The organism is Streptomyces roseolus (genome assembly GCF_014649855.1).
In the GTDB taxonomy this organism is placed as follows: domain Bacteria; phylum Actinomycetota; class Actinomycetes; order Streptomycetales; family Streptomycetaceae; genus Streptomyces; species Streptomyces roseolus.
Map to the genome: position 1 here is coordinate 1 of NZ_BMTV01000019.1, position 57,396 is coordinate 57,396.

Here is a 57,396-nt window from a genome sequence, read left to right on the forward strand (position 1 = left end):
CGTCCGCTACGAAGCGACCGTGCTGGTCGCAGCCATCAACGAGTGGCTGTGACCAGCACTTTCACAACAGACCCTAGACGCCGGGCGCCCGTCCGGTGTCCAGCACCCGGATCGTGGGAAGGATGCAGTTCATGGCCGAGAGAAATCCGGAGACGCACGTCATCGACTTCCGTGCCGCCGAGCAGCTGCTGGCCGCACGGGACCCGCGTGGTGCCGTGAAACTGCTGGACTCGGTCATCGCCGAGCACCCGGAGAACACGGCGGCCCGGCTGCTGCGGGCGCGGGCCTTCTTCGCCGCCGCCCAGCTGCGGCCCGCGCAACTGGAATTCGAGCTGGTCCTGGAGCGGGAGCCGGACAACGCCTTCGCCCACTTCGCGCTCGCCCGCACCCTCCAGCGCTCCGGGCAGGACGCCCGGGCCACCCGGCACTTCCGGCTGGCCGCCGCGCTCGACCCCCGTCCCGAGTACGTACGGGCCGCGGGCTTCGGCACCGAGGACTGACGGCCCGGTCCGCCGGGGCTCAGCGCTCCCCGCGGTCCCGGCCGTCGCCGTCCGGACGCCGGGGCCACCCGCCGCCCCGGTCGCCGTCGTACCCGCCCCGCTCCCGGCCGTCGCCGTGGTCGGGTTCGTACGGCGGGACGTCACGGCCCGGCTGCCAGTGCGGTCCCTGCCGCAGACGGCGCAGGACCATCGTCAGATCGGCCGCGACCACCAGGAGCAGCACCCCGCAGGCGATCGCCCAGCCCGGGCGGCCCACCAGCACGAAGGCGACCGTGCCGAAGACCGCCCACACCATTCCCCAGGCACTTAGCCAGAACCGCAGCCGCAGCGCGCTGCGCGCGGTGGCCGGCTCGCTACCGGTACGCATGGCGGCGCCCTCTTCCGTCGGTTTTCCGCGGGCACTTCCAGCATGGACCCGTCCGGGGGCGAAGGGAACGGCGCCGGGAGCCGGGCTCAGTGCACGATCGAGTAGCTGTGCCAGGCCAGGGTGCCCGGCGCGATCGAGTCGGCGCTGTTGGTGGGCAGGTAGATCGTGTCCTCGCCCCGGCAGTGCGGGGTCCGGTAGAGGATCAGGTCCACCAGGGTGCCGTTCTCGACCCGGGTCGCCCCGAGCGGCATCCGGTGGCAGCCCCTCACCGGCGGGCTCATCACCCGCACCACCTTCTCCCCGCGCGTCTCGTACGTGACGGGGCCGACGGCGGTGCGGCCGAGGCCCGAGCAGCCCGCGACCGTGAGCGTGAGGAGCACGGCCCCGGTGGCGGTCGTGAGACGCCGGCGAACGGACATGGCGGATCCCCTTCGAACGGGCGGGCGAGGCGGTCGGCGGCAGCCCCGGAGGCGAAAGTGCTGGTCGACGCAACCCTCCCGCCGTCGGAGACGGCTGTCATCCGGGATTGGGCCGCCCGGGGGACACACGCCGGCGTCCGTTGTCAGACCCCGCCCGTAAGGTCGGGGCTACCGGCGCGGAGGCTCCGCGCCGGCCGGTGGACCCCGGGGAGGAAGGGCGGCACATGACGGAGCGCTGGACGGCCCGTGCCGCCGTCTTCCTGCCCGCGGCGCTGCCGCGCCAGGGCCGGATCGCCCTCTGGGCGCCCGACGGGGCGCCGCTGCCCGCCCCCGACGACCTCGCCGGCGCGGAGTCCACCCGGATCGCCGTGGCCCGCCGGCACGGCACCGGCACCCGCCGCCGCGAGGTTCCCGCCGTCACCCTGCCGGTGGCCACCGCCCTGCCCCTGCTGGTCGCCGCCCGGCACCACCCCGCCGCCCACCCCGCCACCGCCTGCTGGGGCGCCGCCGCCCTGCACGCCCTCCACCTCGTCGCCCGCGGCCGGCTGCTGCCCGGCCTCACCGCCGACGACCTGGACACCTGGCGGGCCGGACCGCTCGACGCCGAGGACATCGCCCATCTGCGCGCCGTCGCCGCCGCCATGCCGTACGAGGCGCACGCGGTGCCCGTCGCGGGGCCAGGCCCGCTCGCCCTGCCCGATCCGGAGGCCCTGGTGCGGGCCTTCCTCGACGCGGTCGCCGACACCCTGCCCCGTACCCCCGCCGCCGTGCACGCGGTCGGCGCGCCCTTCGCCGCCGCCGCGCCGCAGCACCTCCCCGGGGCCCGCGCCTGGGCCGCCGAGGCCGCCGCAGGCATGGACGCCGGGGTGCGGATCTCGCTCCGCCTCGACCTCTCCGCCGCCGAACTGTTCGACAGCGCCGACGAGGCCGGGGGCGGCCCCGAGCGGCGGGCGGCCGCCGCCATCCCGCAGGTGCACAGCCTCGCCGACCCGACCCTCGTCATCGACGCCGCCGCCCTCTGGGCGGGGGAGGGCGAGCACTTCGGCCCCCGCGCCCGGATCGACGCCCTCCTCGCGCTGCGCCGCGCCGCCCGGATCTGGACCCCGCTCGGCCGGCTCCTGGAACGGGACGCGCCCGACGTCCTCGCCGTCACCGAGGCCGAGCTGTACGAGCTCCTCGGCCCGGCCGCGGCCCGGCTCGCCGACGCCGGGGTCGCCCTGCACTGGCCGCGCGACCTCGCCCGCTCCCTCAGCGCCTCCGCCGTCGTCCGCCCCGCCCGCTCCGCGCCCGGCTCCGCCACCGACGGCACCAGCTTCTTCGACTCCACCGAACTGCTCCGCTTCGACTGGCAGCTCGCCCTGGACGGCGACCCGCTCACCCAGCGCGAGATGGACGTCCTCGCCGAGGCCCACCGCCCCGTCGTACGCCTCCGCGACCGCTGGGTCGTCGTCGACCCCGACCTCGTCCGCAAGGCCCGCAAGCGCGAACTGGGCCTGCTCGAACCGGTCGACGCCCTCGCCGCCGCCCTCACCGGCAGCGCCGAGGTCGACGGCGAGACCGTCCCCGCCGTGCCCGTCGGCGCGCTCGCCGTCCTCCGCGACCGGCTCCTCGCCGGCCCCGAGCCGGCCGCGCCGCCGCCCGGACTCACCGCCACCCTGCGGGACTACCAACTCCGCGGCCTCGCCTGGCTCGACCTGATGACCTCGCTCGGCCTCGGCGGCTGCCTCGCCGACGACATGGGCCTCGGCAAGACCGTCACCGTCCTCGCCCTCCACCTGCGCCGGGCCCGCCGCGAACCCACCCTCGTCGTCTGCCCCGCCTCCCTCCTCGGCAACTGGCAGCGGGAAGCCGCGAAGTTCGCCCCCGGCGTGCCCGTCCGCCGCTTCCACGGAGCCGCGCGCGAGCTCGGCGACCTCGACGGCGGGATCGTCCTCACCACCTACGGCACCCTGCGCACCCGCGCCGCCCGGCTCGCCGAGCGGTCCTGGGGGATGATCGTCGCCGACGAGGCCCAGCACGTGAAGAACCCGTTCTCCGCGACCGCCAAGGCGCTGCGCTCCCTCCCCGCCCCCGCCCGGGTCGCCCTCACCGGCACTCCCGTGGAGAACAACCTCTCCGAGCTGTGGGCCCTCCTCGACTGGACCACCCCCGGACTCCTCGGCCCGCTCAAGGCCTTCCGCGCCCGGCACGCCCGCGCCGCCGAGAACCACGAGGAGCTGGAGAACGAGGAGGCGGTGGAGCGGCTCGCCCGGCTCGTCCGCCCCTTCCTGCTGCGCCGCCGCAAGTCCGACCCCGGCATCGTCCCCGAACTGCCGCCCAAGACCGAGTCCGACCACCCGGTGCCGCTCACCCGCGAACAGGCCTCGCTGTACGAGGCGGTGGTCCGTGAGACCCTGGGCCTGATCGAGGCCGCCGAGGGAATGGCCCGGCGCGGACTGGTGATGAAACTGCTGACCTCGCTCAAGCAGATCTGCAACCACCCCGCCCAGTACCTCAAGGAGGACGCCCCGCGCGGCGGCGGCACCGCCCGCCTCGCCGGCCGCTCCGGCAAGCTCGCCCTCCTCGACGAACTCCTCGACACCATCCTCGCCGAGGACGGCTCCGTGCTGGTCTTCACCCAGTACGTGACGATGGCCCGGCTCCTCGCCGACCACCTCACCGCCCGCGGGATCGGGAGCCAACTCCTGCACGGGGGCACCCCGGTGGCCGAGCGGGAGCGGATGGTCGACCGCTTCCAGGCGGGCGAGGTCCCCGTCTTCCTGCTCTCCCTCAAGGCCGCCGGCACCGGCCTCAACCTCACCCGCGCCGGCCACGTCGTCCACTACGACCGCTGGTGGAACCCGGCGGTCGAGGACCAGGCCACCGACCGCGCCTACCGCATCGGCCAGACGCAGCCCGTACAGGTCCACCGGCTCGTCACCGAAGGCACCGTCGAGGACCGCATCGCCGAACTGCTCCGCGCCAAGAAGGCCCTGGCCGAAGCTGTCCTGGGCTCCGGCGAGGCCGCCTTCACCGAACTCACCGACCGCGAACTGGCCGACCTGGTCTCCCTGAGGAGGTCCGCGTGAACCGCCCCGGAGCCCGGCCCGGCCGCCCCGCCCCGCGCGGAGCCGGCCCCCGCCACGACGACCGCCGCCGCACCTTCCCGGCCGTCCCGCCCCGCGAGGCCGCCGACGGCAGCTTCGCCGGCACCTGGTGGGGCAACGCCTGGGTGGCCGCCCTGGAGCGCACCGCCCTCGACCAGGCCCGCCTCGGCCGGGGCAGGGCGTACGCCGAGCGCGGCCACGTCGACGCCATCACCGTCACCCCCGGCCGGGTCGTCGCCTACGTGCACGGCAGCCGGATCCGCCCCTACCGCACCGAGATCCGGATGCGGACGCTCGGCGACGACGGCTGGGAGCTCTTCCTCGACCGGGCCGCCGCCCGCCCGGAGCACATGGCTGCCCTCCTCGACAAGGAGGTCCCACACGCCCTGGAGGCCGTCGAAGGGCTGCTGCCCGCCCCCGGCGACCTGCTCCCCGACTGCTCCTGCCCCGACGACGGCTTCCCCTGCAAACACGCCGCCGCCCTCTGCTACCAGGCCGCCCGCCTGCTCGACGAGGACCCCTTCGTCCTCTTCCTGATGCGCGGCCGCGGCGAGGGCGAACTCCTCGCCGAACTCTCGCGGCGCAACGCCGTCCGCTCCGCCGCCGGGACCACCGCCGCCGCGCCCGTCCTCCCCGCCGTGCCCGCCCGCGAGGCGCTCGCCGCAGGGCCCCCGCTGCCGCCGCCCCCGCCGCTGCCGCTCCCCGACCGGCCCGGACGGCCCGCCGTCTTCCCGCCGGACCCGCACGCCCCGGACCCGCTGGCGCTCGACCTGCTCGCCGGCGAGGCCGCCGCCCGCGCCCACGCCTTCCTCGCCACCGGCCACGACCCGGTCGCCGGCCTCACCCCCTGGCAGGATGCCGTCCGGCTCGCCGCCGCCCACCCCGGTTCCGGCCTCACCGCCTCGACCCGCGCGCTCTACCGCGACCTGGCCGACGCGCTCGACCGCACCCCCACCGACCTCGCCCGCGCCGTCGCCGCCTGGCGCCAGGGCGGCGCGGCCGGCCTCGCGGTCCTGGAAGAGCCCTGGGACCCGCCCGCCGGTCCCTTCGACCGTGCCAGACCCGCCCTCCTCGCCGCCGACTTCCCGGCCTTCCGCCCCTGGCGCAACCACCTCTCCACCGCCTCGCTCCAACTCCGGCTCGGCAAGGACGGCCTGTGGTACCCGTACGAATCGGACCCCGGCCGCGAGGACTGGTGGCCGCGCGGCACACCCGACTCCGACCCGGTCGGAGCCCTCACCGAACTCCTCGGCCGCTGAAGCCCGTCCGGAGTCGCCACTCGAACGGAACCTCCCTCGAAGGAGTGAAACCCGGCGACGGCCGGATCCGGCAGACGCGTTCGTGGCGTTTATTCCGGTACGGGCACTCGCCCGTGCAACTCCGGAAGGCAGGAAGCCATGAGGCAGATGCGCCGAAGTGGTCTGGCCACACTGTTGGTCACGGGTGGTGCGCTCGCGCTGTCGGCGGGCGCCGCCCACGCGGACTCGGGTGCCGAGGGCGCCGCGGTCGGCTCCCCGGGAGTCGGCTCCGGCAACACGATCCAGCTGCCGGTCCACGTACCGGTCAACCTCTGCGGGAACACCGTCAACGTCGTCGGGCTGCTCAACCCGGCCATGGGGAACGCCTGCGCCAACACCTCGGCCCCGGCAGGGGAACAGCGGGACGGCGGTCCCGGCCGCACCCACAAGGACGAGGCCGTGACCCCGCGCGGCGGCGAACAGACCGGCGGCGGTTCCTCCGACGGCGGGGCCGTCAACGGCGGCGGATCCACCGCCGAGAGCCACACCGAGGGCTCCCCGGGCGTGCTGTCCGGCAACGGCCTTCAGCTCCCGATCGACCTGCCGGTCAACGTCGTCGGCAACTCGGTCAACGTCGTGGGCATCGGCAACCCGGCCGTCGGCAACACCGGGGTCAACGCCCCGAGCACCCCCGAGGAGCCGCAGGTCGAGACCCCGACCCCGCGCCCCCAGACCCCGGTGCGCAACCTTCCGCCGAAGCCGGTCGCCGAGCAGGAGAAGCCCGCCGCTCCGGCGCCCGCGCCCGCCCCGGCCCCGCAGGGCGGGACCGAGCGGGTCGTGCTCGCCGCCACCGGCAGCGACTCCGTCGGCTACGCCGCCGCCGGCAGCGCCGCGCTCCTTCTCGGCGGCGCGCTGATGTACCGCCGCGCCCGCCGCGCGGGCGACCAGGTCTGACCCGGACCTGCCACGCCGGGGGCCGGCGCCGCTGACGCCCGAGCCGTCAGCGGTCGGCCCGGCCCGGCGCCCCCTCCGCGCCCGTCACGCCGGGCGCGCCCCCGTGCCCGGACGCCGGCCCGAGCCAGGCGCGGAGCACCGTCTCGATGGCGGCGGAGACCCGGGCACGGGCCTGGTGGCGGGGGACCCCGGACATCAGCAGCGCGTCGTACGGCGTGTCCACGTGCCGCACCGAGGCGCGGACCGCGGCCGTCACGGCGCCCCGGTCGAGGGCCCGTCCGGCGGCCGTCCTGCCCACCCGGCCGCTGCCCTTCGTGGAGGCGTGGGCGGCGATCTCGGCGGCCCGCTCCGGCGGCATCGCGGGGAAGAGCCGCAGGATCTCCACCCGCAGGGCCTCGGTGATCCGGGCGTCCCGCACGGCGCGCCGTTCAGCGTCCCGGGCCCGGCGCCGCGCGCGGGCCTCCGCGTCGGCGAGGCAGGCCGCCTCCGCCCGGGCCAGGGCCTCCTCCTCGACGAGCAGCCCCTGGCGCTCGTAGCGGGTGCGGCGCCGGTTGTGGCGGACCACCACCGCCCACAGGGCGCTCTGTTCGCGGGCGCGCCGGGTGAGCGCGGTGTCGCCCCGGCGCAGGAAGACGAGGTGGCCGAGGTCGGCGCAGTCCAGGCAGACCGGCTGGTGGTACTCGACGATCATCCGCTCCAGCGGACCCTGCCGGCACTCCGAGCAGCGGCGGCGGCGCAGCGGCTCGACGACGACGGGGGCGACGAGGTCCATGACCGCCGTCCTCAGCGGAGCCCGGGCGCGGCGGCGGCGACGAACCGGGCGAGGGCGTCCTTGGCCAGCTCGGAGCGGCGGGTCCGGTCGGCCGTGCCGACCGCTTCGTGCATGCAGTGCGTCTCGTCGAAGGCGGCCTCGGCGAGCCGCCGCAGTTCCGCGTCGTCGCAGACCAGCTGGACGCGGAAGAGGGCCTGCCGGGCGGCGGTCCGCTGCCGGTAGGAGGCGTGCCGCGACTCCTCGGCCTCCTCGGAGCCGGGCTCCTCGACGGCCCGGAACCAGCGGTCGTTCTGGCTGTGCCGGTACTCGACGACGGCGCCCGCGAAGGCGCTGTAGGTGGCGATCCGCTCCTGGCGGAGTTGCTCGTTCCGGGCGAGGGCCGCCGTGCGCAGGGTCATCCGTCCCTGGAACCAGTGGGTGGCGATCACGCCGAGAAGCGTGCCCGCCACCGCTATCAGCGCCACATCCATGCCGTGGTCCTCCCCCGAGTCGCCGTTCCCGACCGCCCGAAGATCCTTCGGTCGGTCAGATCATGGCATTCCGGCGGGGCTCCCGTCACCGTCGTACCGGGCGGCGAGGGCCGCCGCCAGCCGGTTCCTGGCCGCCGTCTGCGCGGCGATGCGGGCGTCGAGCACGGCGAGCCGCTCGCGGGCTATCTCCAGGCCCCGGGCGGAGGGGCGCACCGACGGCAGGTCCCCGTCGAGACAGGAGCGGAAGGCCGCCACGTCGTCGAGGGTGAGTCCGGCGTCGAGGAGGTACCGGATGTTGGCGACGCGGACCACCGCGCCCTCCTCGTAGACCCGGTAGCCGTTGGCGGCGCGGTCCGAGGCGATCAGGCCCGCCTGCTCGTAGTGGCGCAGGGACCGCGCCGACGTGCCTGTCCTGCGGGCCAGTTCACCGATGCGCATCCGCCCAGTCGTATCACGCGACCAGCGCGCCCCCGTCGACCGGGAGCACGGTGCCGGTGAGGAAGGCGGCCCCGGGGTCGGCGAGCGCGGTGATCGCCCAGGCGACCTCCTCGGGCCGCCCGATCCGCCCGAGCGGGGTGTGGGCGAGCTGCCAGGCGCGGACGGCCTCGCGCTGCTCCGGGGTGAGGCCCATGTGGTCGGCGATCGGGGTCTCGATCGCGCCGGGGGCGACCGCCACCACCCGGACGCCGGCGGGGGCGAGTTCGACGGCCCAGCAGCGGGTGAGGGTCTCCAGGGCGCTCTTGGTCGCCGGATAGACCGAGTTGTCCGGCCAGCCGCGCTGGCCGACGGTGGTCGTCACGTTCACGACCACCCCGCCGGAGGCGCGCAGCGCGGGGACGGCGGCCTGGGTGAGGAGCACCGGCGCGAGCAGGTTCGTCTCCAGGAGGGGTGTGATCCCGGCCCGGTCGAGGGTGCCCAGGGGGCCGCCGGCGGCGATGCCCGCGTTGTTGACCAGGACGTCGAGGCGGCCGTGGTCGGCGCGCACGCGGCGGACGAGTTCCTCGGGCGCGCCCTCGGCCGTGACGTCGGCGGGGAGCGGGTGGATCGCGCCGAGAGCCTCGGCCGCGGTCTCCCGCAGGGGCTCGGACCTGCGGCCCACGGCGACGACGGTCGCGCCCTGCCGGGCGAAGGCGCGGGCGGTGGCCCGGCCGATGCCGGTGCCCGCGCCGGTGACGAGGACGACCCTGGGGGAGGCGGTGGTGTCGAGGGTGTTCATGCGGCCGATGGTGGAACCGTGACGCCAGTGGCAAGGTCAAGCCGGGGGAGCGCGCGGGGCAGAATGGGTGGGATGCGATACGAGGCGATCACCTGGGGCCGGATGGCCGGGCGACTGGCGCGGCATGCGGACCGGCTCGCGCCGGGTGACGGCGGCGATCGGCTGAAGGTCGCCGTCGACGGGGCCCCGGCCGCCGGGGGCGAGGAGCTGGCCGGGCTGCTCGCGGAGCAGCTGCGGGACCGCGGGCGGCCCGTGCACGTCGTCGGCACCCAGGGGTTCCTGCGGCCCGCGTCGCTGCGGTACGAGCACGGCCGTCAGGATCCCGACGCGTACTACGAGGGCTGGACCGACACCGGGGCCCTGTGGCGCGAGGTGTTCACGCCGCTGGAGCCGGGCGGTGACGGGCGGGTGCTGCCCGATCTGTGGGACCCGGTCAAGGACCGGGCGACCCGGAGCCCGTACGTGACGCTGCCGCCCGGCGGCGTCCTGGTGCTGCACGGGCCGTTCCTCCTCGGGCACTGGTTCCCCTTCGACCTGACCGTCCATCTGCGGCTCTCGCCCGGCGCCCTCGCGCGGCGCACCGGCGAGCCCTGGGCGCTGCCCGCCTTCGCCCGGTACGAGACGGAGGTCGACCCGGCCGGTACCGCCGACGTCGTCGTCCGCGCCGACGATCCGCGGCACCCTGCCTGGACCGGGCTCGGGGACCTCGCCTCAGACTGACGACGGGCGGCCCGACGGCGGTCTGCCGCCCACCACGGTCACCGCCTCGGAGCCCGCCGCGCACCCCGCCCGCGCCGCCTCCGCCGGGTCGGCGCCCGCGAGCCGCGCCGCGAGGAACGCGCCCGTGAACGCGTCGCCCGCGCCCGTCGAGTCAAGGCGTCGCTCCGGCGGCACGACCGGGGCCGCGACCCGGGCGGTGACCGTGCCGCGCTCGGCGATCAGCGCGCCGTCCGCGCCGAGGGTCACGACCGCCAGCGGGACGCGCCGGCTCAGTTCCCGGGCCGCCGCCTCCGCGTCCGGGGCTCCGGTGAGCAGCCGGGCCTCGTCGGCGTTGGGCAGCAGCACGGAGGCGCCCGCCACGGCCGCGAGGAACCGCTCGGGGCCCAGTTCCGCCAGGAAGCCGGCCGACGCCGGGTCCACGCTCACCGGTGTCCCGGCCGCCCGGGCGTCCCGCAGGGCGAGCCGGGCCGCCGCCCGGCTCGGCGGGGCGAAGAACAGGTAGCCGGAGAGGTGCAGGGCGGCCACGCCGTCGAGGAGCCCGGCGGACCAGTCGTCGGGGCAGAGGCGGAGCGCGGCGCCGCTGTCCGTCAGGAAGGTCCGCTCGGCCGCCGGGTCCACCAGGGCGATCACGGTGGCCGTGGGGGCCTCGGGATCCGGTACGAGGAGCGGGCGGACGCCCGCCCCGGCCAGCTCGCGCCCGTGCCAGGCGGCCGACTCCGCGCCCACCCGGGCGAGCAGCCGCACGTCCCGCCGCCCCGAACGGGCCGCCCAGCAGGCCGCGTTGGCCCCCGCGCCGCCCGGCAGGGTGCGGATCGAGGCCGCCGTGTCCGTCGCGGGAGCGAGCGGTCCCCGGTGCCGGGCCACCACGTCCGTGACGACGTCCCCGACGACCAGCAGCGCCCCGTCCGGCGCCGGCCCGTCGGCCGCCGTCACCGCTCGCCCGCGGCGTACGCCCCCGCGATCCGGGCCGCGAGCCGGACGTTGCCCCGCACCGCCGCCAGGTTGGCCTCCAGGGACGCGCCGTCCGTGTGCGTCGTCAGGTACTCCAGGAGGAAGGGGGTGACGGCCTGTCCGGTGACGCCCTTCTCCTTCAGCTCGGCGAGGCCCCGCGCCAGCACCCGGTCGTGCAGCGCCGGGTCCAGCTGCTCCGCCTCGGGCACCGGGTGGGCGACGACCAGCGCGGACCAGGGGCGGCCGAGCGCCTCCCGGGCCCGTATGACCGCGGCGACCTCCTCCGGGGTGCGCAGCGTCCAGTCGACCGGCTCGCCGGAGGAGGAGAGGTAGAAGCCCGGGAAGGTCTCGGTGCCGTACCCGGCGATCGTGACGCCCAGGGTCTCCAGGCGCTGGAGCGTGGCCGGGACGTCGAGGATCGACTTCACGCCCGCGCACACCACCGTGAGGCCCACTTCGGCGAGCAGCCGCAGATCGGCGGACTCGTCCTGGGTCTCGTGCCACTCGCGGTGCACCCCGCCGAGGCCGCCGGTGGCGAAGACCCGTATGCCGGCCGCGTCGGCGAGCCGGGCCGTCGCGGAGACCGTGGTGGCGCCGGTGGCGCCGGCGGCGAGCGCCGGGGCCAGGTCCCGGTGGCCGAGCTTGCGGACCGACGGGTCCTCCGCGATCCGGGTCAGCCCGGCCCGGTCGAGGCCGATCCGCGCCACGCCGTCGAGCACGGCGATGGTGGCCGGCACGGCGCCCTCGGCCCGTACCGACTCCTCCAGCTCCACGGCCACGGCCAGGTTCCGCGGGCGCGGCAGGCCGTGGGCGATGATCGTCGATTCGAGGGCGACGACGGGCCGTCCCTCGCGGAGCGCGTCCCGTACCTCTTCGGACACCAGTGTGGTCGTGGTCATGGTCCATGTCTGGCGCGCCCGCCCGCCCCGCAAACACCGCCGGCGATCTCCCGCCACCCCCCTTTCGTACGAGGGTGGGAGGGGGTACGGATTCGGTCTCCGGGTGTCCGGCGCGGCGGGGCGGAGCGGGGCCCGGCCCGCCCGGGTGACGGGCAAGGCCCCGGTGCGGAATCCGTCGCTCTCGGGCCGGATCGGGAACGTGCCTGGTCAGAGCGGTGAGCGGAGGGTTTTATTCCGCCGTCCCGGCCGTAGGGGCCGCTCCGGGACCCGGCTACAGTCACCGGCCATGACGACTCACGACCTCCCCTCCTTCGCCGTCCACATCCCCGACGCCGAGCTGGAGGCCGACCCGCTCGACCCCGCCCAGATCGTGTCCGGCACTCCCGAGGTGACCGGCAAGGTGCTGTGGGAGTCCGCCGACGGCAAGCAGCTGCGCGGCATCTGGCAGATCACCCCCGGCGTGGTCACCGACACCGAGGCGAACGAGCTCTTCGTCGTCGTCAGCGGCCGGGCCACCGTCGCCGTGGAGGGCGGCGCCACCCTGGAGGTCGGGCCCGGTGACGCCTGCGTGCTCCGCGAGGGCGACCGGACCACCTGGACCGTCCACGAGACGCTGCGCAAGGCGTACCACATCACCCTGCCCTGACCCGGGCGCCGGTCAGGCCCTGCGGAGCACGCCCCGCAGGGCCAGGGCCGCCATCGGCAGCAGCAGACAGGCGGCGATCGCGTTGAGCGGACCGTAACCCGCCTGGGAGACGACCACTCCGGCCAGCAGGCCGCCGAGACCCGCCGCCGTGTTCATCGCCGTGTCCGACAGGCCCTGGACGGACGCCCGTGCCGCCTGCGGCACCGAGTCCGTCAGCAGTGCCGAGCCCGACACCAGGCCGGCCGACCAGCCGAGCCCCAGGACGAACAGGCCCGCCGCGACCCGGGTGTGGCTCCCTCCCGCGGTGCCGGCGAGGAGCGCGGCGATCCCCAGCAGCCCGACCGCGAGGCCGATCACCGCGAGCCGGCCGAGCCGGTCCGAGAGCCGGCCCATGACGGGCGAGAACGCGTACATCCCCGCGATGTGCACGCTGATGACGAGCCCGATCAGCTCGATCCCGGCCCCGTGGTGGGTGAGCGCCACCGGCGTCATCGACATGATCGACACCATCACCGTGTGCGAGGCGACCACCGTGACCAGGGCGATCCGGGCCTGCGGCGACTCGCGGACCGCCCGCAGCCCGGCCCGCAGGGACCGGTCCTCGGGCCGGTCCTCGGCCCCGTCCGCCGCGGCCAGCGCCCGTGCCGTCAGCAGCGGATCGGGCCGCAGCAGCAGCGCCACCACCAGCGCCGAGACCACGAAGACCACCGCGGCCCACAGGAACGGGCCCGCGGCCACGGGTATGCCGAGGCCCGCGACGCTCCGCCCGGCCGGCGCCGCGATGTTCGGGCCGAGGACGGCGCCGATCGTGGTCGCCCAGACCACCGTCGAGATGGCCCGCGCCCGGCGGTCCGGCGGCGCCAGGTCGGCGGCCGCGAACCGGGCCGTCAGATTGGCCGAGGAGCCCGCGCCGAAGCCCACCAGACCCACGAGCAGCAAGGGGAAGCTGCCGAGGACCGCGCCGAGCACCGCGACACCGGCGCCGAGCGCTCCGAGGAGGTAGGCGAGCACCAGGCCGGCCCGTCGGCCGCGCCGCGTCATCAGCGCCGCCAGCGGCATCGCGAGCAGGGCCGGCCCGGCGACCGTCGCCGTCGAGGCGAGCCCGGCCAGCGCGTCCGTGCCGCTCACCTCGGTGGCGAGGACGGCGGCGAGCGCGACGCCGGTGGCGATCCCGAGACCGCCGAGGATCTGGGTGGTGACGAGCACGGCCTGGACCCGCCGGCGCAGCGCCGGCAGAGCGGCGGGGGAGAGCGGCGCGGCGGTCTTGCCGGGCACACGGATGTCAGGGGCGTCGGGCGTTTCGGTCACTACCGGAGTGTGCCAGCCCCCGCGCCCGAGGGGAACGTTGGGGAACCGGACCCCAGGTGGCCCGGGCCACCCCGGCGGAGGACGTGCCCCGGGGCCCGGAGCCGCTCAGAACAGCGGTTCCGGCAGCACGCCCTCCAGGGCGAGCAGTCTCCGCTTCGTCTCCAGGCCGCCGCCGAAACCGCCGAGGCCGCCGTCGCTCTCCACCACGCGGTGGCACGGCACCACCACCGGCAGCGGATTGGCACCCATCGCCGCCCCCACCGCCTGCGCCGCCCCCGGCTGGCCCACGCGCCGCGCCAGCTCGCCGTACCCGACCACCGCCCCGTACGGGACGGTGGTGGCCAGCTCGCGCAGCACCTGGCGGTTGAAGCCGGTCGTCAGCGACCAGTCCAGCGGCAGCTCGAACGCGCGCAGCGCCCCCGCGAAGTACCGCTCCAGCTGCCGCACCGGCTCCCCGAGCAGCCCCGTGGCGCACTCGACGGCCGGGCCGCCCAGCTGCCCGGCCAGCCGCTCCGGCATCCGCGTGCCGCGGTCCCCGCCCGCGTGGAACTCGACCCGCACGAGCCCCCGCCCCGTGGCCGCCAGGAAGAGCGGGCCGATGCCGCTCTCCACCACCGCCCACTCGGCCCGCACGCCGCGCGGTCCGTCCTCGATGTCCATGCCCTCACCGTACGGCCCGGCACCGACAGCCACGCCCGGACGCCCCTTTCCGGCCACGCCCCACCGACGCCTGTCAGCCAGAACGGTCCTTCGGCGGCGATCCGGCGGCGGGACCCCCTCCCGAGGTCACAGACCGGTCTCGCTCCGGTCTCGCGACCGGAAAATCGCCGGTCAGGTGCCCGCGGAACCCTCGGCGGGCCATAATCTCGCCCCGGTAGTACTACCCAGCGGTACCGACTGTTTTCGGACGTCCATGCGCCAGGGGTGGGAGGGCACACGCTCATGCAGGGCACGGTCGACGGATTCAGCTACGGGATCGTCACGCCGGTGGCGGCCTTCCTCATGGCCTGCCTCGGAGGCGCCCTGGGGCTGAGATGCACGACCCGCTCGCTGCGCCACCGGGAATCCTTCAAGGCCGGCTGGCTGGCCCTCGGCTCCACCTCCATCGGCACCGGCATCTGGACGATGCACTTCATCGCCATGCTGGGCTTCACGGTCGAGCAGGCCCCGGTCGACTACGACCGGCCGATCACCTTCGCCAGCCTCGCCGTCGCCATCGTCATGGTCGGCATCGGCATCTTCATCGTCGGCTACCGGGGCGCCACCGCGCTCACCCTCGTCACCGGCGGCACCATCACCGGCCTCGGCGTGGCCACCATGCACTACCTCGGCATGGCCGGGATGCGACTGCCCGGCCGGATCGAGTACGACACCCTGACCGTCGCCCTCTCCGTGGTCATCGCCGTCGTCGCCGCCACCACCGCCCTCTGGGCGGCGGTCTCCGTCCACGGCTTCCTCGCCAGCCTCGGGGCCAGCCTCGTCATGGGCGTCGCCGTCAGCGGCATGCACTACACCGCCATGGCGGCCGTCAGCGTCCACCTGCACGCCCCCTCCGCCCCCTCCGCCGCGGCCGCCGGCGCCCCCACGGGCTCGATGCTGCTGCCCATGCTGATCGGCCCGGCGGTCTTCCTCATCCTCGCCGCCGTCGTCGTCATGTTCGACCCGCTGCTCGTCATGGGCGACCCGGACTGGCAGCGGTCCCCGGTCCGCGCCCCGTACCGCCCCGGCATCCCCGCCCCCCGGCACGTCCCCGGGTACGGGGAGCCCGCGAACTGGACCGCCCGGCCCGGCGGACGCGGTTCCCGCCGCCCCATTCCGCGTGGCGGACACCGCTCCGTCCCGCGCGGCGGACACCGCTCCCAGGACTGGTGACGCGGCGATCACCGCCCGACTGTCGGTGGCGGGTCGTACGGTGGTGGCATGCGGCCCGTTTCCAAGATCGAACGTTCGGTGGCGCCCTTCGAGGTCGTCTCCCCCTACCAGCCGAGCGGTGACCAGCCGGCGGCCATCGCCGAGCTGGACCGGCGCATCCGCGCCGGCGAGAAGGACGTCGTCCTGCTCGGCGCGACCGGCACCGGCAAGTCGGCCACCACGGCCTGGATGATCGAGAAGCTCCAGCGCCCCACCCTGGTCATGGCGCCGAACAAGACCCTGGCCGCCCAGCTGGCGAACGAGTTCCGCGAGCTCCTGCCCAACAACGCGGTCGAGTACTTCGTCTCGTACTACGACTACTACCAGCCCGAGGCGTACGTCCCCCAGTCGGACACCTACATCGAGAAGGACTCCTCGATCAACGAGGAGGTCGAGCGGCTGCGCCACTCCGCCACCAACTCCCTGCTCACCCGCCGGGACGTCGTCGTGGTCGCCTCCGTCTCCTGCATCTACGGCCTCGGCACCCCGCAGGAGTACGTGGACCGCATGGTCCCGCTCAGGGTCGGCGACGAGATCGACCGCGACCAGCTGCTCCGCCGCTTCGTCGACATCCAGTACACGCGCAACGACCTCGCCTTCACCCGCGGCACCTTCCGGGTCCGCGGCGACACCATCGAGATCTTCCCGGTGTACGAGGAGCTCGCCGTCCGCATCGAGATGTTCGGCGACGAGATCGAGGCGCTCTCCACCCTCCACCCGCTGACCGGCGAGATCATCAGCGACGACCAGCAGCTGTACGTCTTCCCCGCCAGCCACTACGTCGCCGGCCCCGAACGCATGGAGCGGGCCGTCAACGACATCGAGCGCGAGCTCGACGGCCGGCTCCAGGAGCTGGAGAAGCAGGGCAAGATGCTGGAGGCCCAGCGCCTCCGCATGCGCACCACCTACGACATCGAGATGATGCGCCAGATCGGCTCCTGCTCCGGCATCGAGAACTACTCGATGCACTTCGACGGCCGCGAGCCCGGCTCCCCGCCCAACACCCTCCTCGACTACTTCCCCGAGGACTTCCTCCTCGTCATCGACGAGTCGCACGTCACCGTTCCGCAGATCGGCGCCATGTACGAGGGCGACGCCTCCCGCAAGCGGACCCTCGTCGACCACGGCTTCCGGCTCCCCTCCGCCCTCGACAACCGTCCGCTGAAGTGGGAGGAGTTCCAGGAGCGGATCGGGCAGACCGTCTACCTCTCCGCCACCCCCGGCACCTACGAGCTGTCCCGCTCCGACGGCTTCGTCGAGCAGATCATCCGCCCCACCGGCCTCGTCGACCCCGAGGTCGTCGTCAAGCCCACCGAGGGCCAGATCGACGACCTGGTCCACGAGATCCGCCTGCGCACCGAGCGGGACGAGCGCGTCCTCGTCACCACCCTCACCAAGAAGATGGCCGAGGACCTCACCGACTACTTCCTGGAGCTCGGCATCCAGGTCCGCTACCTCCACAGCGACGTCGACACCCTGCGCCGCATCGAGCTGCTCCGCGAGCTGCGCTCCGGCGAGTACGACGTCCTCGTCGGCATCAACCTGCTCCGCGAGGGCCTCGACCTCCCCGAGGTCTCCCTCGTCGCCATCCTCGACGCCGACAAGCAGGGCTTCCTGCGCTCCGGGACCTCCCTCATCCAGACCATCGGCCGCGCCGCGCGCAACGTCTCCGGCCAGGTCCACATGTACGCCGACACCATCACCCCCGCCATGGCCCAGGCCATCGACGAGACCAACCGGCGCCGCGAGAAGCAGGTCGCCTACAACAAGGAGCACGGGATCGACCCCCAGCCGCTCCGCAAGAAGATCAACGACATCGTCGCCACCATCGCCCGCGAGGAGGTCGACACCGAGCAGCTGCTCGGCACCGGCTACCGCCAGGGCAAGGACGGCAAGGGCGCCAAGTCCCCGGTGCCCTCGCTCGCCGCGCACGCCCCGAAGGCGGGGAAGGCCGGCAAGGCGGGCGCCAAGGCCGGCTCGACGCTGGAGCTCGGCGACCGTCCCGCCGCCGAACTGGCCGGAGTCATCGAGGAGATGACCGAGCGGATGCGCGCCGCCGCCGCGGAGCTGCAGTTCGAGGTGGCCGCCAGGCTGCGGGACGAGGTCGCCGAACTGAAGAAGGAGCTGCGGCAGATGAAGGAGGCGGGACTGGCGTGACCCGCGGCGGCCCGGTGTGTTGCAAGACCGACACAAAACCGGGCCGCGCCCGGCACGTTGTCAGTGGGCCTGCGTAGGGTGCTGCCACAACGACGAGAGGGGCAGCGCGTGACGGTCAACATGACCAAGGGGCAGGCCATCAGCCTGGAGAAGCAGGGCGGGGGCAGCCTCACCCAGGTGCGGATGGGGCTCGGCTGGCAGGCCGCGCCGCGCCGGGGGCTCTTCGGCTCCCGCACCCGCGAGATCGACCTGGACGCCTCCGCGGTGCTCTTCGCCGAGAAGCAGCCCGTGGACGTCGTCTTCTTCCGCCACCTGGTCAGCGACGACGGCTCCGTCCGCCACACCGGTGACAACCTCGTGGGCGGCGTGGGCCAGGGCGGCGACGACGAGGCCATCCTCGTCGACCTCCAGCGGGTGCCCGTCCACATCGACCAGATCGTCTTCACGGTGAACTCCTTCACCGGACAGACCTTCCAGGAGGTGCAGAACGCCTTCTGCCGCCTCGTCGACGAGACGAACGGCCAGGAGCTGGCGCGCTACACCCTGGACGGCGGCGGCCAGTACACCGCGCAGATCATGGCGAAGGTGCACCGGGCCGGCTCCGGCTGGCAGATGACCGCCCTGGGCAGCGCGGCCAACGGCCGCACCTTCCAGGACCTGATGCCGTCGATCCTGCCGCACCTGTAGGCGGACCCGCGGGGCGGACACCGCCGCACCGCCGCCGCACCGCAGCTCCCGACGGGCACCGGCCCGCCGGGAGCTGTCCCGCGTGACCGCATGACGAGGCCGTAGCAGCGATCCACGACCGCATGACCGACCGAAGCGCCGAGGGGAAACAGAGTCCAGATGACGGCCGAGCTGGTCCGGGGGCAGAACCACCCCCTGCCCGACACCCGACTCGAACTCCGGGTCGCCGCCGGACACCCGGTCGTCGCCGGGGCCACCCTCGGCGACGACCGGGGCCGCGTCGCCGGCGCCGAGTGGATCGCCCACCCCGGCGCGCCCGTGCGCCCCGGGATCGAGGTGGCCGTCACGGCCGCGGCCGAGCACCGCATCGCCGTGGACCTCGCGGCCCTCCCGGACGCCGTCCACCGGCTCTCCCTGCTCCTCGCGCTGCCGCAGGGCGGGAGCGGCCCGGCCCGCTTCGGCACCGCCGCCGCCCCCTTCGTGACCGTCGCCGACCCGGCGGGCACCGCCGTCGCCACGTACACCATCACCGGCCTCGACCGGGAGTCCGCCGTCGTCGCCCTGGAGCTCTACCGCCGCCAGGGCGCCTGGAAGGTCCGCGCCGTCGGGCAGGGGTACGAGGGCGGGCTCGCCGACCTCCTCGCCGACCAGGGCGCACCGGCCGCCGCCGACCTGGCAGCCGCCGTCCTGGACGCGGCCGCCCCGGCCGCCGCCCCGGTGCCGCCGCCGGTCCCCGAGACCGCCCCGGCCGCCCCCTCCTCCGCCACCACCGCGATCAGCTACGCCCACCCGGGCCGCCGCCCGGCCGCCCCGGCCGCCGGCCCCGGAGCCGTACCGCCGCCGGAGCCGCCGTCCGGGCCGTCGGCCGCGCCGCCGTCCGGGCCGTCGGCGGAGTCCCGGCCCGCGCCCGTCGCCGGGGACGCCGGCGGGTGGTCCATGGACGAGCGGTTGTACAACCAGGTGTGGGGCATGTTCGAGGACCTGGCCAGGACCGTCGCCGCCTACCGCAGCGCCCGCGACTTCGCCGACCACCGCCTCGACCGGGCCATCGACCAGGTCCTCGCCGACCCGGGCACCCGGGTCGGCGGGGCCGGCGACGCCGCGCGGGCCGCCGCCCGGGCCACGCACGAGGAGCTGATGGGCCGGGCCCAGGAGGTCCTCGACCGGGACCTCGCGCAGCTCACCGCCGAGTCCGAGGTCGTCGAACCCGCCCTGCCCGCCGCCTACGCCCGCTGGGACAACCCCGTCTGGCACGCCTACCGGGCCCCGGAGGAGCCCCCGATGGCGGTCCGTCTCGGCGACCTCCACGTCCCCGAGCGGAGCGCCCTCAGGATCCCCTTCCTGGTCCGGCTCCCGCTGGAGCGCGGCCTCTGGGTGGACTCGGGGCCCGGCCGCACCTCGGCCGCCGGACTGCTGGACGAGGCGGAGCTGCGCCGGCTCGCCCTGGACAGCGCCGTCGCCCACATCGCACGGCTGCTCGCCGCCCACCCCGCGGGCACCCTCACCGTCCACGTCCTCGACCCGGCCGGCGGCGGGGCCGCCGCCTTCGCGCCGCTCGTCGAGACGGGGGTCCTCGCCGCCCCGCCGGCCCGGGGCGCGGCCGGGGTCACCGACGTCCTCGCCCAGCTCACCGAGCGGGTGGACCTGTTGCAGATGGCGGTGCGCGGCGACGCCTCCGAGGACCTGCCGCCCGGTTTCGACCCGGCCCGCCAGCTGCTCGTCGTCCACGACTTCCCGCACGGCTTCGACGACCGGGCCGTCACGAGGCTCCGCTACCTCGCCGACGAGGGCCCCTCGGTCGGCGTCCACCTGCTGATGGTCGCCGACCGGGCCGACGCCGCCGCGTACGGGCCGGTGCTCGACCCGCTGTGGCGCTCGCTGCTCCGGCTCACGCCGGTGCCCGACGACCACCTCGCCGACCCGTGGGTCGGTCACGCCTGGACCTACGAGCCGCCGACGGTCCCGCCGGGCAGCGCGGTGCTCTGGCAGGTGCTCGGCCAGGTGGGTGAGGCGCGGCGGCGGAATTCCGGCTGATCGCGGCCCACCGCGCTCCCACCGCTCCGACCTGCGCTTTTGATTGACCTTTACCCTTTCCTTTACCTTTTCTTGGGTCTTCGGGTACTCTTTTTCCCAGCGGAGGGGAGTACTCCCCATGCGCGGCGTACCCGTCAATACGGACGGATCAAGGACATCCGGTCCCGGGGCGTCGGCCCGGCGGGCGTGTGTCACGGCCCCGGGTGGAAGAGACCTCCGGCAGCGACGACGCTGATCAGCCGTACGACGCCGGAGGCGCAGTGGACGTATCGATGACCATCTGGGTGCTGACCATTCTCGGTCTGGGCGCCCTGATCGCGGTCGACTTCTTCATCGGGCGCAAGCCCCATGACGTGTCGATCAAGGAAGCCGGAATCTGGACCGTCGTCTGGATCGTGCTCGCCGTGCTCTTCGGCATCGGCGTCACGATCTGGGGCGGCGGCCAGGCGGGCGGAGAGTTCTTCGCCGGCTTCATCACGGAGAAGTCGCTCAGTGTCGACAACCTCTTCGTCTTCATCCTGATCATGGCGAAGTTCTCCGTGCCGAGCCACCTCCAGCAGCGGGTGCTGCTGATCGGTGTGCTCATCGCCCTCGTGCTGCGGGCGATCTTCATCGCGGCGGGCGCCGCGATCATCGCGAGCTTCTCGTGGGTCTTCTACCTCTTCGGTGCCTTCCTCATCTACACCGCCTGGAAGCTCATCAAGGAGGCCATGGCGGACGAGGACGAGGACGACTGGGACGAGAACCGCATCCTGAAGTCCATCGAGAAGAAGTTCGGCGTCGCGGACCGCTACCACGGCACCAAGCTCTTCATCGTGCAGTCCGGCAAGAAGGTCATGACGCCGCTCCTGGTCGTCATGCTCGCCATCGGCATGACCGACGTGCTGTTCGCGATGGACTCGATCCCCGCGATCTTCGGCCTCACCCAGGACCCGTACATCGTCTTCACCGCCAACGCCTTCGCCCTCATGGGTCTGCGTCAGCTGTACTTCCTGATCGGCGGTCTGCTGAAGAAGCTGGTCCACCTCAGCTACGGCCTGTCGGTGATCCTCGGCTTCATCGGCGTCAAGCTGGTGCTGCACGCCCTGCACGAGTCCGGTGTCCACGTCCCCGAGATCTCCATCCCGGTCTCCCTCGCGGTCATCTGCGGCGTGCTGGTCATCACCACGATCACCAGCCTGATCGCCTCCAAGAAGCAGTCCGAGAAGGCTGCGGCCGAGGCGGCGGAAGCCGCCGAGGACAACAAGGCCGGCGCCGAGCGCTGACCCGCCTCCTCCGGCACACGACGACGGCCGGCCCGGGCACCACGCCCGGGCCGGCCGTCGTCGCTGTCCGCCTCCGCGGCCGCGCCGCTGTCAGGCGGCCGCGCCCTCCACGGCCTCCTCGGGCCGCCGCTCCGGCAGCGTCTCCGGAAGCAGCGCGAAGCAGCCGAGGCTCACCAGGGCCACCACCGTCAGATAGGCCGCCACTCCCCACGGCGGGCCCGAGCCGCCCTCCGACAGGGTCGTGGCCACGATCGGCGTCAGCGCGCCGCCGAGGACCCCCGCCAGGTTGTAGCCCACCGCCGCGCCGGTGCAGCGGACCCGGGGCTCGTACAGCTCCGGGAGATACGCGGCGACCACCGCGAACACGGTGATGAAGGCCAGCAGCGCCCCCAGGAACCCCAGGAACATCAGCAGCGGCTGCCCGGTGTGCAGCAGCGCCACCATCGGGAACATCCACAGGGCCGCCGCCGCGCACCCCGCCAGGCAGAGCGGCCTGCGCCCCCAGCGGTCGCCGAGCAGGGCCAGGAAGGGCGTCGCGGCACCCTTCACCGCCACCGCGGCCATCACGCAGACCAGCATCACGGTGCTGCTCACCCCGAGCCGCTCGGTGCCGTAGGCCAGGGCCCAGGTGGAGACCGTGTAGAAGATCGCGTACCCGACGGCGAGGGCGCCGGCGGTCAGCAGCACCAGCCGCCAGTGGTCGCACGCGACCTCGGCGAGCGGCCCGTTCGCCCGCCGCCCGGACGCGGACAGCTCCTCGAACTGCGGGGTCTCCGCGAGCGAGGAGCGCAGCAGCAGGCCGACGGCGGCGAGCAGGCCCGCCGCCCAGAACGGCACCCGCCACCCCCAGGACCGGAAGTCGGCGTCGCTCAGGCCGGCCGTGAGCGCCAGCATCACCCCGTTCGCCAGGAGGAAGCCGACCGCCGGGCCGATCTGCGGGAAGCTCGCCCACAGCGCGCGGCGGTGCGGCGGGGCGTGCTCGGCGGTCAGCAGCACGGCGCCGCCCCACTCGCCGCCGAGGCCGAGCCCCTGGAGGAAACGGAGCACCAGCAGGAGCAGGGGAGCGGCGACGCCGATCGACTCGTACGTGGGGACACAGCCGACGGCGACGGTGGCGCAGCCGGTGAGCAGCAGCGAGGCGAAGAGCACCGGCCGGCGCCCGTGCCGGTCCCCGATGTGCCCGAAGAGGACGGAACCCATGGGGCGGGAGAGGAAGCCGATGGCGAAGGTGCCGAAGGCGGCGAGGGTCCCGGCGAGCGGGGAGAAGGTCGGGAAGAAGAGCGGCCCGAGGACGAGGGCGGCGGCCGTGCCGTAGACGAAGAAGTCGAAGAACTCGATGGCGGTGCCGACGAGCGAGGCGGCGGCGAGACGGGCCATCGACGGCGGGCCGGCGGCCGCCGGTGGCGACGGAGCGTGACTGTGGCGCATGTGGCGCCAACTACCCGACGGCGGTCGTGGTTACGGGGGCGTACGGGAGCGCCCCCGGCGTCCCCGGGGGCGCGGGCCCCCTCGGGCCCGTGGGCGGGCTACCAGCCGCGCTCGCGCCACTCCGGGAGGTGGGGACGCTCGTCACCCAGGGTGGTGTCCTTGCCGTGGCCGGGGTAGACCCAGGACTCGTCCGGCAGGGCCGCGAAGAGCTTGGTCTCCACGTCGTGCAGGAGGCTCGCGAAGGCCTCCGGATCCTTCCGGGTGTTGCCGACGCCGCCGGGGAAGAGGCAGTCGCCGGTGAAGACGTGCGGGTGGCCGTGCGGGTCGTCGTAGACGAGCGCGATCGAGCCCGGGGTGTGGCCGACCAGCCGGCGGGCGGTGAGCTCGACCCGACCCACGCGGATCGTGTCGCCGTCCTCCACCGGGACGTCGGTGGCGACCGGGATGCCCTCCACGTCGTACGCGCCCGCGTACGTGGTCGCGCCGGTGGCGGCGACGACCTCGGCCAGGGCCTGCCAGTGGTCGCCGTGCCGGTGGGTGGTGACGACGGCGGCGATGCCGTCGTCACCGATCAGCGTGAGCAGGGTCTCCGGGTCGTCGGCCGCGTCGACGAGCAGCTGCTCGCCGGTGGCGCGACAGCGCAGCAGATACGCGTTGTTGTCCATCGGGCCGACCGCGACCTTGGAGATCATCAGGTCCTTCAGCTCGTGGACGTCGGCCGGACCGCCCACCCTCACCGCTCCGCTGTACGTCATGGCCTCAGCGTAGCCCCGCCCGCCGACAGCGGTCCCGGTGAGCCCGCGGCTACAGCGGAGGGAGCTGGGGGAGCGGGCCGCCCTTGGCGGTGAGGGCCGAGCCGTCGCGGCGGCCGGCCAGCCAGCCGAGCAGGTCGGCGGCGGGGCCCATGACGGCGACGCCGCCCTCGTCGGAGGCGGCACCGGTCGTCCAGGTGCGGCCGTCGTCGGCCCACAGGACGGTCGGCGGGACGTTCCCCATGGTGCTGAAGCGCTCGGCGAGGAAGTCGATCTCGCGCCCGACGAACTCCTCGGGAAGGTCCTCCAGCTCGTAACCGCAGTCGAGGTCCACGTGGTGCAGGTCCACCTCGACCCAGCGGCGGAAGGGGATGCGGAAGGCGTGGTCGGTGATGCCGTTGCGCAGCTCGACGACACGGCTCCAGTCGGCCGGGACGGAGGCCGCGGCCCGGAGGGTCCCGGCCGTCGCGCGGACGTCGGCGAGCTGGACGTCGAGGGGGCGGGCGGCGTCGCGCTCGATGTCCGCGTCGCGCGTCTCGGCGCTCGCGTACATGGGGCGGCCCTCGAGGACGTTCACCAGAGCCTCGGCGTTCCGGGCCAGGTGGGCGAGGACGTGACCGCGTGTCCAGCCGGGAAGCCGTGACGGCTGGGCCACGGAGGCGTTGTCCCAGGAGGCGGCGTCGGTCAGCAGCCGCTCGGTCGCTTCGTGCAGGGAGGCGAGGTCGCGCTCGTGATCGATCATGGCCTCGACCCTAGCGTCGGCCACTCGTTCGGGTGAAGCGCGCGAGCGAGCACCGGAAATCGAATGTACGTGCTATAGGCTCGATGGTGGCAGCCGCCGACCACGGAAGCATCCGGCATCCTTGGTTGTTGGGTGTTCTGTCCATCCGCTCTCTCAAGAAAGGTGCGGACCGGCGTGGCCGACCGTCTCATCGTCCGTGGCGCGCGCGAGCACAACCTCAAGAACGTCTCGCTCGATCTCCCCCGTGACTCCCTCATCGTCTTCACCGGGCTCTCGGGATCGGGCAAGTCCTCCCTCGCGTTCGACACGATCTTCGCCGAGGGGCAGCGCCGGTACGTCGAGTCGCTCTCCTCGTACGCACGGCAGTTCCTCGGCCAGATGGACAAGCCGGACGTGGACTTCATCGAGGGTCTCTCGCCCGCCGTCTCCATCGACCAGAAGTCGACCTCGCGCAACCCGCGCTCGACGGTCGGCACCATCACCGAGGTCTACGACTACCTCCGCCTGCTCTTCGCCCGCATCGGCAAGCCGCACTGTCCCGAGTGCCGCCGGCCGATCTCCCGCCAGTCGCCGCAGGCGATCGTCGACAAGGTCCTGGAGCTGCCCGAGGGCAGCCGCTTCCAGGTGCTCTCCCCGCTGGTGCGCGAGCGCAAGGGCGAGTTCGTCGACCTCTTCGCCGACCTCCAGACCAAGGGCTACAGCCGCGCCCGGGTCGACGGGCGGACCGTTCAGCTCAGCGAGCCGCCGACGCTGAAGAAGCAGGAGAAGCACACCATCGAGGTGGTCGTCGACCGCCTCACCGTGAAGGACTCCGCCAAGCGCCGGCTCACCGACTCCGTCGAGACCGCCCTCGGGCTCTCCGGCGGCATGGTCGTGCTCGACTTCGTCGACCTCGCCGAGGACGACCCCGAGCGCGAGAAGATGTACTCGGAGCACCTCTACTGCCCGTACGACGACCTCTCCTTCGAGGAGCTGGAGCCCCGCTCCTTCTCCTTCAACTCGCCGTTCGGAGCCTGCCCCGACTGCACCGGCATCGGCACCCGCATGGAGGTCGACCCCGAGCTGGTCGTCCCCGACGAGGAGAAGTCCCTCGACGAGGGCGCCATCCACCCGTGGTCCCACGGCCACACCAAGGAGTACTTCGGCCGGATGATCGACGGGCTCTCCCAGGCCCTCGGCTTCCGCACCGACATCCCCTACGCGGGCCTCCCGCAGCGGGCCAAGAAGGCCCTCATGCACGGCCACAAGACCCAGATCGAGGTCCGCTACCGGAACAGGTACGGGCGCGAGCGCGCCTGGACCAGCCCCGCCTTCGAAGGCGCCGTCTCCTTCGTGAAGCGGCGGCACGGCGAGGCCGAGAGCGACTCCAGCCGGGAGCGCTTCGAGGGCTACATGCGCGAGGTGCCCTGTCCCACCTGCCACGGCACCCGGCTCAAGCCGATCGTGCTCGCGGTCACCGTGATGGACAAGTCCATCGCCGAGGTCTCCGCCATGTCGATCAGCGACTGCGCCGAGTTCCTGGGCCGCCTCACGCTCAACGCCCGCGACAAGAAGATCGCCGAGCGGGTCCTCAAGGAGGTCAACGAGCGGCTGCGCTTCCTCGTCGACGTCGGCCTCGACTACCTCTCCCTCAACCGCGCGGCCGGCACCCTCTCCGGCGGCGAGGCGCAGCGCATCCGGCTCGCCACGCAGATCGGCTCCGGCCTGGTCGGCGTGCTGTACGTGCTGGACGAGCCGTCCATCGGCCTCCACCAGCGCGACAACCACCGTCTGATCGAGACCCTCGTCCGCCTCCGCGACATGGGCAACACGCTCATCGTCGTCGAGCACGACGAGGACACGATCAAGGTCGCCGACTGGATCGTGGACATCGGCCCCGGCGCGGGCGAGCACGGCGGCAAGGTCGTCCACTCCGGCACCTTGAAGGAGCTCCTCGCCAACGAGGACTCGATGACCGGGCAGTACCTCTCCGGCCGCCGGGCGATCACCACCCCGGACGTCCGCCGCCCCGTCGACCCCGGACGGCTCCTCACCGTCCACGGCGCGCGCGAGAACAACCTGCGGGACATCGACGTCTCCTTCCCGCTGGGCGTCCTCACCGCCGTCACCGGAGTCTCCGGCTCCGGCAAGTCGACGCTGGTCAACGACATCCTCTACACCCATCTGGCGCGCGAGCTGAACGGCGCCAAGACGGTGCCCGGCCGGCACACGCGGGTGGAGGGCGACGACCTCGTCGACAAGGTCGTGCACGTCGACCAGTCGCCGATCGGACGCACCCCGCGCTCGAACCCGGCGACGTACACCGGCGTCTTCGACCACGTCCGCCGGCTCTTCGCCGAGACGATGGAGGCGAAGGTGCGGGGCTACCTGCCCGGCCGCTTCTCCTTCAACGTCAAGGGCGGTCGCTGCGAGAACTGCTCCGGCGACGGCACGATCAAGATCGAGATGAACTTCCTCCCGGACGTGTACGTGCCGTGCGAGGTCTGCCACGGGGCCCGGTACAACCGGGAGACCCTGGAGGTCCACTACAAGGGCAAGTCCATCGCCGAGGTCCTCGACATGCCGATCGAGGAGGCCCTCGACTTCTTCGAGGCCGTCCCCACGATCGCCCGCCACCTGCGGACCCTCAACGAGGTCGGGCTCGGCTACGTCCGGCTGGGGCAGTCGGCGCCCACGCTCTCCGGCGGCGAGGCGCAGCGCGTCAAGCTCGCCTCCGAGCTGCAGAAGCGGTCGACCGGCCGCACGGTCTACGTCCTGGACGAGCCGACCACCGGTCTGCACTTCGAGGACATCTCGAAGCTCATCAAGGTCCTGTCGGGCCTGGTCGACAAGGGCAACTCGGTGATCGTCATCGAGCACAACCTCGACGTCATCAAGACCGCCGACTGGATCATCGACATGGGCCCCGAGGGCGGCAGCGGCGGCGGCATCGTCGTCGCCGAGGGCACCCCCGAGGAGGTCGCCTCGGAGCCGGCCAGCCACACCGGCAAGTTCCTCCGCGAGATCCTCGGCGCGGACCGCGTCAGCGACGCGGGGGCGCCGGCGGCGCGCGGCACGGCGACGAAGAAGGCCACCGCGAAGAAGACGGCGGCGAAGAAGGCACCGGCGGCGAAGAAGGCGGCCGCGACCAAGAAGGCCGCGCCGGCCAAGAAGACGGCGACCCGCACCCGCAAGGCGTGACGCCGCCGCCGGGCCGCCCGGGGCTCTCGGCTCCGGACGGCCCGGCGCGTGCCGGCACGGCAGGGCGCGGCCGTGCGGGCGCGCCCAGGCGTGCGGTCACGGCCCGGCGCCCGCACGGCTCACGGACCGGCGTACGCGTGACCGGCCCGGGGCGAGCGAGCGCGGGCACGGTCCGGCGTACGCCGGGTGAGCGCGGCCCGGGCCCCAGGCGTGGGGCCACACTCAGGCGCCCGTCCGGGTGGGGGCAGGCGCACGTCGTCGGCGGGTGACGTCCGGCTTCCGAGGCGTCCGGCCGCGGGTCGGCGCCCGCACGGTCTCGGCCCTGCGCCCATGCGGCGTCCGTCCGGTCTCGGCCTCGGCGCCTGCCCGGTCTCGGCCCTGCGTCCGTCCGGCGTCCGTCCCGCCTCGGCCCCGGCGTCCGTCCGGCCTTGGCCCTGCGCCCGTCCCGCCTCGGCCCGCGTCCGTCCGAACTCGGCCCGGCGTCCGTCCCGCCTCGGGCCCGCGTGCGCCGTCGGCGGGGGAGGTCCGGTTCCGGGGGTGCGGGCCCCGGCGAAACCGGAGCAAAGGGCGCGGGTATCGTCGGGGCTGACCTCCGTCCCCCGCACCCGTGGAGCGCGATCATGTCCGGCCAGTCCACCCGCCGTACCGTCCTGAAGGGCGCCGCGCTCGCCGGTGCCGCCGGGCTGGGAGTCGCCGCCTGCTCCACCGAGTCGAAGCTGGGGCACGCCGGGGTGCCGACGCCGACCGCGCCGGTCGACCTCGGTTCGCCGGACGAGGTGCCGGTCGGCGGGGCCAAGCTCTACCGCGAGCAGAAGGTCCTGGTGAGCTGCCCCGCCAAGGGCCAGTACAAGGCGTTCAGCGCCCAGTGCACCCACGCCGGCTGTGTCCTCGACAAGATCGAGGACAACGAGGGCAACTGCCCCTGCCACGGCAGCCGTTTCGACGTCACCACCGGCAAGGCGCTCAAGGGGCCCGCCACCGTCCCGCTGCCCGCCGTCGACGTCCGCGTCGAGGGCGGCAAGCTCATCGCCGGACCGAAGGCCGCGCCCACCGCCTGAGCCGCTCCGGACGGTTCAGGACCAGTCCCAGTCGATTCCCAGGATCCCGGGGCGCACGCCCTGCTCCACCAGGTGCACCGTGCGGTGCCGGCCGCCGAGCGTGAGCTCCGTACGGCCACCGCGCGGGGCGCCCGCCGAGGTCTGGGCGAAGCGCCGGCAGCGCACCGGCAGGGCCGCCTCGTCGAAGGCGACCTGGAGCACGTACTGCCCGCCCGCGAAGCTGAAGCCGCGCAGGTACTCGCCGCTCGGACCGGCCGTCCCGTCCTCGAAGCCGTACGTGAACAGGTGCGTGTCACCGGCCCGCAGCCGCGCGTCGAAGAGCAGCTCGGCGACGACCACGCCCGTCTCCGCGTGCCACCGCACCCGCCCCGTACGGCAGTTCTCCACCGACCGCACCCGCACCCGCGACGGATCGCAGCCCGGGTCGCCGTGGTGGATCGCGAGGTATCGGTCGACGCCGTCCCGGTGCGCCCGCACCACGTGCTGCGACTCGCGGCCCACCAGCTCGCGGCCGGGGCCGATCCGCACCCGCTCGTGGTGGCCGACCGTGTGCAGCCCGCCGTCCGCCGGCGTCTCCAACTCCGCGAACAGCTCCTCCACCGCTCCCGAGGCCTCCACCAGCGAGCGGTACGAGCGGGCCGCCGGCCGCTCCACGCCCTCCCGGGCCGCGTCCTCCGTCAGCAGCCGCAGCAGTGAGTTCCCCGGCAGCTGGAGCACCTCCTCCAGGGCCCGGACCGCTTTCAGGGACTCCGGCCGCTGCGGCCGGCGGGCGCCCTGCTGCCAGTAGCTCAGCGAGGTCACGCCGACCTTGACGCCCCGGTGCGCGAGATGGTGCTGGACCCGCTGGAGCGGCAGCCCGCGCACGGCCAGCGCGGTCCGCAGCGCCAGGTGGAAGGGGCCGGTGTGCAGCAGCTGCACCAGATCGGCCTCGGTGTGGCTCACACGGGCCTCCTCGGGCTCCTCGGGCTGTCGGGCATCGGGCTGTCGGGCTCTTCGGGCCCCGGGGTGAACGTTCACGCGCGCGGCACGGGCCGCCGGGGCCCGGACGGCGGGCGGGCAGGTGGACGGCGGGCACGCGTTCACACCCGCGCCACGCCGTTCACAGCCCGATGTCACCCCGCATTGAAGCGTGTTGACCCGCTCCCGACAACGACCGATGCTCCAAGCGGTGTCCGGACGCCACCCCACCCCCACGCACCCCCCACCTGATCCCCACACCCCCGCACTGGGAGGAACCCCATGCGCAGACGACCCCAGAACGGGAAGAGGAGCCTCGTGGCGTTCGCCGCCGCCGCGCTGCTCCTCGTCCCCACCGCGGCCTCGGCGTCCGCCGCGCCGGCCCCCGGACCCGCCGCGACGACCACCGCGCTCGGCGCCAAGCGCCTGGACATCACCATGCAGGCCCAGCAGAAGAGCAACTGGTGCTGGGCCGCCGGCGGCAACACCATCGCGACCTGGTTCGGCCGCGGCTACAGCCAGAACCAGTTCTGCAACGCCGCCTTCCAGCGCCGGCAGGGCTACGACTGCCCCAACTGGCAGGCCACCCTGGGCAACGTCCAGACCGGACTCTCCTGGGCGGGCGTCAGCCCCGGCTCGTACGTCGACGGCTGGCTGCGCTACTCCACCGTCCAGACCGAGATCGACGCCGACCGGCCCGTCGAGACCCGCATCCAGTGGTCGAGCGGCGGCGGCCACATGCACGTGCTGTACGGCTACGACGACGCGAACAGCTGGGTCTACTGGGGTGATCCGTGGCCCACCGGCAATCGGTACAACTGGGCCTCCCACGCGTGGTACGTCAACAACGGGTCCTTCTCCTGGACCCACTCGCTCTACCGGATCGGGGCGTGACCATGACCACCACGACCGCTCTCCTGACCGGAGCCGCCGCCGCGCTCCTCGCCCTCGGCGCCGCGGCCCCGGCCGCCGCCTCGGGCCCCGGCGCACCGCTGCCGGTCGCGCCGACCGCCGAGCGGGCCGCCGCCGCGCCCGGGACCCTGGCCACCGTCGGCCGCTTCTTCGCCCGCGACGGGGCGCTCGCCCGCGCCGACGCGGCGCCCCGGATATCCGGGGCGTCCGTCCCCGTGCGGATCCTCTCCGCCGACTTCGTCGCCGGGAAGCCGGGCGCGCCCGTGGCCCGGGAGGAGTTCCGGGCCAGCCTCGCCGTCGCCGCGGACGGCCGGAAGGCGTCGCTGTGGACGGTACGGAGCTCCGCCGGCTGGCAGGTGGTGAACATCGCCACCGGCGACGACGAGCTCCGGTACGCCCGCGAAGGGGCCGGGCGGCTCCCCGGCGGGCTCGTCTTCCGCGAGCCCCAGATCGACGCCTGGTACGTCCAGAAGGGCACGAAGGTGCTCCCGCTGGACGAGGACGCGGTCCGGGCCGTCGGCCGGAACGGCACCACGCTCGCCGCCTACCGCGACCGCGTCACGCGCGCGTACGCCGACAAGCTCCCCGACTCCGCGTACGCCCGCAAGGGCGCGGCCGGCGGCTACGCCCCCGCGGCGCCCGGCTCCGCACCCGCGGCCGCGGCCGCCGGGCCCACCGCGCCCGCCGAGGGCACGGCGGCGGGCGGCCCCCGCCATCAGCCGGCCGCGGCCACCGCCGCCTCCACGGTCGCCGCCTTCGGCGCCGTGGCCGCCCTCGGCCTGATCGGCGCCACCGCCCTCCGCCGCCGGGCGGCGGCCCGCCGCACCCCGGGGGCCTGACCCCGGCCCCGCGTCCGGCCCACCGCGGCACGCACGGCCCGGGCCGCCCACGAGGCGCCCCGGGCCCTCCGGCCGAGGACCCGCAGGGGGCAGGCCCGCGGCCCGGGAGCCGACGGCTCGCGAGAGCGGCCGCGCGGCCCGGAGGCCGTACGGCCCCGCCCACGGCCCGCGTGCGGCCCACCCGGGTCCACGGAACGCCCGTGCCCGTCCCCGTGCCCGTCCCCGCCCCCGGATCCGGTCCGGGGCACGGCCTCCGGGGGCGCCCCGTGCGGGGCCGCCCTGTCACCGGGCGCCAGTAGGGTGGGCGCATGGCCGACCCCACCAGCTATCGACCCGCGCCGGGGCAGATTCCCGACGTCCCGGGTGTCTACAAGTTCCGGGACGAGCACCGCCGGGTGATCTACGTCGGGAAGGCGAAGTCGCTGAAGCAGCGGCTGGCCAACTACTTCCAGCCGCTCGCGAGCCTGCACCCGCGGACCGCCACCATGGTGACCACGGCCGCCTCCGTGGAGTGGACGGTCGTCTCCACCGAGGTCGAGGCGCTCCAGCTGGAGTACTCCTGGATCAAGGAGTACGACCCCCGGTTCAACGTGAAGTACCGGGACGACAAGAGCTACCCCTACCTCGCCGTCACGCTGAACGAGGAGTTCCCGCGCGTGCAGGTCATGCGCGGGCAGAAGAAGAAGGGCGTGCGGTACTTCGGGCCGTACGCGCACGCGTGGGCGATCCGCGAGACCGTCGACCTGATGCTGCGGGTCTTCCCGGTGCGGACCTGCTCCGCGGGGGTGTTCCGGAACGCCGCCTCCGCCGGCCGGCCCTGCCTCCTCGGCTACATCGGCAAGTGCTCGGCGCCCTGCGTCGGCCGGGTCACCCCCGAGGAGCACCGGGAACTGGCCGAGGAGTTCTGCGACTTCATGGCCGGCCGCACCGGCGCGTACATCCGCCGCCTGGAGAAGCAGATGACGGCGGCGGCCGAGGAGATGGAGTACGAGAAGGCGGGCCGGCTCCGCGACGACATAGGGGCGCTGCGCCGGGCCATGGAGAAGAGCGCCGTCGTCCTCGCCGACGCCACCGACGCCGACCTCATCGCGCTCGCCGAGGACGAGCTGGAGGCCGCCGTCCAGATCTTCCACGTCCGCGGCGGGCGCGTCCGCGGCCAGCGCGGCTGGGTCACCGACAAGGTCGAGGCCGTCGACACCGCCGGGCTCGTCGAGCACGCCCTCCAGCAGCTGTACGGCGAGGAGAGCGGCGACGCCGTGCCCAAGGAGGTCCTGGTCCCGGCGCTGCCCGAGGACGCCGAGGCCGTCACCCAGTGGCTCTCCGGCCGCCGCGGGTCCCTCGTCTCCCTGCGGATCCCGCAGCGCGGCGACAAGAAGGACCTGATGGCAACCGTCGCCCGCAACGCCCAGCAGGCGCTCGTCCTGCACAAGACCAAGCGGGCCAGCGACCTCACCACCCGCTCCCGGGCCCTGGAGGAGATCGCCGAGGCCCTGGGCCTGGAGTCGGCGCCGCTGCGCATCGAGTGCTTCGACATCTCCCACCTCCAGGGCGAGGACGTCGTCGCCTCCATGGTCGTCTTCGAGGACGGGCTGCCCCGCAAGAGCGAGTACCGCCGCTTCCAGATCAAGTCCTTCGAGGGCCAGGACGACGTCCGCGCCATGCACGAGGTGATCGGCCGCCGCTTCCGGCGCTACCTCGCCGAGAAGGAGCGGACGGGGGAGTGGGGCGAGGACGGCGAGGTCGCCGTCGACGAGGCCGGCGACGACGGCCGGCCCAAGCGCTTCGCCTACCCGCCGCAGCTCGTCGTCGTCGACGGCGGGCAGCCGCAGGTAGCCGCCGCCCGCCGGGCCCTCGACGAGCTGGGCATCGACGACGTCGCCGTCTGCGGGCTCGCCAAGCGCCTGGAGGAGGTCTGGCTGCCCGGCGAGGACGACCCGGTGGTGCTGCCCCGCTCCAGCGAGGGCCTGTACCTCCTCCAGCGGGTCCGTGACACCGCTCACGATTTCGCCATCCGCTACCAGCGCTCCAAGCGGACCAAACGGCTCCGGAGCAGCCCCCTCGACGCCGTCCCCGGCCTCGGCGACACGCGCAAGCAGGCCCTGATCAAGCATTTCGGCTCGGTGAAGCGGCTGAAGCAGGCGACAATCGAGCAGATCTGTGAGGTCCCCGGCTTCGGTCGGAAGACCGCGGAGGCGGTCGCCGTGGCCCTGGCCCAGGCGGCCCCCGCCGCACCCGCCGTGAACACGGCCACAGGAGAGATCATGGAAGACGACGGGGGCACCACGGCATGACCGAGCACGACGGGCACCACCGAGAAGACGGAGCAGGACACGTGAGTACGGGCACGAAGGAGACCGCGGGCGACAACGGCGCCGAGGCGGCCATCCCCGAGCTGGTGATCATCTCCGGCATGTCCGGGGCCGGCCGGTCCACCGCGGCGAAGTGTCTGGAGGACCTCGGCTGGTTCGTCGTCGACAACCTGCCGCCCGCGCTGATCCCCACCATGGTGGAGCTCGGCGCCCGCTCCCAGGGCAACGTCGCCCGGATCGCGGTCGTCGTCGACGTCCGCGGCCGGCAGTTCTTCGACGCCCTGCGGGAGTCCCTCGCCGACCTGGAGGCCAAGCAGGTCACCCGCCGGATCGTCTTCCTGGAGTCCTCCGACGAGGCCCTGGTCCGCCGCTTCGAGTCGGTCCGCCGCCCCCACCCGCTCCAGGGCGACGGCCGCATCGTCGACGGCATCGCCGCCGAGCGCGACCTGCTGCGCGAGCTGCGCGGCGACGCCGACCTGGTCATCGACACCTCCAGCCTCAACGTCCACGAGCTGCGCGCCAAGATGGACGCCCAGTTCGCCGGCGAGGAGGAGCCCGAGCTCCGGGCCACCGTCATGTCCTTCGGCTTCAAGTACGGCCTGCCGGTCGACGCCGACCTCGTCGTCGACATGCGCTTCCTGCCCAACCCGCACTGGGTCCCCGAGCTGCGCCCGTACACCGGCCTCAACGAGGAGGTGGCGAACTACGTCTACAACCAGCCCGGCGCCAAGGAGTTCCTGGACCGCTACACCGAGCTGCTCCAGCTGATCGCCGCCGGCTACCGCCGTGAGGGCAAGCGGTACGTGACGATCGCCGTCGGCTGCACCGGCGGCAAGCACCGCTCCGTCGCCACCGCCGAGAAGCTCGCCGCCCGCATCGCCGCCGAGGGCGTGGAGACGGTGGTCGTCCACCGCGACATGGGGCGCGAGTGAAGCCGTACCGCCGGCGCCCCTCCTCCACCCTCACGGTGAAGCGGGCGCTCCGCAGACGTGGGGCCCAGCCGAAGGTCGTCGCCCTCGGCGGCGGCATGGGCCTCTCCGCCTCCCTCGCCGCGCTGCGGCGGATCACCGGCGACCTCACCGCGGTCGTCACCGTCGCCGACGACGGGGGTTCCAGCGGCCGGCTCCGGGAGGAGCTGGGCGTGCTGCCCCCCGGCGACCTGCGCAAGGCGCTCGCCGCGCTCTGCGGCGACGACGACTGGGGCCAGACCTGGGCCCGGGTCATCCAGCACCGCTTCCGGTCCAAGGGCGAGATGGGCGGCCACGCCGTCGGCAACCTGCTGATCGTCGCCCTCTGGGAACAGCTGGGCGGCGACCCCGTGCAGGCCCTCGACCTGGTGGGCCGGCTGCTCGGCGCCCAGGGCCGGGTGCTGCCCATGTCCGCCGTGCCGCTGGAGCTCCAGGCCCTGGTCAGGGGCCACGACCCGGAGCGCCCGGAGGACGTGGACACCGTCCGCGGGCAGGCCACCGTGGCGCTCACCCCGGGCGAGGTGCAGTCCGTGCACCTGGTGCCGCACGACCCGCCGGCCGTTCCGGAGGCCGTCGCGGCGGTCCTGGACGCGGACTGGGTGGTCCTCGGGCCGGGCTCCTGGTTCTCCTCCGTGATCCCGCACCTCCTCGTGCCCGAACTGCTCGACGCGCTGGTCGAGACGAAGGCCCGCAAGGTGCTCTCGCTGAACCTCGCGCCCCAGCCGGGAGAAACAGAGGGCTTCTCACCGCAGCGTCATTTGGAGGTTTTGGGACGACACGCCCCTAAACTCGCCCTGGACGTGGTGCTGGCCGACGAGGCCGCCGTGCCCGACGTGTCAGCCAGGGAACCCCTCGTCGACGCCGCCAAGCGGCTCGGCGCCGCGCTGGAGCTGGCGCCGGTGGCCCGCGCCGACGGCTCTCCGAAGCACGATCCGGAGCGCCTGGCCGCCGCGTACGACCGTATTTTTCGGATGCATGGAAGGATCGGCCCATGGCGATGACGGCAGCGGTGAAGGACGAGATCTCCCGGCTTCCCGTCACCCGGACCTGCTGCAGGAAGTCGGAGGTCTCGTCGATCCTCCGGTTCGCGGGCGGCCTGCACCTGGTCAGCGGCCGGATCGTGATCGAGGCGGAGCTCGACACGGCGATGGCGGCCCGGCGGCTGAAGCGGGACATCCTGGAGATCTTCGGGCACAGCTCGGAGCTGATCGTGATGGCCCCCGGCGGGCTGCGGCGCGGTTCCCGCTTCGTGGTGCGCGTGGTGGCCGGCGGCGACCAGCTGGCCCGCCAGACGGGCCTGGTCGACGGCCGGGGCCGTCCCATCCGTGGCCTGCCCCCGCAGGTGGTCTCCGGGGCCACCTGTGACGCCGAGGCGGCCTGGCGGGGCGCCTTCCTCGCCCACGGCTCGCTGACCGAGCCGGGCCGCTCCTCCTCCCTGGAGGTCACCTGCCCCGGTCCGGAGGCCGCGCTCGCCCTCGTCGGGGCCGCCCGCCGGCTCTCCATCGCGGCGAAGGCCCGCGAGGTCCGCGGGGTGGACCGGGTCGTGGTCCGCGACGGCGACGCCATCGGCGCCCTGCTCACCCGGCTCGGCGCGCACGAGTCGGTGCTGGCCTGGGAGGAGCGGCGGATGCGCCGGGAGGTCCGCGCCACCGCCAACCGCCTCGCCAACTTCGACGACGCCAACCTGCGCCGCTCGGCCCGGGCCGCCGTCGCCGCCGGAGCCCGGGTGCAGCGCGCCCTGGAGATCCTCGCGGACGAGGTGCCCGAGCACCTCGCGGCGGCCGGCCGGCTGCGCATGGAGCACAAGCAGGCCTCCCTGGAGGAGCTGGGCGCGCTCGCCGACCCGCCGCTCACCAAGGACGCGGTGGCCGGCCGGATCCGCCGGCTGCTCGCCATGGCCGACAAGCGGGCGCAGGACCTGGGCATCCCCGGCACCGAGTCGAACCTGACGGAGGAGCTGGACGAGAGCCTGGTCGGCTGAGCCCCGACGGCCCTTCCGGTCGGCCCCGGGCCGCTCGGGACGCCACCCGCCCGGCTGCTCCGGACGGCCCTTCGCCCCCGCCGGGGCGGGGGGCCGTCCGCGTATCCGCGGAATCCCGAACTCCGTGTAGGCGAAACGTTTCTGATTCTCCGTCACCCTTCCGGCGTCCCCAGGCCGTCGCGGCGAGGCACCCTTGACAGGACCATGAGCGCCCCAGAGCCTGGCCTCCGTTCACCTTCGTGACGGAACACACCAAGGGGGGCTCATGAGACGAAAAGCGCGGGCGATCCTCGCCGCCGCGTCCCTGCTGGTCGCGGGCATCGCGGCGGCACCCGCCGCCGGAGCGCGGCCGGCGGACCCGGAGGGCGGCGACGCCCTCTCCGTCTGGCGCGCCACGGTCACCCAGGAGCAGGTGCCGCTGCTCCTGGAAGCCGGTACCGACGCACACGAACTGACCGAGCGGGTGCCCGAGCGCGGCACCGCCACCGTCGAGCTGTACCTGACCGAGGCACAGGCCGGAGCCCTGCGCGGCCGGGGCGTCACGCTCGCCGAGCACGACCCGGGCCCGGCCGCCGCCCGGCGCGCGGCCGCCGCCGGCGACGGCGTCTTCCGCCCCTACGGCGGCCCCGGCGGCCTCAAGGAGGAGATCCTCGCCACCGCCGCCGGCCACCCCGGCCTCACCAAGGTCGTCTCCCTCGGCAAGACCGTCAAGGGCCAGGACATCCTCGCCGTCAAGGTCAGCAAGGGGGCGGGGAAGACCAGGGACGGCGCCAAGCCGGCCACGCTGTACGTCTCCAACCAGCACGCCCGCGAGTGGATCACCCCGGAGATGACCCGGCGGCTGCTCCACCACTACCTCGACCACTACGGGACCGACGAGCGGATCACCCGGATCGTCGACTCCACCGAGCTGTGGTTCGTGCTCTCCGCCAACCCCGACGGCTACGACTTCACCCACGCCGACCCGGCCAACCGCCAGTGGCGCAAGAACCTCCGCGACAACGACGGCGACGGGACGATCGGCGGCGGCGACGGCGTCGACCTGAACCGGAACTTCTCCTACAAGTGGGGCTACGACGACGAGGGTTCGTCCCCCGACCCGGCCGACGAGACCTTCCGCGGCAAGAGCCCCATGTCCGAGCCGGAGACCCGCGCCCTGGACGCCTTCCAGAAGCGCATCGGCTTCTCGTACGGCGTCAACTACCACTCCGCCGCCCAGCTGCTGCTCTACGGCGTCGGCTGGCAGGTCGCCACCGACACCCCCGACGACACCGTCCTGAAGGCGCTCGCGGGCACCCCGCAGAACTCCGCCGTCCCCGGCTACCGGCCGCAGGTCGCCTCCGAGCTGTACACCACCAACGGCGAGGCCGACGGACACGCCGCCAACGTCAACGGGATGCAGATGTTCACCCCCGAGATGTCCACCTGCGCCACCGCCTCCCGCGTCGACCCGAACGACGCCTGGGAGGCCGCCGACTGCGCCTCCGTCTTCACCTTCCCCGACGACGAGAAGCTGATCCAGGCCGAGTTCGCCAAGAACGTCCCCTTCGCGCTCGCCGTCGCCGAGGCCGCCGCCCGCCCCGACGACCCGGTCTCCCCGGTCGGCGCCCCGGCACCGGCCCTCACCCCCGACGCCTTCACCACCTCCTACGCCGCCGCCGGCGAGGAGCAGCCGGTGGCGGTCACCGCCCGGAAGTCGCTGCGCGCCAAGACCCTCCACTACCGGATCAACGGCGGCCGCGCCCACCGCGCCGGGGTCGAGGCCTGGGAGGGCGGCGAGACCTACGGCGGCGAGGACAACCTGTACTACGACCAGTACCGCGGCGAGGTGCGCGGCGCCCGGCCCGGCGACTCCGTCGAGGTCTGGTTCACCGCCCGCGGCCGCGATGGCCGGACCACCGCCACCACCCCCTTCACCTACCGGGTCGCCGAACGCGCCCGCGGGGACGTCCTCGTCCTCGCCGAGGAGGGCGGCACGGGCGCCGCACGGCACGCCGCCGCGTACACGGAGGCGCTCGCCGCGACCGGCCGGAAGGCGGCCGTCTGGGACGTCGCCGTCCAGGGCGCCCCGCACGCCCTCGGCGCCCTCTCCCACTTCCGCGCCGTCGTCTGGTACACCGGCGCCGAGCGCCCCTCCGGAGCCGTCGAGCTCGCCGTCCGCTCCTACCTCAACGAGGGCGGCAAGCTCCTCAACGCCGGCGAGAAGACCGGCGGGCTCACCCGGATCGGCCGGGCCGAGTCCAACGACTTCGCCCAGTACTGGCTCGGCGCCTACCACCGGGCCGGCCTGGACGCCCCGCCGTCCTTCGCCGGCTCCGGCCGCCTCGCCGGTCCGCCCACCGGGCTCGCCGCCGCCGACGGCAACCCGCTCGACCACGCCGGCGCCTTCACCGTCACCTCCGACAGCCTCGACCCGGAGAGGTATCCGCAGTTCGCCTCCAGCGCCCCGGCCGGCGACTACCCCGGCCTGCGCACCCCCTTCGAGCCGGCCGAGGGCGCCTCCTTCGCCGCCGTGAAGCACGCCGACGACACCTGGGCCCGGCTCAGCCGCACCGTCGACCTCACCGGCACCGCCGCCGCCGACGCCCCCCGGCTCGACTTCCAGGTCAGCCACGACACCGAGTCCGGCTACGACCACCTCGTCGTCGAGGCCCGCACCGTCGGCCGGGACGACTGGACCACCCTGCCCGACCGCAACGGCGGCACCTCCGCCGAGCCGCCCGCCGACTGCGGCGAGGGCTACTACCTGAAGCTCCACCCCGCCCTCGGCCGCTACCTCACCCTCGGCGAGGACGGCTGCGCGCCCACCGGCACCAGCGGCGCCTGGAACGCCTTCACCGGCCCCTCCAACGGCTGGCGGCAGGCCTCCGTCGACCTCTCCGCCTACGCGGGCAAGCAGGTCGAGCTCTCCCTCTCGTACGTCTCCGACCCCGGCACCGGCGAGACCGGCGCCTTCGTCGACGACGTCCGCCTCGTCACCGCGGCCGGCACGGAACGTGAGGGCTTCGAGAGCTCGCTGGGCGCCTGGACCGTGCCCGGCGCCCCGTCCGGCAGCCCCGGCAACACCGCCGACTGGACCCGCTCGCCGGCCCTCTTCCACTCCGTCGCCGCCGTCACCACCCGTGACACCGTCCTCCTCGGCTTCGGCCTGGAGCACGTCCCCTCGGCGGCCGAGCGGCAGCGGCTCCTCGACCGCGGCCTCACCGCGCTCCGCCGCTGACGGAGAGTAGTGGGGACAAAGGTCCCAAGACGGTCCGTACCCGTTGGTAGGTACGGGCCGTCGGCCCTTTTCCGGTCACTTTCCGGGCTCGATCGGCTGCGCTTGATGTCACTCGGGGGCGCCCGGAGGGGTAGGGTCGTAAGCGGTCGGGGACATCCCAAAAAAATCAAGATCTCGCCGGTGTGACATTTCACCCGGCGTTCTCATACGAGGAGATCGGTTCGTGACGATCCGCGTAGGCATCAACGGCTTTGGCCGCATCGGTCGCAACTACTTCCGCGCGCTCCTTGAGCAGGGTGCCGACATCGAGGTCGTGGCCGTCAACGACCTGGGCGACACCGCGACCACGGCCCACCTGCTGAAGTACGACACCATCCTGGGTCGCCTCAAGGCCGAGGTCTCCCACACCGCCGACACCATCACCGTCGACGGCCACACCATCAAGGTCCTCTCCGAGCGCAACCCCTCCGACATTCCCTGGGGCGAGCTCGGCGTCGACATCGTCATCGAGTCCACCGGCATCTTCACCAAGCGCGACGACGCCGCGAAGCACCTCGCCGGCGGCGCCAAGAAGGTCCTCATCTCGGCTCCGGCCACGGGCGAGGACATCACCATCGTCATGGGCGTCAACCAGGACAAGTACGACCCGGCGAACCACGACGTCATCTCGAACGCTTCCTGCACCACCAACTGCGTCGCCCCGATGGCCAAGGTCCTCGACGAGAACTTCGGCATCGTCCGCGGCCTCATGACCACGGTCCACGCGTACACCAACGACCAGCGCATCCTGGACTTCCCGCACAAGGACCTGCGCCGCGCCCGCGCCGCCGCGGAGAACATCATCCCGACCACGACGGGTGCCGCGAAGGCCACCGCCCTGGTCCTCCCGCAGCTCAAGGGCAAGCTGGACGGCATCGCCATGCGCGTCCCGGTCCCCACCGGCTCCGCCACCGACCTGGTCGTCACCCTCGACCGCGAGGTCACCAAGGACGAGGTCAACGCGGCCTTCAAGAAGGCCGCCGAGGACGGCCCGCTGAAGGGCATCCTCTTCTACACCGAGGACCCGATCGTCTCCTCGGACATCGTCAGCGACCCGGCGTCGTGCACCTTCGACTCCTCGCTGACCATGGTCCAGGACGGCAACTCGGTCAAGATCCTCGGCTGGTACGACAACGAGTGGGGCTACTCCAACCGTCTCGTCGACCTCACCACCTTCGTCGGCGGCCGGCTCTGACGTACTAGGGTTCAACAGGGCAGGGCTTTCGATGTGAGCAGGGCTCGGGCAGCGCGACGAAGCGCTGCGCGGGCCCTGTCTCGTGTGCTCCACCGCGTACCAAGGAGTCAGTGAACAGATGAAGACGATCGACGAGCTTCTCGGCGAGGGCGTCGAGGGCAAGCGGGTGTTCGTCCGCGCCGATCTCAACGTGCCGCTCGACGGCACCACCATCACCGACGACGGCCGCATCCGTGCCGTCGTCCCCACGGTCAAGGCGCTCGCCGACGCCGGCGCCCGGGTCGTGGTCGCCTCCCACCTGGGCCGCCCCAAGGGCGCCCCGGACCCGGCGTTCTCCCTCGCCCCGGCCGCCGCGCGGCTCGGCGAACTGCTCGGCGCCGAGGTGGCCTTCGCCACCGACACCGTCGGCGAGTCCGCCCGGGCCACCGTCGCCGGCCTGACCGACGGCGAGGTGGCCGTCATCGAGAACCTGCGCTTCAACGCCGGCGAGACCTCGAAGGACGACGCCGAGCGCGACGCCTTCGCGGAGCAGCTGGCCGCCCTCGCCGACCTCTACGTCGGCGACGGCTTCGGCGCCGTGCACCGCAAGCACGCCTCGGTGTACGACCTCCCGGGCAAGCTGCCGCACGCGGCCGGCTACCTGATCGCCACCGAGGTCGGCGTCCTCAAGAAGCTGACCGAGGACGTCCGGCGGCCGTACGCGGTCGTCCTCGGCGGCGCCAAGGTCTCCGACAAGCTCGGCGTGATCGACCACCTCCTGGAGAAGGCCGACCGCATCCTCGTCGGCGGCGGCATGGCCTACACCTTCCTCAAGGCCCAGGGCCACGAGGTCGGCATCTCCCTCCTCCAGGAGGACCAGATCCCGGCCGTGCTCGACTACCTCAAGCGGGCCGAGGAGAAGGGCGTCGAGTTCGTCCTCCCCGTCGACGTCCTGGTCTCGCCGTCCTTCCCGGACCTGAAGGCCAAGGCCCCGACGAACCCCACCACGGTCGCCGCGGACGCCATCCCGGCCGACCAGGAGGGCCTGGACATCGGCCCGGAGACCCGCAAGCTGTACGCCTCGAAGCTCGCCGACGCGGCCACCGTCTTCTGGAACGGTCCGATGGGCGTCTTCGAGCACCCCGACTACGCCGAGGGCACCAGGGCCGTCGCCCAGGCGCTCGTCGACTCCCCGGCCTTCACCGTGGTCGGCGGCGGCGACTCCGCCGCCGCGGTCCGGATCCTGGGCTTCGACGAGAACGCTTTCGGCCACATCTCGACCGGTGGCGGCGCCTCCCTCGAATACCTCGAGGGCAAGCAGCTCCCCGGCCTCGTCGCACTGGAGAAGTGAACACCACGATGACCGACACCACCCGCACCCCGCTGATGGCGGGCAACTGGAAGATGAACCTCAACCACCTGGAGGCCATCGCCCACGTCCAGAAGCTCGCCTTCACCCTCACCGACAAGGACTACGACGCCGTCGACGTCGCCGTCCTCGTCCCCTTCACCGACCTGCGCTCCGTGCAGACCCTGATCGACGGCGACAAGCTCAAGATCAAGTACGGTGCCCAGGACCTGTCGGCCCACGAGTCCGGCGCGTACACCGGTGAGATCTCCGGCGCCATGCTGGCCAAGCTGAACACCGCCTTCGTCGCGGTCGGCCACTCCGAGCGCCGCCAGTACCACGGCGAGTCCGACGAGCTGTGCAACGCCAAGGTGAAGGCCGCCTTCGCCCACGGCATCACCCCGATCCTCTGCGTCGGCGAGGAGCTGGACGTGCGCGAGGCCGGCAACGCCGTCGCGCACACCCTCGCCCAGGTCGAGGGCGGCCTCAAGGACGTCCCGGCCGGGCAGGCCGAGACCGTCGTGGTCGCCTACGAGCCCGTCTGGGCCATCGGCACCGGCAAGGTCTGCGGCGCCGCCGACGCCCAGGAGGTGTGCGGGGCCATCCGCGGCAAGCTCGCCGAGCTGTACTCGCAGGACGTCGCCGACAAGATCCGCATCCAGTACGGCGGCTCCGTCAAGGGCGGCAACGTCGCCGAGATCATGGCGCAGCCCGACATCGACGGCGCCCTGGTCGGCGGTGCCTCGCTGGACGCCGACGAGTTCGTCAAGATCGTCCGCTTCCGCGACCAGTGACGATGTAGAGCGACGGAGGTGATCCGTCGTACCCTTGCGGGGGTCGGGCAGGCGCCCGGCCCCCGTCCGTTCTCACGCTCCGAGGAAGTTGGTCCAGCCGTGGTTATGGGGTTCTCGATCGCCCTGATCGTCTTCAGCGGCCTGCTGATGCTGCTGGTGCTGATGCACAAGGGGAAGGGCGGCGGCCTCTCCGACATGTTCGGTGGCGGCATGCAGTCCTCCGTCGGCGGCTCCTCGGTCGCCGAGCGCAACCTCGACCGGATCACGGTCGTGGTCGGGGTGCTGTGGTTCGCGTGCATTGTGGTACTTGGTCTGCTCATGAAGCTGGACGGGTAACTCCGCACACTGGACGCGCGTTGGGCCTTCCGTAGACTGGGGCATCTTCGAGCACCATCACGCAGGGAGTTACGACCGTGGCAAGTGGCAACGCGATCCGGGGAAGCCGGGTCGGAGCGGGGCCGATGGGTGAGGCCGAGCGGGGCGAGTCGGCGCCGCGCCTCCGCATCTCCTTCTGGTGCTCGAACGGGCACGAGACCCAGCCGAGTTTCGCGAGCGACGCACAGGTCCCCGACACCTGGGACTGTCCCCGCTGCGGTTTCCCGGCCGGCCAGGACCGGGACAACCCGCCGGACCCGCCGCGCACCGAGCCGTACAAGACCCACCTCGCCTATGTGCGGGAGCGCCGCAGCGACGCCGACGGCGAGGCCATCCTCGCCGAGGCGCTCGCCAAACTGCGGGGCGAGATCTGAACACAGGACGAACACCGGCCGAAGGGCCCTGGACGCGAACCGGCTTCGCACCCAGGGCCCTTCGTCGTGTCCGGGACCGGTGGCACGGAATGCCCATCGCGATCAATTAGGTTGGAGGAGCAGCGGGGCAGACACGTACGAGAAGAAGTGGGCGATGTCCGAAATGACCACTGAAGGACGCATCAGGCTCAACCGGCTGCCCGAGTGGGCGGCCCTCGGCAAGCACCGGGAGCAGCTGGGCGACACCCATCTGCGCGAGCTGTTCGCGGCCGACCCGGAGCGCGGCACCGGCTACACCCTGCGGGTCGGCGACCTCCACCTGGACTACTCCAAGCAGCTCGTCACCGACGAGACCCTGGCGCTGCTGCGCGAACTGGCCGTCGCCACCGACGTCGCCGGCCTGCGCGACGCCATGTTCCGCGGCGAGAAGATCAACACCACCGAGGACCGGGCCGTCCTCCACACCGCGCTCCGCGCCCCCCGCGGGGCCGTCATCGAGGTCGACGGCGAGAACGTCGTCCCCAAGGTCCACGCCGTCCTCGACAAGATGGCCGGCTTCGCCGACAGGGTCCGCTCCGGCGAGTGGACCGGCCACACCGGCAAGCCGATCAAGAACATCGTCAACATCGGCATCGGCGGCTCCGACCTCGGCCCCGCCATGGCCTACGAGGTCCTGCGCGCCTACACCCGGCGCGACCTGACGTTCCGTTTCGTCTCCAACGTCGACGGCGCCGACCTCCACGAGGCCGTCCGCGACCTCGACCCCGCCGAGACGCTCTTCATCGTCGCCTCGAAGACCTTCACCACCATCGAGACGGTCACCAACGCCACCTCCGCCCGCGACTGGCTCCTCACCGGCCTCGGGGCCGGCCAGGAGGCCGTCGCCAAGCACTTCGTGGCGCTCTCGACCAACGCCGAGAAGGTCCGGGACTTCGGCATCGACACGGCCAACATGTTCGAGTTCTGGGACTGGGTCGGCGGCCGCTACTCCTACGACTCCGCCATCGGCCTCTCCCTGATGATCGCCATCGGCCCGGAGCGGTTCCGCGAGATGCTCGACGGCTTCCACCTCGTCGACGAGCACTTCCGCACCGCCCCCGCGGAGGAGAACGCCCCGCTCCTGCTCGGCCTCCTCGGCGTCTGGTACGGCGGCTTCTTCGACGCCCAGTCGCACGCCGTCCTGCCGTACTCCCACTACCTGTCCAAGTTCACCGCCTACCTCCAGCAGCTCGACATGGAGTCCAACGGCAAGTCCGTGGACCGCCAGGGCGAGCCGGTCGACTGGCAGACCGGCCCGGTCGTCTGGGGCACCCCCGGCACCAACGGGCAGCACGCCTACTACCAGTTGATCCACCAGGGCACCAAGGTCATCCCCGCCGACTTCATCGGCTTCGCCCGCCCGGTCGACGACCTGCTGCCCGGCCTCGTCCCCCAGCACGACCTGCTGATGGCCAACTTCTTCGCGCAGACCCAGGCCCTCGCCTTCGGCAAGACGCCCGAGGAGGTGCGCGCCGAGGGCGTGCCCGAGGAGCTCGTCCCGCACAAGACCTTCCGGGGCAACCACCCCACCACCACCATCCTCGCCGACGCCCTCACCCCCTCGGTCCTCGGCCAGCTGGTGGCGCTCTACGAGCACAAGGTCTTCGTCCAGGGCGCCGTCTGGAACATCGACTCCTTCGACCAGTGGGGCGTCGAGCTCGGCAAGGTCCTCGCGAAGAAGATCGAGCCCGTCCTCACCGGCGACGGCGACACCGAGGGCCTCGACAGCTCCACCGCGGCCCTCGTCTCCGCCTACCGCGCGCTGCGCGACCGGAGCTGAGCGATGGCGGGGGAGGACGCGGTACGGCTCCGGCCGCCGAGGAACGCCGTGGACCGCAGGGCGGTCGGCTGGTGGCGCGCCCAGTGCCTGCTCGGCACCGCCGCCCCGGTCGCGGTCCTGGCCGTGCTCGGCGCCCTGATCGGTCCGGCGAGGACCTGGCTGCTCACCGCGGCCGCCGTCCTGGCCGTGGCGGGCCTCGCCTGCACCGCGTTCTTCCCCGCCTGGTGGTACCGGGTGCACCGCTGGGAGGTCACCGACGAGGCCGTGTACGTCCGCACCGGCGCCCTGTGGCAGGAGTGGCGGATCGCCCCCATGTCCCGGATCCAGACCGTGGACACCGTGCGCGGTCCGCTGGAGCAGCTCTTCGGACTCGCCACCGTCACCGTCACCACCGCCTCCTCCAAGGGCGCGCTGCGGGCGGAGGGGCTCGACCACGAGCTCGCCGCCGAGCTCGCCGAACGGCTCACCGCGCTCACCCGGGCCACCCCCGGGGACGCCACGTGAGCGGCGGACCCGAGGGGGAGTGGCGGCGGCTCGACCCGCGCACCCTCCTCGTCACCGCCGCCGTGTTCTGCGGCATCGCGGTCGGCGCCGGAGTGCCCGTGGCCGCGGGCCTCTCCGGCGGCCGGCCGCTCGGGCAGGCCGTCGCCTGGGTCCTCGCCGGCGCCGCCCTCCTCGTCGGCGGCGGCACCACCGCCGACTGGGTGCGCTGCCGGCGCACCCGCTACCGGATCGGCCCCGACCGGGTCGAACTCCACACCGGCCTGCTCCTCCTCAAGCGCCGCACGCTGTCCCGCGACCGGATCCGCAGCGTCGACCTCACCGCCAACCCGCTCCAGCGCCTCCCCGGCCTCGTCAAGGTCCGCATCGGCACCGGCGAGTCCACCGGCGGCGGCGAATCCACCCTCGCGCTCGAACTCGTCACCCGCGCCGAGGGCGAACGGCTCCGCAGGGAGCTCCTCACCCGCCCCGCCGACGCGGCCGATCCGGCCCACGACGGCACCCTCGCCGCCCTCGACCCCCGCTGGATCCGCTACGCCCCCGTCTCCTTCGTCGCCCCCGCCCTCGGCGGCGCGGCGGCCGGAGCGGTCATGCAGGTCAGCGAGTGGTTCGGCGCCCAGGCCGAGGTCATCGACTGGATAGGGGACCGCTTCGCGTCGGTCTCGCTGCCCTGGACGATCGTCGGCCTGGTCCTGCTCGCCACCCTGGCCGGCGCGGTCGGCGCCCTCGGGCTCTGGATCGAGCTGTGGTGGAACTTCCGGCTCGAACGCGAACCGGGCGGCACCCTCCGGGTCCGCCGCGGCCTGTTCACCGCCCGCTCGGTCACCCTGGAGGAGCGCCGGCTGCGCGGCGTCGAACGGGTCGAGCCCCTCGGCGTCCGGCTCTTCGGCGCCGCCCGGCTCGACGCCGTCGCCACCGGTCTCACCGAGGACGACGACGAGAAGCACACCGACCTCAAGGCCCTCCTGCCGGCCACGCCCCGGGCCGTCGCCGACCGCGTCGCCGCCGAGGTGCTGCGCGAGCCCGAACCGCCCACCTCCGCCCCGCTGGCCGCCCATCCCCGGGCCGCCCGCACCCGCAGGCTCCGCTGGGCCCTCGCCGCCGTGCTGCTGCCCGCCGCCGTCCTCGCCGCCCTCGGGGCGCTCCTCACGCCGGTGCTGCTGTACGTGGCGGCCGGGTGGGCGGTGGTGCTCGCGCCGCCCGCCGCGCTCCTGGCCCGGGACGCGTACCGCTCCCTCGGGCACACCGTCAGCGGCGGCTATCTGGTGACCCGTTCGGGCACGGTGCGCCGGGCCACCGTCGCCCTGCAGCGGAGCGGGATCATCGGCTGGACGGTCAAGCAGTCGTACTTCCAGCGCCGCGCCGGGATCCTCACCGTCACCGCCACCACGGCCGCCGGCGAGGGCGCCTACGACGTCCTGGACGCGGGGGAGTCCCAGGGCCTCGCCCTCGCCGACCGGGCCGTACCGGGGCTGCTCGCGCCCTTCCTGGAGCGGGTGGAAACGCCGGAGGCCCGGTCCACCGAGAGGTGAACCGGGCCTCCGCACGGGCCTGCCGGCGCTACGGCAGCCCGGAGGCCGCCGCCGCGTCCATCAGCCACAGCGTGCGCTCGGCACCGCGGGCGCCGGAGGCCGGCACCCGCACCTCGTCCGCGTCGCCGGAGAGCGCGAGGGCCGCGGCCTTCGCCTTGTCCTCGCCGGCCGCGAGCAGCCAGACCTCCCGGGCCGCCCGGATCGCCGGGAGGGTCAGGGAGATCCGCGTCGGCGGCGGCTTGGGCGCGTCGTGCACCCCGACCACCGTCCGGCCGGTCTCCCGGACCGCCGGGAGCTCCGGGAAGAGCGAGGCCACGTGGGTGTCCGGGCCGACGCCCAGCATCAGCACGTCGAAGGCCGGCACCTCGGCCCCCGGACCGGCCGCCGCGGCCAGCTCGGCCGCGTAGGCCGCCGCGGCGGCGTCGGCGTCGTCCCCGTACGGGCCGTCCGAGGCCGGCATGGCGTGCACCCGGGCCGGGTCCAGCGGGACCCGGTCGAGCAGCGCCTCACGGGCCTGGGTGACGTTCCGCTCGGGGTCGCCCTCGGGCAGGAACCGCTCGTCGCCCCACCACAGGTCGAGCCGCGACCAGTCGATCGCGTCCCGGGCGGGCGCCGCGCCGAGCGCGGCGAGCAGGCCGTTGCCGTTGCGGCCGCCGGTCAGCACGACCGAGGCGGTGCCCCGGGCGGACTGGGCGTCCACGACCGCGGTGATCAGCCGGGCCGCCGCGGCCTCGGCCATCAGCTCCTTGGTCCCGTGGACCACCCGGCGCGGGGCGCTCACTTGGCCGCCGCCTTCTTCGCCGGGGCCTTCTTGGCCGCGGGCGCCTTCTTCTCCGCCCCGGCCTCCGGCCCGGCCGCCGGATCCGTCTCCGCCGAGGGGACCGCGGTCACGTCCACCGGCTGCTCGGGCGCGGGGGCGGTGACGGCCGCCTCCTCGTCGAGCCGCTCCAGGCCGTACCGCAGCGACGCCGCGTAGGTGTCGTCCGGGTCGAGCCGGCGCAGCTCCTCCGCGATCAGCTCGGCCGTCTCGCGCCGCTTCAGCGCCACCGCGCGGTCCGGCTGCCCCTGTATGGAGAGGGTGGCGAGCGAGCCGTCGGGCCGGTCGAGCACGATCGGTCCGGCGCTGGTCTGCAGCCGTACGGAGGTGAGGCCGGGGCCGTTCGACCGGGAGCGCCGCACCGGCACCTTCAGCCGCTCGGCCAGCCACATGGCGAGGAGCTCGACGCTCGGGTTGAACTCCTCGCCCGCCACGTCGGCCGAGGTCACCGTGCAGTGGACCTGGTCGAGCGCGGCGGCCAGCATCGAGCGCCACGGGGTGATCCGGGTCCACGACAGGTCCGTGTCGCCGGGGGTGTAGGTGCCCGCCCGCGCGGTCAGCTCCTCGATGGGCTGCTCGGCGGCGTACGTGTCGGTCACCCGCCGCTGGGCGAGGGCGCCCAGCGGGTCGTTCGCCGGGTCGGTCGGCGCGTTCACCGGCCACCAGACGACGACGGGGGCGTCCGGGAGGAGCAGCGGCAGCACCACCGACTGGGCGTGGTCGACGACCTCGCCGTACAGCCGGAGGATCACCGTCTCCCCGGAGCCGGCGTCGGCGCCGAGGCGGACCTCGGCGTCGAGCCGGGCGTTGGCCCGGTCCCGGGGCGAGCGCGAGCCCCGCTTGATGACCACGAGGGTCCGCGAGGGGTGCTCGCGGGAGGCCTCGTTGGCCGCCTTCAGGGCGTCGTAGGCGTTCTCCTCGTCGGTGACGATGACGAGGGTGAGCACCATGCCGACGGCCGGGGTGCCGATCGCCCGCCGCCCGAGCACCAGCGCCTTGTTGATCTTCGAGGACGTGGTGTCCGTCAGGTCGGTCTTCATGGCCGGCGCCAGCTCCTGCCGTCTCGTGCGAGCATCTCGTCCGCCTCGACCGGTCCCCAGGTCCCGGACTCGTACTGGGCGGGCTTGCCGTGTTTGTCCCAGTACTGCTCGATCGGGTCGAGGATCTTCCAGGACAGCTCGACCTCCTCCACGCGCGGGAAGAGGTTGGAGTCGCCGAGCAGGACGTCCAGGATGAGCCGCTCGTACGCCTCGGGGCTGGACTCGGTGAAGGACTCGCCGTAGGCGAAGTCCATCGACACGTCCCGGATCTCCATCTGGGTGCCGGGCACCTTGGAGCCGAAGCGGACGGTGACGCCCTCGTCGGGCTGCACCCGGATGACGATGGCGTTGCGGCCCAGCTCCTCCGTCGACGTGTGGTCGAAGGGGGAGTGCGGGGCGCGTTGGAAGACGACCGCGATCTCGGTGACCCGGCGGCCGAGGCGCTTGCCGGTGCGCAGGTAGAAGGGGACGCCCGCCCAGCGGCGGTTGTCGATCTCCAGCTTGATCGCCGCGTAGGTGTCGGTCTTCGACTGGGGGTCGATGCCCTCTTCCTCGAGGTAGCCGACGGCCTTCGCGCCACCCTGCCAGCCGGCCGCGTACTGGCCGCGGACGGTGGCCTTCGACAGGTCCTTCGGCAGCCGGACCGCGCCCAGGACCTTGGTCTTCTCCGCGGCGAGCGCGTCGGCGTCGAAGGAGGCGGGCTCCTCCATCGCGGTCAGCGCGAGCAGCTGGAGCAGGTGGTTCTGGATGACGTCGCGGGCGGCGCCGATGCCGTCGTAGTAGCCGGCGCGGCCGCCGATGCCGATGTCCTCGGCCATGGTGATCTGGACGTGGTCGACGTAGGACCGGTTCCAGGTCGGCTCGAAGAGCGTGTTGGCGAAGCGGAGCGCCAGGATGTTCTGGACGGTCTCCTTGCCGAGGTAGTGGTCGATGCGGAAGACCGCCTCGGGCGGGAAGACCTCGTGGACGACCTCGTTGAGCTCCTTGGCGGAGGCGAGGTCGTGGCCGAAGGGCTTCTCGATGACGGCGCGGCGCCAGGAGCCGTTCTTCTGGTCGGCGAGGCCGTGCTTCTTCAGCTGCTGGACGACCAGGGGGAAGAACTTCGGCGGCACGGACAGGTAGAAGGCGAAGTTGCCCCCGGTGCCCTGCGCCTTGTCCAGCTCCTGGATGGTCTCCTTCAGCTGCTCGAAGGCCTCGTCGCTGTCGAAGTCGCCCTGGACGAACCGCATGCCCTGGATGAGCTGCTGCCAGACCTCCTCGCGGAAGGGGGTGCGGGCGTGCTGCTTGACCGCGTCGTGGACCTCCTGCGCGAAGTCCTCGTCCTGCCACTCGCGGCGGGCGAAGCCGATGAGCGAGAAGCCCGGCGGCAGCAGGCCGCGGTTGGCCAGGTCGTAGACGGCGGGCATCAGCTTCTTACGGGACAAATCGCCCGTGACGCCGAAGATGACCAGGCCCGACGGCCCCGCGATGCGCGGGAGCCGTCGGTCGGCGGCGTCACGGAGCGGGTTGGCTCCGTCGACGGTGCTCACTGTGGTCAGCCCTCCGAGGGGGCGAGGCGCTTGAGCTCCGCCTCGGTCGAGCCGAGCAGGTCGTTCCAGGCCGCCTCGAACTTCTCGACGCCCTCGTCCTCCAGGAGCTGGACCACGTCGTCGTAGCTGATCCCCAGCTTGCCGACGGCCTCCAGGACCTCGCGGGAGGAGTCGTACGTGCCGCGCACGGTGTCGCCGGCGACCTCGCCGTGGTCGGCGGTGGCCTCCAGGGTCGCCTCCGGCATGGTGTTCACCGTGCCCGGGGCGACCAGGTCCACCACGTACAGCGTGTCCTTGTACGCCGGGTCCTTGACGCCGGTCGAGGCCCACAGCGGACGCTGCTTGTTGGCCTGCGCCTTGTCCAGGGCCGCCCAGCGCTCCGAGGAGTCCGAGAAGACCTCCTCGTACGCCTCGTAGGCCAGGCGCGCGTTGGCGAGCGCGGCCTTGCCCTTGAGGGCCTTGGCCTCGTCGGTGCCGATGCCGTCCAGGCGCTTGTCGATCTCCGTGTCCACGCGGGAGACGAAGAACGACGCCACCGAGTGGATCTTCGCCAGGTCGAGGCCGCGCTCGCGGGCCTTCTCCAGGCCCGCCAGGTAGGCGTCCATGACCGCGCGGTAGCGCTCCAGCGAGAAGATCAGCGTCACGTTGACGCTGATGCCGAGGCCGATGACCTCGGTGATCGCCGGCAGGCCGGCCTTCGTCGCGGGGATCTTGATGAGGGTGTTCGGCCGGTCCACCAGCCAGGCCAGCTGCTTCGCCTCGGCGGTCGTGGCGACCGTGTCGTGCGCCAGGCGCGGGTCGACCTCGATGGACACCCGGCCGTCCTGGCCGTCGGTCGTGTCGAAGACCGGGCGCAGGATGTCGGCGGCGTCGCGGACGTCCGCCGTCGTGATCATGCGGATGGCCTCTTCCACGGTGACCTTGCGGGCGGCCAGGTCGGCCAGCTGCTGGTCGTAGCCGTGCCCCTCGGAGATCGCCTTCTGGAAGATCGACGGGTTGGTCGTCACGCCGACCACGTGGGACTGGTCGATGAGCTCGGCCAGGTTGCCGGACGTGATCCGCTGACGCGAGAGGTCGTCCAGCCAGATCGCGACGCCTTCGTCGGAGAGGCGCTTGAGAGCGTCTGTCATGAGAGTTGCATCTCCAATAAGTCGTACGTATCCGCGTCAGCGCGCGGCGGCGGCGATCGATTCCCGAGCGGCGGAAGCCACGGCCTCCGGCGTGAAACCGAACTCACGGAACAGGACCTTGGCGTCGGCCGAGGCGCCGAAGTGCTCCAGCGAGACGATCCGGCCGGCGTCGCCGACGTACCGGTGCCAGGTCAGGCCGACACCGGCCTCGACCGCGACCCGGGCCCTCACCGACGGCGGCAGGACGGAGTCCTTGTACGCCTGGTCCTGCTCCTCGAACCACTCCACGGACGGCATCGAGACCACGCGGGTCGGGACGCCCTCGGCCTGGAGGGCCTCACGGGCCTCGACGGCCAGGTGCACCTCGGAGCCGGTCGCGATCAGGACGACCTCGGGCGAGCCGCCCTCGGCCTCGAACAGCACGTAGCCGCCCTTGACCGCGTCCTCGTTCGGCGCGTAGGTCGGCACGCCCTGACGGGTCAGCGCCAGACCGTGCGGCGCGCCCTTGCCGAAGACCTTGGTGTGCCGCTTCATGATCTCGCGCCAGGCGATCGCCGTCTCGTTGGCGTCGGCCGGGCGGACCACGTTCAGACCCGGGATCGCGCGCAGCGAGGCCAGGTGCTCCACCGGCTGGTGGGTCGGGCCGTCCTCGCCGAGGCCGATCGAGTCGTGCGTCCACACGTAGGTCACCGGCAGGTGCATCAGGGCCGACAGGCGCACCGCGTTGCGCATGTAGTCCGAGAAGACCAGGAAGGTGCCGCCGTAGACGCGGGTGTTCCCGTGCAGCGCGATGCCGTTCATCTCCGCGGCCATGGAGTGCTCGCGGATGCCGAAGTGGATCGTGCGGCCGTACGGGTCCGCCTCCGGCAGCGGGTTGCCCGCGGGGAGGAACGACGACGTCTTGTCGATCGTCGTGTTGTTCGAGCCGGCGAGGTCGGCCGAGCCGCCCCACAGCTCCGGGAGGACCTCGCCCAGCGCCTGGAGGACCTTGCCCGAGGCGGCGCGGGTGGCGACGCTCTTGCCCGCCTCGAAGACCGGGAGCTTCCCCTCCCAGCCGGCCGGCAGCTCGTTCGCCTGGATCCGGTCGAACTCGGCGGCCCGCTCCGGGTTGGCCGTACGCCACTCGGCGAGCTGCTTGTCCCAGGCGGCGCGGGCCTCGCGGCCCCGCTCGCCGAGCGCGCGGGTGTGGCCGATGACCTCGTCGGTGACCTCGAAGGTCTGCTCCGGGTCGAAGCCCAGGACGCGCTTGGTGGCCGCGACCTCGTCGTCGCCGAGCGCCGAGCCGTGCGCGGCCTCGGTGTTCTGCGCGTTCGGCGCCGGCCAGGCGATGATCGAGCGCATCGCGATGAACGACGGACGCTCGGTCTCGGCCTCGGCGGCCTTGATCGCCGCGTAGAGGGCGGCCGGGTCCAGGTCGCCGTCGGCCTTCGGCTCGACGCGCTGCACGTGCCAGCCGTACGCCTCGTACCGCTTCATCGTGTCCTCGGACACGGCGGTCTCGGTGTCGCCCTCGATCGAGATGTGGTTGTCGTCCCACAGCAGGATCAGGTTGCCGAGCTTCTGGTGGCCCGCGAGCGAGGACGCCTCGGCGGAGATGCCCTCCTGGAGGCAGCCGTCGCCGGCGATCACGTAGACCTTGTGGTCGAAGGGGGAGGTGCCGGGGGCCGCCTCCGGGTCGAAGAGACCGCGCTCGTAGCGGGCGGCCATCGCCATGCCCACCGCGTTCGCCACGCCCTGGCCCAGCGGGCCCGTGGTGGTCTCGACGCCGGCCGTGTGGCCGTACTCGGGGTGGCCCGGGGTCTTCGAGCCCCAGGTGCGGAACGCCTTGAGGTCGTCGAGCTCCAGACCGAAGCCACCCAGGTACAGCTGGGTGTACAGGGTCAGGGAGGAGTGGCCCGCGGAGAGCACGAAGCGGTCGCGGCCGACCCACTCCGGGTCGGACGGGTCGTGGCGCATCACCTTCTGGAAGAGGGTGTACGCGGCCGGCGCGAGGCTCATCGCGGTACCGGGATGGCCGTTGCCGACCTTCTGTACGGCGTCCGCGGCCAGGATGCGGGCGGTGTCGACGGCCCGCTGGTCCAAATCGGTCCACTGGAGGTCTGTGGTGGTCGGCTTAGTGCTCACCCTGGGTCAGGGCTCCTCTCCACATGTCTGTAGCCGGTGACTGAGGGTGTACCGGCGCTGTCGAGCCTACCCCCGAAAAAGCCCCCTCTTTTCGTGTCCATGCCCCTCAAATGAGCGGACATGGCAAGAGTGCCGGTGGTCGTGGCGGTTCGCCTCCCGAACGGCGCGCCGAAGGGTGTCCGCCCCTTGATACGAGGGGGGAGGCGGGGGACGGAACGAGGGGCACGCGCGCCCGCGGGTGAGCCCCGCCAACACGACCCCACCCCCGCGAAGATCGGTGTCTGGGCAACGTCTACAGTGGCGTGGTACGCGCAAGTTTCACCCCGCCTTCGTCCGGGGGACTTGCTGGGAATTTCTCTGTCAGGGGTGTGCGTGACGGCCGTCGAGTCCCGACCCGCAGGGGTCGTCCTGGCTAACGGCCCGGGGGGCCATCGGCCGTTCGGGGCCCGCGTCAAGGCATTCGTGGCGCTGACCAAGCCGCGGATCATCGAGCTGCTGCTCATCACCACCGTTCCGGTGATGTTCCTCGCCGAGCAGGGCGTGCCGGACCTGTGGCTGGTGCTCGCCACCTGCTTCGGCGGCTACCTCTCCGCGGGCGGCGCCAACGCGCTCAACATGTACATCGACCGCGACATCGACGCGCTGATGGACCGCACCTCGCAGCGCCCGCTGGTCACCGGCATGGTCTCGCCGCGCGAGGGACTGGTCTTCGGCCTCACCCTGGCCGTCGTCTCCACCCTCTGGTTCGGCCTGCTCGTCAACTGGCTCTCCGCCTGGCTCTCGCTCGGCGCGCTCCTCTTCTACGTCGTGGTCTACACGATGCTCCTGAAGCGGCGCACCGCGCAGAACATCGTCTGGGGCGGCATCGCGGGCTGCATGCCGGTCCTCATCGGCTGGTCCTCGGTCACGAACTCGATGTCCTGGGCCGCCGTCATCCTCTTCATGGTCATCTTCTTCTGGACGCCGCCGCACTACTGGCCGCTGTCGATGAAGGTGAAGGAGGACTACGCGCGCGTGGGCGTGCCCATGCTCCCCGTGGTCGCCTCCAACAAGGTCGTCGCCAAGCAGATCGTCGCCTACAGCTGGGTCATGGTCGCGGTCTCGCTGCTGCTCACCCCGCTGGGCTACACCGGCTGGTTCTACACCGCCGTCGCCCTGGCCACCGGCGGCTGGTGGCTCTGGGAGGCGCACGGCCTGCTCAACCGCGCCAAGGCCGAGGTCACCGGCGCGAAGCTCAAGGAGATGCGCCTCTTCCACTGGTCCATCACCTACGTCTCGCTGCTCTTCGTGGCGGTCGCGGTGGACCCCTTCCTGCGCTGACCGCGACTCCGGCCCCGACGGCCGGGCCGTGTGGGCTGTCCCACGCGGCCCGGCCGTCGTCAGTCGATCTACCGCTCGGTAGCATCCTTGCCATGGCAGACACCAAGGAAGAGACCACGGCCGTCGCCCCGCGCGACGCGCGCAAGGCGGCCAAGCTGGCCAAGGAGATCCGCGCCTTCGGCAAGGAGCACGGCGGCGTCGAGGGCCAGCTCGCCCACATCGGCCAGGCCGGCACCCGGATCGTCCTCGTCGGCGAGGACGGCGGCTGGGGCGACCTGGTGGCCCCCACCCACGCGATCGCCCGGCAGGCCGCGGAGAAGGCCGAGCTGACCCTGCACGACGAGTTCGACGGCGAGTTCGCCGCGAAGGTCGTGACCGGCCCCTACGAGTGGACCCGCATGGCCGGCATCCAGCTCGGCGGCCCCGCGAACGCCTGACCGGCGACGCCTGAACCCACACGACGGCCGCCAGGTCCGCCACGGCCGGTCCCGGGACGCCGGACCGGTGACGGCCGGATCAGGCGACGCCGGGGGCTCCAGGCAACAACCTCGTGCGGGGCTCACCCGTTAGGACGTGTGGAGACACGCCCACGCAGGGAGCCCCCGAGATGATCGACACGCCGCGCCTGGTGGACCAGTACTGCCACGGGGTGCTCCGGACGGAGCTGGGCCTCGGCACCTTCGAGGCCCAGCTCGGCCCCGCCGCCGTGCTGCCCGCCTCCGGCACCACCTTCTTCGACACCCAGACGGGCTTCGCCGTACGGCGCTGGTGCCCACCGCTCCTCGGCCTCGAACCCCACTGCCCGCCGGCCCGCTACCTCGCCCGCCGCCGCGAGCTCGGCGTCGCCGAGACCGGCCGCCGACTGCTGCGGGCCGCCGGCATCGCCACGTACCTCGTCGACACCGGTCTTACCGGCGACCTCACCGGCCCCGACGAGCTGGCCGCCGCGGGCGGGGCCCGCGCCCACGAGATCGTCCGCCTCGAACCCCTCGCCGAGCAGGTCGCCGACACCTCGGGCACCGTCGACGCCTTCCTCGCCAACCTCACCGAGGCCGTCCAGGACGCCGCGACGCGCTCGGTGGCCTTCTCCTCGGTCTCCGCCGCGCGCTGCGGCCTCGCCGCCGACGCGGAACCCCCCGGGCGCGCCGAGACCCGCCGTGCCGCCGGGCGCTGGCTCGCGCAGCGGACCGCCGGAGACCCCCTCGACTCGCCGGTGCTGCTGCGCCGGCTGCTGTGGCTCGCGGTGGGCGCGGGCCGGCCGCTCCAGCTGCACGCCGGGGACCGGGACCCGGCAGGACTGGCCGGCTTCGCCGCCGCCACCGCCGGGCTCGGCGCCGACCTCGTGGTGCTGCACGGAGCGCCGCACCACCGCACGGCCGCCCGGATGGCGGCCGTCTTCCCGCACCTCTACGCCGACCTGGGCGCCGCCCTGGCGCACACCGGGGCGCGGGCGGCGGACGTCCTCGCCGAGGTCCTGGAGCTCGCCCCGTTCGGCAAGCTGCTCTACTCCAGCGGCGCCCGCGCCCTGCCCGAG

50 protein-coding genes (1 of these 50 only partly in view) are annotated in these 57,396 nt (G+C 73.5%); 31 read left to right on the forward strand and 19 right to left on the reverse strand.

What is annotated here, in order from left to right; genetic code table 11:
* Nucleotides 1-131 precede the first annotated feature (131 nt).
* Nucleotides 132-500: a tetratricopeptide repeat protein gene (locus IE245_RS22140; RefSeq protein WP_031002694.1), complete on the forward strand. Its 369-nt coding sequence runs from the start codon at nt 132-134 to the stop codon at nt 498-500.
* 19 nt (nt 501-519) lie between these two features.
* Here the strand turns inward: IE245_RS22140 and IE245_RS22145 are convergent, their stop codons facing one another.
* Both IE245_RS22145 and IE245_RS22150 read right to left on the reverse strand, forming a co-directional pair.
* A complete protein-coding gene (locus IE245_RS22145) occupies nt 520-867 on the reverse strand; it encodes a DUF6343 family protein (protein WP_189950275.1) in 348 nt (115 codons plus the stop codon).
* Nucleotides 868-953: 86 nt separating this feature from the next.
* Nucleotides 954-1,286, reverse strand: coding sequence for a hypothetical protein (locus IE245_RS22150; protein ID WP_189950277.1), 333 nt, complete (start codon nt 1,284-1,286; stop codon nt 954-956).
* Nucleotides 1,287-1,510: 224 nt separating this feature from the next.
* Here IE245_RS22150 and IE245_RS22155 point away from each other — a divergent pair, with 224 nt between their 5' ends.
* From IE245_RS22155 to IE245_RS37950, 3 genes are all read left to right on the forward strand, one after another.
* Nucleotides 1,511-4,354 carry an SCO1167/SCO6262 family helicase gene (locus IE245_RS22155; protein ID WP_189950279.1) on the forward strand — a complete coding sequence of 948 codons (2,844 nt, stop codon included), beginning with the start codon at nt 1,511-1,513 and terminating at the stop codon, nt 4,352-4,354.
* A complete protein-coding gene (locus IE245_RS22160; RefSeq protein ID WP_189950281.1) occupies nt 4,351-5,631 on the forward strand; it encodes an SWIM zinc finger family protein in 1,281 nt (426 codons plus the stop codon). The genes IE245_RS22155 and IE245_RS22160 overlap by 4 nt, the downstream gene beginning before the upstream one ends.
* A gap of 138 nt (nt 5,632-5,769) precedes the next feature.
* Nucleotides 5,770-6,564, forward strand: a complete 795-nt coding sequence (locus IE245_RS37950) for a chaplin (RefSeq protein WP_189950283.1) — start codon at nt 5,770-5,772, stop codon at nt 6,562-6,564.
* 46 nt (nt 6,565-6,610) lie between these two features.
* Here the strand turns inward: IE245_RS37950 and IE245_RS22170 are convergent, their stop codons facing one another.
* Genes IE245_RS22170 through IE245_RS22185 form a run of 4 tightly spaced genes read right to left on the reverse strand, consistent with a single transcriptional unit; the run spans nt 6,611 to nt 9,022 of the window.
* Nucleotides 6,611-7,336, reverse strand: coding sequence for a DUF2293 domain-containing protein (locus IE245_RS22170; protein WP_189950285.1), 726 nt, complete (start codon nt 7,334-7,336; stop codon nt 6,611-6,613).
* An 11-nt stretch (nt 7,337-7,347) separates the two neighbouring features.
* Nucleotides 7,348-7,806, reverse strand: a complete 459-nt coding sequence (gene kilB / locus IE245_RS22175; RefSeq protein ID WP_189950287.1) for a plasmid transfer protein KilB — start codon at nt 7,804-7,806, stop codon at nt 7,348-7,350.
* 60 nt (nt 7,807-7,866) lie between these two features.
* The gene (locus IE245_RS22180) at nt 7,867-8,244 is read right to left on the reverse strand and encodes a MerR family transcriptional regulator (protein WP_189950288.1); all 378 of its coding nucleotides are present in this window, start codon (nt 8,242-8,244) and stop codon (nt 7,867-7,869) included.
* 13 nt (nt 8,245-8,257) lie between these two features.
* Nucleotides 8,258-9,022, reverse strand: coding sequence for an SDR family NAD(P)-dependent oxidoreductase (locus IE245_RS22185; protein ID WP_189950290.1), 765 nt, complete (start codon nt 9,020-9,022; stop codon nt 8,258-8,260).
* A gap of 72 nt (nt 9,023-9,094) precedes the next feature.
* Here IE245_RS22185 and IE245_RS22190 point away from each other — a divergent pair, with 72 nt between their 5' ends.
* Nucleotides 9,095-9,742 (forward strand): nucleoside/nucleotide kinase family protein, encoded by a 648-nt coding sequence (locus tag IE245_RS22190; protein ID WP_189950292.1) that lies wholly within the window; start codon nt 9,095-9,097, stop codon nt 9,740-9,742.
* Here IE245_RS22190 and IE245_RS22195 read toward each other — a convergent pair.
* Both IE245_RS22195 and IE245_RS22200 read right to left on the reverse strand, forming a co-directional pair.
* A complete protein-coding gene (locus IE245_RS22195; RefSeq protein ID WP_189950294.1) occupies nt 9,734-10,675 on the reverse strand; it encodes a carbohydrate kinase family protein in 942 nt (313 codons plus the stop codon). The genes IE245_RS22190 and IE245_RS22195 overlap by 9 nt on opposite strands.
* Nucleotides 10,672-11,592 carry a pseudouridine-5'-phosphate glycosidase gene (locus tag IE245_RS22200; RefSeq protein WP_189950297.1) on the reverse strand — a complete coding sequence of 307 codons (921 nt, stop codon included), beginning with the start codon at nt 11,590-11,592 and terminating at the stop codon, nt 10,672-10,674. The genes IE245_RS22195 and IE245_RS22200 overlap by 4 nt, the downstream gene beginning before the upstream one ends.
* Nucleotides 11,593-11,878: 286 nt before the next feature.
* On the opposite strand from IE245_RS22200, the gene IE245_RS22205 reads away from it, so the two are divergent.
* Nucleotides 11,879-12,238, forward strand: a complete 360-nt coding sequence (locus IE245_RS22205; RefSeq protein ID WP_189950299.1) for a cupin domain-containing protein — start codon at nt 11,879-11,881, stop codon at nt 12,236-12,238.
* A gap of 12 nt (nt 12,239-12,250) precedes the next feature.
* On the opposite strand, the gene IE245_RS22210 is transcribed toward IE245_RS22205, so the two are convergent.
* Nucleotides 12,251-13,546 (reverse strand): MFS transporter, encoded by a 1,296-nt coding sequence (locus IE245_RS22210; RefSeq protein ID WP_189950301.1) that lies wholly within the window; start codon nt 13,544-13,546, stop codon nt 12,251-12,253.
* Between the two features lie 105 nt (nt 13,547-13,651).
* Nucleotides 13,652-14,206, reverse strand: coding sequence for a methylated-DNA--[protein]-cysteine S-methyltransferase (locus IE245_RS22215; protein WP_189950303.1), 555 nt, complete (start codon nt 14,204-14,206; stop codon nt 13,652-13,654).
* Between the two features lie 282 nt (nt 14,207-14,488).
* On the opposite strand from IE245_RS22215, the gene IE245_RS22220 reads away from it, so the two are divergent.
* From IE245_RS22220 to IE245_RS22240, 5 genes are all read left to right on the forward strand, one after another.
* Complete coding sequence (locus IE245_RS22220) at nt 14,489-15,418, forward strand: MHYT domain-containing protein (protein WP_189950305.1); 930 nt, start codon at nt 14,489-14,491, stop codon at nt 15,416-15,418.
* 48 nt (nt 15,419-15,466) lie between these two features.
* Nucleotides 15,467-17,614: an excinuclease ABC subunit UvrB gene (uvrB, locus tag IE245_RS22225; protein WP_189950307.1), complete on the forward strand. Its 2,148-nt coding sequence runs from the start codon at nt 15,467-15,469 to the stop codon at nt 17,612-17,614.
* A 108-nt stretch (nt 17,615-17,722) separates the two neighbouring features.
* Nucleotides 17,723-18,301, forward strand: coding sequence for a TerD family protein (locus IE245_RS22230; protein ID WP_189950309.1), 579 nt, complete (start codon nt 17,723-17,725; stop codon nt 18,299-18,301).
* Between the two features lie 159 nt (nt 18,302-18,460).
* A complete protein-coding gene (locus IE245_RS22235) occupies nt 18,461-20,335 on the forward strand; it encodes a TerD family protein (protein WP_189950311.1) in 1,875 nt (624 codons plus the stop codon).
* Nucleotides 20,336-20,607: 272 nt separating this feature from the next.
* Nucleotides 20,608-21,600 (forward strand): TerC family protein, encoded by a 993-nt coding sequence (locus IE245_RS22240; RefSeq protein WP_189950313.1) that lies wholly within the window; start codon nt 20,608-20,610, stop codon nt 21,598-21,600.
* A gap of 90 nt (nt 21,601-21,690) precedes the next feature.
* On the opposite strand, the gene IE245_RS22245 is transcribed toward IE245_RS22240, so the two are convergent.
* From IE245_RS22245 to IE245_RS22255, 3 genes are all read right to left on the reverse strand, one after another.
* Nucleotides 21,691-22,977, reverse strand: a complete 1,287-nt coding sequence (locus tag IE245_RS22245; protein WP_189950559.1) for an MFS transporter — start codon at nt 22,975-22,977, stop codon at nt 21,691-21,693.
* 149 nt (nt 22,978-23,126) lie between these two features.
* Nucleotides 23,127-23,783, reverse strand: coding sequence for an MBL fold metallo-hydrolase (locus IE245_RS22250; RefSeq protein ID WP_189950315.1), 657 nt, complete (start codon nt 23,781-23,783; stop codon nt 23,127-23,129).
* A gap of 49 nt (nt 23,784-23,832) precedes the next feature.
* Entirely contained in the window at nt 23,833-24,522 is a 690-nt protein-coding gene (locus IE245_RS22255; protein WP_189950317.1) for a maleylpyruvate isomerase family mycothiol-dependent enzyme, read from the reverse strand.
* 174 nt (nt 24,523-24,696) lie between these two features.
* Between IE245_RS22255 and uvrA the strand changes: the two genes are divergently transcribed.
* The gene (gene uvrA / locus IE245_RS22260; RefSeq protein ID WP_189950319.1) at nt 24,697-27,702 is read left to right on the forward strand and encodes an excinuclease ABC subunit UvrA; all 3,006 of its coding nucleotides are present in this window, start codon (nt 24,697-24,699) and stop codon (nt 27,700-27,702) included.
* Between the two features lie 620 nt (nt 27,703-28,322).
* Nucleotides 28,323-28,760: a Rieske (2Fe-2S) protein gene (locus tag IE245_RS22265; RefSeq protein ID WP_189950321.1), complete on the forward strand. Its 438-nt coding sequence runs from the start codon at nt 28,323-28,325 to the stop codon at nt 28,758-28,760.
* Between the two features lie 15 nt (nt 28,761-28,775).
* On the opposite strand, the gene IE245_RS22270 is transcribed toward IE245_RS22265, so the two are convergent.
* Entirely contained in the window at nt 28,776-29,702 is a 927-nt protein-coding gene (locus IE245_RS22270; RefSeq protein WP_189950324.1) for a hypothetical protein, read from the reverse strand.
* Nucleotides 29,703-29,999: 297 nt separating this feature from the next.
* Between IE245_RS22270 and IE245_RS22275 the strand changes: the two genes are divergently transcribed.
* From IE245_RS22275 to IE245_RS22345, 15 genes are all read left to right on the forward strand, one after another.
* On the forward strand, nt 30,000-30,611 hold the full coding sequence (locus IE245_RS22275) for a papain-like cysteine protease family protein (RefSeq protein ID WP_189950326.1): 612 nt from the start codon (nt 30,000-30,002) through the stop codon (nt 30,609-30,611).
* A 2-nt stretch (nt 30,612-30,613) separates the two neighbouring features.
* Nucleotides 30,614-31,468: a hypothetical protein gene (locus tag IE245_RS22280; RefSeq protein ID WP_189950327.1), complete on the forward strand. Its 855-nt coding sequence runs from the start codon at nt 30,614-30,616 to the stop codon at nt 31,466-31,468.
* Nucleotides 31,469-31,776: 308 nt separating this feature from the next.
* Complete coding sequence (uvrC, locus tag IE245_RS22285) at nt 31,777-33,759, forward strand: excinuclease ABC subunit UvrC (protein ID WP_189950329.1); 1,983 nt, start codon at nt 31,777-31,779, stop codon at nt 33,757-33,759.
* Nucleotides 33,756-34,709 (forward strand): RNase adapter RapZ, encoded by a 954-nt coding sequence (gene rapZ, locus IE245_RS22290; protein WP_189950331.1) that lies wholly within the window; start codon nt 33,756-33,758, stop codon nt 34,707-34,709. Before uvrC ends, rapZ begins: the two co-directional genes overlap by 4 nt.
* Nucleotides 34,706-35,746, forward strand: a complete 1,041-nt coding sequence (locus IE245_RS22295) for a gluconeogenesis factor YvcK family protein (protein WP_189950333.1) — start codon at nt 34,706-34,708, stop codon at nt 35,744-35,746. Before rapZ ends, IE245_RS22295 begins: the two co-directional genes overlap by 4 nt.
* Nucleotides 35,737-36,726: a DNA-binding protein WhiA gene (gene whiA / locus IE245_RS22300; protein ID WP_031002759.1), complete on the forward strand. Its 990-nt coding sequence runs from the start codon at nt 35,737-35,739 to the stop codon at nt 36,724-36,726. Before IE245_RS22295 ends, whiA begins: the two co-directional genes overlap by 10 nt.
* Nucleotides 36,727-36,991: 265 nt before the next feature.
* Complete coding sequence (locus IE245_RS22305) at nt 36,992-39,946, forward strand: M14 family metallopeptidase (protein ID WP_189950335.1); 2,955 nt, start codon at nt 36,992-36,994, stop codon at nt 39,944-39,946.
* A 223-nt stretch (nt 39,947-40,169) separates the two neighbouring features.
* Nucleotides 40,170-41,180 carry a type I glyceraldehyde-3-phosphate dehydrogenase gene (gene gap, locus IE245_RS22310; RefSeq protein WP_189950338.1) on the forward strand — a complete coding sequence of 337 codons (1,011 nt, stop codon included), beginning with the start codon at nt 40,170-40,172 and terminating at the stop codon, nt 41,178-41,180.
* Nucleotides 41,181-41,298: 118 nt separating this feature from the next.
* Nucleotides 41,299-42,510, forward strand: coding sequence for a phosphoglycerate kinase (locus tag IE245_RS22315; RefSeq protein ID WP_189950340.1), 1,212 nt, complete (start codon nt 41,299-41,301; stop codon nt 42,508-42,510).
* Nucleotides 42,511-42,545: 35 nt separating this feature from the next.
* Nucleotides 42,546-43,301, forward strand: a complete 756-nt coding sequence (gene tpiA, locus IE245_RS22320) for a triose-phosphate isomerase (protein WP_373305380.1) — start codon at nt 42,546-42,548, stop codon at nt 43,299-43,301.
* A 105-nt stretch (nt 43,302-43,406) separates the two neighbouring features.
* Nucleotides 43,407-43,637 carry a preprotein translocase subunit SecG gene (gene secG, locus IE245_RS22325; protein WP_031002768.1) on the forward strand — a complete coding sequence of 77 codons (231 nt, stop codon included), beginning with the start codon at nt 43,407-43,409 and terminating at the stop codon, nt 43,635-43,637.
* A 77-nt stretch (nt 43,638-43,714) separates the two neighbouring features.
* Nucleotides 43,715-44,050 carry an RNA polymerase-binding protein RbpA gene (locus IE245_RS22330; RefSeq protein WP_003957010.1) on the forward strand — a complete coding sequence of 112 codons (336 nt, stop codon included), beginning with the start codon at nt 43,715-43,717 and terminating at the stop codon, nt 44,048-44,050.
* A 154-nt stretch (nt 44,051-44,204) separates the two neighbouring features.
* On the forward strand, nt 44,205-45,869 hold the full coding sequence (gene pgi, locus IE245_RS22335; RefSeq protein WP_373305374.1) for a glucose-6-phosphate isomerase: 1,665 nt from the start codon (nt 44,205-44,207) through the stop codon (nt 45,867-45,869).
* 3 nt (nt 45,870-45,872) lie between these two features.
* Nucleotides 45,873-46,373, forward strand: coding sequence for a PH domain-containing protein (locus IE245_RS22340; RefSeq protein ID WP_189950346.1), 501 nt, complete (start codon nt 45,873-45,875; stop codon nt 46,371-46,373).
* Nucleotides 46,370-47,902, forward strand: a complete 1,533-nt coding sequence (locus IE245_RS22345) for a PH domain-containing protein (protein WP_189950347.1) — start codon at nt 46,370-46,372, stop codon at nt 47,900-47,902. Before IE245_RS22340 ends, IE245_RS22345 begins: the two co-directional genes overlap by 4 nt.
* Nucleotides 47,903-47,930: 28 nt before the next feature.
* Here IE245_RS22345 and pgl read toward each other — a convergent pair whose 3' ends face one another.
* From pgl to tkt, 5 genes are read right to left on the reverse strand one after another with little or no spacing between them, the layout of a single operon-like run.
* The gene (gene pgl, locus IE245_RS22350) at nt 47,931-48,683 is read right to left on the reverse strand and encodes a 6-phosphogluconolactonase (RefSeq protein WP_189950349.1); all 753 of its coding nucleotides are present in this window, start codon (nt 48,681-48,683) and stop codon (nt 47,931-47,933) included.
* Entirely contained in the window at nt 48,680-49,759 is a 1,080-nt protein-coding gene (opcA, locus tag IE245_RS22355) for a glucose-6-phosphate dehydrogenase assembly protein OpcA (RefSeq protein ID WP_189950351.1), read from the reverse strand. The genes pgl and opcA overlap by 4 nt, the downstream gene beginning before the upstream one ends.
* Nucleotides 49,756-51,288: a glucose-6-phosphate dehydrogenase gene (zwf, locus tag IE245_RS22360; protein ID WP_189950353.1), complete on the reverse strand. Its 1,533-nt coding sequence runs from the start codon at nt 51,286-51,288 to the stop codon at nt 49,756-49,758. Before zwf ends, opcA begins: the two co-directional genes overlap by 4 nt.
* A gap of 5 nt (nt 51,289-51,293) precedes the next feature.
* Nucleotides 51,294-52,418, reverse strand: coding sequence for a transaldolase (tal, locus tag IE245_RS22365; RefSeq protein ID WP_189950355.1), 1,125 nt, complete (start codon nt 52,416-52,418; stop codon nt 51,294-51,296).
* Nucleotides 52,419-52,454: 36 nt separating this feature from the next.
* Entirely contained in the window at nt 52,455-54,542 is a 2,088-nt protein-coding gene (tkt, locus tag IE245_RS22370; RefSeq protein WP_189950357.1) for a transketolase, read from the reverse strand.
* Between the two features lie 366 nt (nt 54,543-54,908).
* Here tkt and IE245_RS22375 point away from each other — a divergent pair, with 366 nt between their 5' ends.
* From IE245_RS22375 to IE245_RS22385, 3 genes are all read left to right on the forward strand, one after another.
* Complete coding sequence (locus tag IE245_RS22375; RefSeq protein WP_373305375.1) at nt 54,909-55,862, forward strand: heme o synthase; 954 nt, start codon at nt 54,909-54,911, stop codon at nt 55,860-55,862.
* Between the two features lie 92 nt (nt 55,863-55,954).
* Nucleotides 55,955-56,299, forward strand: coding sequence for a hypothetical protein (locus IE245_RS22380; protein ID WP_189950361.1), 345 nt, complete (start codon nt 55,955-55,957; stop codon nt 56,297-56,299).
* Between the two features lie 170 nt (nt 56,300-56,469).
* On the forward strand, nt 56,470-57,396 hold the 5' portion of the coding sequence (locus IE245_RS22385; protein ID WP_189950363.1) for an amidohydrolase family protein. 153 nt of this gene lie beyond the right edge of the window; the window shows 927 of its 1,080 coding nt (coding positions 1-927); it begins with the start codon at nt 56,470-56,472; its stop codon lies off the right edge, out of view.

Bases quoted from the DNA above. Each gene is read 5' to 3' on its own strand.
- IE245_RS22140 (WP_031002694.1), top strand. From the start codon at position 132: ATGGCCGAGAGAAATCCGGAGACGCACGTCATCGACTTCCGTGCCGCC.
- IE245_RS22220 (WP_189950305.1), top strand. From the start codon at position 14,489: ATGCAGGGCACGGTCGACGGATTCAGCTACGGGATCGTCACGCCGGTG.
- IE245_RS22305 (WP_189950335.1), top strand. From the start codon at position 36,992: ATGAGACGAAAAGCGCGGGCGATCCTCGCCGCCGCGTCCCTGCTGGTC.
- whiA (WP_031002759.1), top strand. From the start codon at position 35,737: ATGGCGATGACGGCAGCGGTGAAGGACGAGATCTCCCGGCTTCCCGTC.
- IE245_RS22145 (WP_189950275.1), bottom strand. From the start codon at position 867: ATGCGTACCGGTAGCGAGCCGGCCACCGCGCGCAGCGCGCTGCGGCTG.
- IE245_RS22235 (WP_189950311.1), top strand. From the start codon at position 18,461: ATGACGGCCGAGCTGGTCCGGGGGCAGAACCACCCCCTGCCCGACACC.
- IE245_RS22190 (WP_189950292.1), top strand. From the start codon at position 9,095: ATGCGATACGAGGCGATCACCTGGGGCCGGATGGCCGGGCGACTGGCG.
- IE245_RS22250 (WP_189950315.1), bottom strand. From the start codon at position 23,783: ATGACGTACAGCGGAGCGGTGAGGGTGGGCGGTCCGGCCGACGTCCAC.
- uvrC (WP_189950329.1), top strand. From the start codon at position 31,777: ATGGCCGACCCCACCAGCTATCGACCCGCGCCGGGGCAGATTCCCGAC.
- IE245_RS22280 (WP_189950327.1), top strand. From the start codon at position 30,614: ATGACCACCACGACCGCTCTCCTGACCGGAGCCGCCGCCGCGCTCCTC.
- kilB (WP_189950287.1), bottom strand. From the start codon at position 7,806: ATGGATGTGGCGCTGATAGCGGTGGCGGGCACGCTTCTCGGCGTGATC.
- IE245_RS22275 (WP_189950326.1), top strand. From the start codon at position 30,000: ATGCGCAGACGACCCCAGAACGGGAAGAGGAGCCTCGTGGCGTTCGCC.
- IE245_RS22205 (WP_189950299.1), top strand. From the start codon at position 11,879: ATGACGACTCACGACCTCCCCTCCTTCGCCGTCCACATCCCCGACGCC.
- IE245_RS37950 (WP_189950283.1), top strand. From the start codon at position 5,770: ATGAGGCAGATGCGCCGAAGTGGTCTGGCCACACTGTTGGTCACGGGT.
- tal (WP_189950355.1), bottom strand. From the start codon at position 52,418: ATGACAGACGCTCTCAAGCGCCTCTCCGACGAAGGCGTCGCGATCTGG.
- IE245_RS22185 (WP_189950290.1), bottom strand. From the start codon at position 9,022: ATGAACACCCTCGACACCACCGCCTCCCCCAGGGTCGTCCTCGTCACC.
- IE245_RS22265 (WP_189950321.1), top strand. From the start codon at position 28,323: ATGTCCGGCCAGTCCACCCGCCGTACCGTCCTGAAGGGCGCCGCGCTC.
- IE245_RS22200 (WP_189950297.1), bottom strand. From the start codon at position 11,592: ATGACCACGACCACACTGGTGTCCGAAGAGGTACGGGACGCGCTCCGC.
- IE245_RS22340 (WP_189950346.1), top strand. From the start codon at position 45,873: ATGGCGGGGGAGGACGCGGTACGGCTCCGGCCGCCGAGGAACGCCGTG.
- IE245_RS22215 (WP_189950303.1), bottom strand. From the start codon at position 14,206: ATGGACATCGAGGACGGACCGCGCGGCGTGCGGGCCGAGTGGGCGGTG.
- rapZ (WP_189950331.1), top strand. From the start codon at position 33,756: ATGACCGAGCACGACGGGCACCACCGAGAAGACGGAGCAGGACACGTG.
- opcA (WP_189950351.1), bottom strand. From the start codon at position 49,759: ATGAAGACCGACCTGACGGACACCACGTCCTCGAAGATCAACAAGGCG.
- IE245_RS22255 (WP_189950317.1), bottom strand. From the start codon at position 24,522: ATGATCGATCACGAGCGCGACCTCGCCTCCCTGCACGAAGCGACCGAG.
- tpiA (WP_373305380.1), top strand. From the start codon at position 42,546: ATGGCGGGCAACTGGAAGATGAACCTCAACCACCTGGAGGCCATCGCC.
- IE245_RS22245 (WP_189950559.1), bottom strand. From the start codon at position 22,977: ATGGCCCGTCTCGCCGCCGCCTCGCTCGTCGGCACCGCCATCGAGTTC.
- uvrB (WP_189950307.1), top strand. From the start codon at position 15,467: ATGCGGCCCGTTTCCAAGATCGAACGTTCGGTGGCGCCCTTCGAGGTC.
- IE245_RS22180 (WP_189950288.1), bottom strand. From the start codon at position 8,244: ATGCGCATCGGTGAACTGGCCCGCAGGACAGGCACGTCGGCGCGGTCC.
- IE245_RS22315 (WP_189950340.1), top strand. From the start codon at position 41,299: ATGAAGACGATCGACGAGCTTCTCGGCGAGGGCGTCGAGGGCAAGCGG.
- IE245_RS22155 (WP_189950279.1), top strand. From the start codon at position 1,511: ATGACGGAGCGCTGGACGGCCCGTGCCGCCGTCTTCCTGCCCGCGGCG.
- IE245_RS22170 (WP_189950285.1), bottom strand. From the start codon at position 7,336: ATGGACCTCGTCGCCCCCGTCGTCGTCGAGCCGCTGCGCCGCCGCCGC.
- IE245_RS22150 (WP_189950277.1), bottom strand. From the start codon at position 1,286: ATGTCCGTTCGCCGGCGTCTCACGACCGCCACCGGGGCCGTGCTCCTC.
- pgi (WP_373305374.1), top strand. From the start codon at position 44,205: ATGTCCGAAATGACCACTGAAGGACGCATCAGGCTCAACCGGCTGCCC.
- IE245_RS22380 (WP_189950361.1), top strand. From the start codon at position 55,955: ATGGCAGACACCAAGGAAGAGACCACGGCCGTCGCCCCGCGCGACGCG.
- IE245_RS22240 (WP_189950313.1), top strand. From the start codon at position 20,608: ATGACCATCTGGGTGCTGACCATTCTCGGTCTGGGCGCCCTGATCGCG.
- secG (WP_031002768.1), top strand. From the start codon at position 43,407: ATGGGGTTCTCGATCGCCCTGATCGTCTTCAGCGGCCTGCTGATGCTG.